At 63.6% G+C, this 55,996-nt stretch carries 53 protein-coding genes, 1 tRNA gene, 1 pseudogene and 1 riboswitch (2 of these 56 cut by a window edge); of the genes and pseudogenes, 29 read left to right on the top strand and 26 right to left on the bottom strand.

What is annotated here, in order from left to right:
• The 5 genes and pseudogenes from proS to B015_RS33850 all read left to right on the top strand — a co-directional run.
• Nucleotides 1-449 carry the 3' portion of a proline--tRNA ligase gene (proS, locus tag B015_RS0114550; protein WP_026227289.1) on the top strand. It extends 880 nt beyond the left edge of the window, so only the last 449 of its 1,329 coding nucleotides appear in the window; its start codon lies beyond the left edge, outside the window; its stop codon occupies nt 447-449.
• A complete protein-coding gene (locus B015_RS0114545; protein WP_018428441.1) occupies nt 446-1,735 on the top strand; it encodes a lipoprotein-releasing ABC transporter permease subunit in 1,290 nt (429 codons plus the stop codon). Before proS ends, B015_RS0114545 begins: the two co-directional genes overlap by 4 nt.
• Nucleotides 1,735-2,418 carry an ABC transporter ATP-binding protein gene (locus tag B015_RS0114540; protein ID WP_018428440.1) on the top strand — a complete coding sequence of 228 codons (684 nt, stop codon included), beginning with the start codon at nt 1,735-1,737 and terminating at the stop codon, nt 2,416-2,418. Before B015_RS0114545 ends, B015_RS0114540 begins: the two co-directional genes overlap by 1 nt.
• A gap of 316 nt (nt 2,419-2,734) precedes the next feature.
• Entirely contained in the window at nt 2,735-4,021 is a 1,287-nt protein-coding gene (locus tag B015_RS0114535; protein ID WP_018428439.1) for a lipoprotein-releasing ABC transporter permease subunit, read from the top strand.
• A 24-nt stretch (nt 4,022-4,045) separates the two neighbouring features.
• Nucleotides 4,046-4,141 (top strand): annotated as a pseudogene (locus tag B015_RS33850) (ABC transporter); the annotation flags it as partial.
• 629 nt (nt 4,142-4,770) lie between these two features.
• Here B015_RS33850 and lipB read toward each other — a convergent pair.
• Nucleotides 4,771-5,511 carry a lipoyl(octanoyl) transferase LipB gene (lipB, locus tag B015_RS0114525; protein WP_018428438.1) on the bottom strand — a complete coding sequence of 247 codons (741 nt, stop codon included), beginning with the start codon at nt 5,509-5,511 and terminating at the stop codon, nt 4,771-4,773.
• A gap of 209 nt (nt 5,512-5,720) precedes the next feature.
• On the opposite strand from lipB, the gene B015_RS0114520 reads away from it, so the two are divergent.
• Nucleotides 5,721-5,805: transfer RNA gene (locus B015_RS0114520), tRNA-Leu, on the top strand.
• Nucleotides 5,806-6,055: 250 nt separating this feature from the next.
• On the opposite strand, the gene B015_RS0114515 is transcribed toward B015_RS0114520, so the two are convergent.
• Nucleotides 6,056-8,392, bottom strand: coding sequence for a heavy metal translocating P-type ATPase (locus B015_RS0114515; protein ID WP_018428437.1), 2,337 nt, complete (start codon nt 8,390-8,392; stop codon nt 6,056-6,058).
• Nucleotides 8,393-8,465: 73 nt separating this feature from the next.
• Here B015_RS0114515 and B015_RS0114510 point away from each other — a divergent pair, with 73 nt between their 5' ends.
• The 3 genes from B015_RS0114510 (at nt 8,466) to B015_RS0114500 (ending at nt 10,992) form a co-directional block, all read left to right on the top strand.
• Nucleotides 8,466-8,888 carry a helix-turn-helix domain-containing protein gene (locus B015_RS0114510; RefSeq protein WP_026227288.1) on the top strand — a complete coding sequence of 141 codons (423 nt, stop codon included), beginning with the start codon at nt 8,466-8,468 and terminating at the stop codon, nt 8,886-8,888.
• Between the two features lie 127 nt (nt 8,889-9,015).
• Nucleotides 9,016-10,443, top strand: a complete 1,428-nt coding sequence (gene mgtE / locus B015_RS0114505) for a magnesium transporter (protein WP_018428435.1) — start codon at nt 9,016-9,018, stop codon at nt 10,441-10,443.
• Nucleotides 10,444-10,605: 162 nt separating this feature from the next.
• A complete protein-coding gene (locus tag B015_RS0114500) occupies nt 10,606-10,992 on the top strand; it encodes a MerR family DNA-binding transcriptional regulator (RefSeq protein WP_018428434.1) in 387 nt (128 codons plus the stop codon).
• Between the two features lie 96 nt (nt 10,993-11,088).
• On the opposite strand, the gene B015_RS0114495 is transcribed toward B015_RS0114500, so the two are convergent.
• Together B015_RS0114495 and B015_RS0114490 are read right to left on the bottom strand one after the other, a co-directional pair.
• Entirely contained in the window at nt 11,089-11,565 is a 477-nt protein-coding gene (locus B015_RS0114495) for an isoprenylcysteine carboxylmethyltransferase family protein (RefSeq protein WP_018428433.1), read from the bottom strand.
• On the bottom strand, nt 11,562-12,560 hold the full coding sequence (locus B015_RS0114490; RefSeq protein WP_026227287.1) for a DUF1624 domain-containing protein: 999 nt from the start codon (nt 12,558-12,560) through the stop codon (nt 11,562-11,564). Before B015_RS0114490 ends, B015_RS0114495 begins: the two co-directional genes overlap by 4 nt.
• A gap of 113 nt (nt 12,561-12,673) precedes the next feature.
• On the opposite strand from B015_RS0114490, the gene B015_RS0114485 reads away from it, so the two are divergent.
• The 5 genes from B015_RS0114485 to cobO all read left to right on the top strand — a co-directional run bounded on the left by B015_RS0114485 (nt 12,674) and on the right by cobO (nt 15,758).
• Entirely contained in the window at nt 12,674-13,363 is a 690-nt protein-coding gene (locus B015_RS0114485; protein WP_018428431.1) for a gamma-glutamylcyclotransferase, read from the top strand.
• 68 nt (nt 13,364-13,431) lie between these two features.
• A riboswitch (cobalamin riboswitch) is annotated at nt 13,432-13,628 on the top strand.
• A gap of 35 nt (nt 13,629-13,663) precedes the next feature.
• Entirely contained in the window at nt 13,664-13,843 is a 180-nt protein-coding gene (locus tag B015_RS0114480) for a CbtB-domain containing protein (protein WP_018428430.1), read from the top strand.
• 16 nt (nt 13,844-13,859) lie between these two features.
• Nucleotides 13,860-14,639 (top strand): CbtA family protein, encoded by a 780-nt coding sequence (locus B015_RS0114475; protein ID WP_018428429.1) that lies wholly within the window; start codon nt 13,860-13,862, stop codon nt 14,637-14,639.
• Nucleotides 14,632-15,141: a bifunctional adenosylcobinamide kinase/adenosylcobinamide-phosphate guanylyltransferase gene (gene cobU, locus B015_RS0114470; RefSeq protein ID WP_018428428.1), complete on the top strand. Its 510-nt coding sequence runs from the start codon at nt 14,632-14,634 to the stop codon at nt 15,139-15,141. Before B015_RS0114475 ends, cobU begins: the two co-directional genes overlap by 8 nt.
• Complete coding sequence (gene cobO / locus B015_RS0114465) at nt 15,141-15,758, top strand: cob(I)yrinic acid a,c-diamide adenosyltransferase (protein ID WP_018428427.1); 618 nt, start codon at nt 15,141-15,143, stop codon at nt 15,756-15,758. The genes cobU and cobO overlap by 1 nt, the downstream gene beginning before the upstream one ends.
• Nucleotide 15,759: 1 nt before the next feature.
• On the opposite strand, the gene cbiB is transcribed toward cobO, so the two are convergent.
• The gene (cbiB, locus tag B015_RS0114460) at nt 15,760-16,725 is read right to left on the bottom strand and encodes an adenosylcobinamide-phosphate synthase CbiB (protein ID WP_018428426.1); all 966 of its coding nucleotides are present in this window, start codon (nt 16,723-16,725) and stop codon (nt 15,760-15,762) included.
• Between cbiB and cobD the strand changes: the two genes are divergently transcribed.
• A complete protein-coding gene (gene cobD / locus B015_RS0114455) occupies nt 16,724-17,782 on the top strand; it encodes a threonine-phosphate decarboxylase CobD (protein ID WP_026227286.1) in 1,059 nt (352 codons plus the stop codon). The genes cbiB and cobD overlap by 2 nt on opposite strands.
• Nucleotides 17,779-18,282: a tyrosine phosphatase family protein gene (locus B015_RS0114450; protein ID WP_018428424.1), complete on the top strand. Its 504-nt coding sequence runs from the start codon at nt 17,779-17,781 to the stop codon at nt 18,280-18,282. The genes cobD and B015_RS0114450 overlap by 4 nt, the downstream gene beginning before the upstream one ends.
• 118 nt (nt 18,283-18,400) lie before the next feature.
• On the opposite strand, the gene B015_RS0114440 is transcribed toward B015_RS0114450, so the two are convergent.
• From B015_RS0114440 to B015_RS0114415, 6 genes are all read right to left on the bottom strand, one after another.
• Nucleotides 18,401-19,204 (bottom strand): creatininase family protein, encoded by an 804-nt coding sequence (locus B015_RS0114440; RefSeq protein WP_018428422.1) that lies wholly within the window; start codon nt 19,202-19,204, stop codon nt 18,401-18,403.
• A 69-nt stretch (nt 19,205-19,273) separates the two neighbouring features.
• Nucleotides 19,274-21,718 carry an FAD-dependent oxidoreductase gene (locus B015_RS0114435; RefSeq protein WP_018428421.1) on the bottom strand — a complete coding sequence of 815 codons (2,445 nt, stop codon included), beginning with the start codon at nt 21,716-21,718 and terminating at the stop codon, nt 19,274-19,276.
• Complete coding sequence (locus tag B015_RS0114430; RefSeq protein WP_018428420.1) at nt 21,715-22,896, bottom strand: pyridoxal phosphate-dependent aminotransferase; 1,182 nt, start codon at nt 22,894-22,896, stop codon at nt 21,715-21,717. The genes B015_RS0114435 and B015_RS0114430 overlap by 4 nt, the downstream gene beginning before the upstream one ends.
• A gap of 1 nt (nt 22,897) precedes the next feature.
• Nucleotides 22,898-23,584, bottom strand: a complete 687-nt coding sequence (locus B015_RS0114425; RefSeq protein ID WP_018428419.1) for an HAD-IA family hydrolase — start codon at nt 23,582-23,584, stop codon at nt 22,898-22,900.
• The gene (locus B015_RS0114420) at nt 23,584-26,037 is read right to left on the bottom strand and encodes an FAD-dependent oxidoreductase (RefSeq protein WP_018428418.1); all 2,454 of its coding nucleotides are present in this window, start codon (nt 26,035-26,037) and stop codon (nt 23,584-23,586) included. The genes B015_RS0114425 and B015_RS0114420 overlap by 1 nt, the downstream gene beginning before the upstream one ends.
• Before the next feature lie 22 nt (nt 26,038-26,059).
• Nucleotides 26,060-26,602, bottom strand: a complete 543-nt coding sequence (locus tag B015_RS0114415; RefSeq protein ID WP_040456769.1) for an XRE family transcriptional regulator — start codon at nt 26,600-26,602, stop codon at nt 26,060-26,062.
• 224 nt (nt 26,603-26,826) lie between these two features.
• On the opposite strand from B015_RS0114415, the gene B015_RS0114405 reads away from it, so the two are divergent.
• A complete protein-coding gene (locus B015_RS0114405) occupies nt 26,827-27,537 on the top strand; it encodes a nitroreductase (protein WP_018428415.1) in 711 nt (236 codons plus the stop codon).
• A gap of 1 nt (nt 27,538) precedes the next feature.
• On the opposite strand, the gene B015_RS30895 is transcribed toward B015_RS0114405, so the two are convergent.
• Nucleotides 27,539-27,931: a RidA family protein gene (locus B015_RS30895; protein ID WP_018428414.1), complete on the bottom strand. Its 393-nt coding sequence runs from the start codon at nt 27,929-27,931 to the stop codon at nt 27,539-27,541.
• A 46-nt stretch (nt 27,932-27,977) separates the two neighbouring features.
• A complete protein-coding gene (locus B015_RS0114395; protein WP_245262178.1) occupies nt 27,978-28,514 on the bottom strand; it encodes an SRPBCC family protein in 537 nt (178 codons plus the stop codon).
• Between the two features lie 66 nt (nt 28,515-28,580).
• Between B015_RS0114395 and B015_RS0114390 the strand changes: the two genes are divergently transcribed.
• Nucleotides 28,581-29,003, top strand: coding sequence for a VOC family protein (locus B015_RS0114390; protein ID WP_018428412.1), 423 nt, complete (start codon nt 28,581-28,583; stop codon nt 29,001-29,003).
• Here the strand turns inward: B015_RS0114390 and soxG are convergent.
• The 4 genes from soxG to B015_RS0114370 are packed head-to-tail and all read right to left on the bottom strand — an operon-like array spanning nt 28,988 to nt 34,129.
• A complete protein-coding gene (soxG, locus tag B015_RS0114385; protein ID WP_018428411.1) occupies nt 28,988-29,575 on the bottom strand; it encodes a sarcosine oxidase subunit gamma family protein in 588 nt (195 codons plus the stop codon). The genes B015_RS0114390 and soxG overlap by 16 nt on opposite strands.
• Nucleotides 29,568-32,564: a sarcosine oxidase subunit alpha family protein gene (locus tag B015_RS0114380; RefSeq protein WP_018428410.1), complete on the bottom strand. Its 2,997-nt coding sequence runs from the start codon at nt 32,562-32,564 to the stop codon at nt 29,568-29,570. Before B015_RS0114380 ends, soxG begins: the two co-directional genes overlap by 8 nt.
• The gene (locus B015_RS0114375; protein WP_018428409.1) at nt 32,561-32,860 is read right to left on the bottom strand and encodes a sarcosine oxidase subunit delta family protein; all 300 of its coding nucleotides are present in this window, start codon (nt 32,858-32,860) and stop codon (nt 32,561-32,563) included. Before B015_RS0114375 ends, B015_RS0114380 begins: the two co-directional genes overlap by 4 nt.
• Before the next feature lie 9 nt (nt 32,861-32,869).
• The gene (locus tag B015_RS0114370) at nt 32,870-34,129 is read right to left on the bottom strand and encodes a sarcosine oxidase subunit beta family protein (protein WP_018428408.1); all 1,260 of its coding nucleotides are present in this window, start codon (nt 34,127-34,129) and stop codon (nt 32,870-32,872) included.
• Between the two features lie 196 nt (nt 34,130-34,325).
• Between B015_RS0114370 and B015_RS0114365 the strand changes: the two genes are divergently transcribed.
• The 7 genes from B015_RS0114365 to B015_RS0114335 all read left to right on the top strand — a co-directional run bounded on the left by B015_RS0114365 (nt 34,326) and on the right by B015_RS0114335 (nt 43,220).
• Nucleotides 34,326-36,803, top strand: a complete 2,478-nt coding sequence (locus B015_RS0114365) for a mechanosensitive ion channel family protein (RefSeq protein ID WP_018428407.1) — start codon at nt 34,326-34,328, stop codon at nt 36,801-36,803.
• 140 nt (nt 36,804-36,943) lie between these two features.
• The gene (locus tag B015_RS0114360) at nt 36,944-37,210 is read left to right on the top strand and encodes a hypothetical protein (protein WP_018428406.1); all 267 of its coding nucleotides are present in this window, start codon (nt 36,944-36,946) and stop codon (nt 37,208-37,210) included.
• A 215-nt stretch (nt 37,211-37,425) separates the two neighbouring features.
• Nucleotides 37,426-38,865, top strand: a complete 1,440-nt coding sequence (locus tag B015_RS0114355; protein WP_026227284.1) for a UbiA family prenyltransferase — start codon at nt 37,426-37,428, stop codon at nt 38,863-38,865.
• Complete coding sequence (locus tag B015_RS0114350) at nt 38,862-40,208, top strand: FAD-binding oxidoreductase (protein WP_026227283.1); 1,347 nt, start codon at nt 38,862-38,864, stop codon at nt 40,206-40,208. The genes B015_RS0114355 and B015_RS0114350 overlap by 4 nt, the downstream gene beginning before the upstream one ends.
• Before the next feature lie 95 nt (nt 40,209-40,303).
• Complete coding sequence (locus B015_RS0114345; RefSeq protein WP_018428403.1) at nt 40,304-40,735, top strand: EamA family transporter; 432 nt, start codon at nt 40,304-40,306, stop codon at nt 40,733-40,735.
• A complete protein-coding gene (locus B015_RS0114340) occupies nt 40,732-41,736 on the top strand; it encodes an NAD(P)-dependent oxidoreductase (RefSeq protein WP_018428402.1) in 1,005 nt (334 codons plus the stop codon). Before B015_RS0114345 ends, B015_RS0114340 begins: the two co-directional genes overlap by 4 nt.
• 71 nt (nt 41,737-41,807) lie before the next feature.
• Entirely contained in the window at nt 41,808-43,220 is a 1,413-nt protein-coding gene (locus tag B015_RS0114335; protein WP_245262325.1) for an aspartate aminotransferase family protein, read from the top strand.
• A gap of 64 nt (nt 43,221-43,284) precedes the next feature.
• Here the strand turns inward: B015_RS0114335 and B015_RS0114330 are convergent, their stop codons facing one another.
• From B015_RS0114330 to B015_RS0114320, 3 genes are all read right to left on the bottom strand, one after another.
• Complete coding sequence (locus B015_RS0114330) at nt 43,285-45,027, bottom strand: hypothetical protein (RefSeq protein ID WP_026227281.1); 1,743 nt, start codon at nt 45,025-45,027, stop codon at nt 43,285-43,287.
• An 86-nt stretch (nt 45,028-45,113) separates the two neighbouring features.
• Nucleotides 45,114-45,998, bottom strand: a complete 885-nt coding sequence (locus B015_RS0114325) for a hypothetical protein (protein WP_018428399.1) — start codon at nt 45,996-45,998, stop codon at nt 45,114-45,116.
• Between the two features lie 19 nt (nt 45,999-46,017).
• Nucleotides 46,018-47,136, bottom strand: a complete 1,119-nt coding sequence (locus B015_RS0114320) for a GNAT family N-acetyltransferase (RefSeq protein ID WP_157632741.1) — start codon at nt 47,134-47,136, stop codon at nt 46,018-46,020.
• Nucleotides 47,137-47,346: 210 nt separating this feature from the next.
• On the opposite strand from B015_RS0114320, the gene B015_RS0114315 reads away from it, so the two are divergent.
• Both B015_RS0114315 and B015_RS0114310 read left to right on the top strand, forming a co-directional pair.
• Nucleotides 47,347-49,908: an FAD-dependent oxidoreductase gene (locus tag B015_RS0114315; RefSeq protein WP_018428397.1), complete on the top strand. Its 2,562-nt coding sequence runs from the start codon at nt 47,347-47,349 to the stop codon at nt 49,906-49,908.
• A 160-nt stretch (nt 49,909-50,068) separates the two neighbouring features.
• The gene (locus B015_RS0114310) at nt 50,069-50,878 is read left to right on the top strand and encodes a DUF1194 domain-containing protein (RefSeq protein WP_245262323.1); all 810 of its coding nucleotides are present in this window, start codon (nt 50,069-50,071) and stop codon (nt 50,876-50,878) included.
• 25 nt (nt 50,879-50,903) lie between these two features.
• Here B015_RS0114310 and B015_RS0114305 read toward each other — a convergent pair whose 3' ends face one another.
• The 3 genes from B015_RS0114305 to B015_RS0114295 all read right to left on the bottom strand — a co-directional run bounded on the left by B015_RS0114305 (nt 50,904) and on the right by B015_RS0114295 (nt 52,694).
• Complete coding sequence (locus B015_RS0114305) at nt 50,904-51,905, bottom strand: GlxA family transcriptional regulator (protein WP_018428395.1); 1,002 nt, start codon at nt 51,903-51,905, stop codon at nt 50,904-50,906.
• 268 nt (nt 51,906-52,173) lie between these two features.
• On the bottom strand, nt 52,174-52,314 hold the full coding sequence (locus B015_RS33580; RefSeq protein WP_018428394.1) for a hypothetical protein: 141 nt from the start codon (nt 52,312-52,314) through the stop codon (nt 52,174-52,176).
• 200 nt (nt 52,315-52,514) lie between these two features.
• Nucleotides 52,515-52,694, bottom strand: a complete 180-nt coding sequence (locus B015_RS0114295) for a hypothetical protein (protein WP_018428393.1) — start codon at nt 52,692-52,694, stop codon at nt 52,515-52,517.
• Nucleotides 52,695-52,931: 237 nt separating this feature from the next.
• Here B015_RS0114295 and B015_RS0114290 point away from each other — a divergent pair, with 237 nt between their 5' ends.
• Together B015_RS0114290 and B015_RS0114285 are read left to right on the top strand one after the other, a co-directional pair.
• Nucleotides 52,932-53,831 (top strand): LysR substrate-binding domain-containing protein, encoded by a 900-nt coding sequence (locus B015_RS0114290; protein ID WP_018428392.1) that lies wholly within the window; start codon nt 52,932-52,934, stop codon nt 53,829-53,831.
• 117 nt (nt 53,832-53,948) lie between these two features.
• Nucleotides 53,949-54,275 carry a Dabb family protein gene (locus tag B015_RS0114285; RefSeq protein WP_018428391.1) on the top strand — a complete coding sequence of 109 codons (327 nt, stop codon included), beginning with the start codon at nt 53,949-53,951 and terminating at the stop codon, nt 54,273-54,275.
• A 6-nt stretch (nt 54,276-54,281) separates the two neighbouring features.
• On the opposite strand, the gene B015_RS30890 is transcribed toward B015_RS0114285, so the two are convergent.
• From B015_RS30890 to B015_RS0114260, 3 genes are all read right to left on the bottom strand, one after another.
• Nucleotides 54,282-54,464, bottom strand: a complete 183-nt coding sequence (locus B015_RS30890; RefSeq protein WP_018428390.1) for a hypothetical protein — start codon at nt 54,462-54,464, stop codon at nt 54,282-54,284.
• Between the two features lie 155 nt (nt 54,465-54,619).
• A complete protein-coding gene (locus B015_RS0114270; RefSeq protein WP_157632740.1) occupies nt 54,620-54,922 on the bottom strand; it encodes a hypothetical protein in 303 nt (100 codons plus the stop codon).
• Nucleotides 54,923-55,496: 574 nt separating this feature from the next.
• Nucleotides 55,497-55,996: the end of an ASKHA domain-containing protein gene (locus B015_RS0114260; protein WP_026227279.1), read on the bottom strand. Its footprint extends 1,606 nt past the window's final position; only the last 500 of its 2,106 coding nucleotides appear in the window; its start codon lies off the right edge, out of view; its stop codon occupies nt 55,497-55,499.

Raw genomic sequence — 55,996 nt, 5'->3', positions numbered from 1 at the left:
ACTCCAAGCCGATGAACGCCAAGGTGACCGGTCCCGACGGCAAGGAGCATTTCGTGTCGATGGGCTCCTACGGCATCGGCCCGAGCCGCCTGATCGCTGCGATCATCGAGGCGAGCCATGACGAAAATGGCATCATCTGGCCGGAGGCGGTGGCGCCGTTCGACATCGGCCTGATCAACATGAAGGTCGGCGACGCCGATTGCGACCGCATCTGCGGCGAGCTCTACGGGGCCTTCGAGGCTGCCGGCAAGGACGTGCTCTACGACGACACCGACCAGCGCGCCGGCGGCAAGTTCGCCACCGCCGACCTGATCGGCCTGCCGTGGCAGGTGATCGTCGGTCCGCGCGGTGCTGTGGCCGGCGAAGTCGAGATCAAGAACCGCAAGACCGGCGAGCGCGTGACGCTGCCGGTGGCGGAGGCTCTGGCCAAGCTGGGCGCCAAGGCATGAACCAAGCGGCGGCGGCGGCAAAACCGGCCGGAGCAGGGCCGTTCTCTGTCTTCGAACGCATGGTGGCCTGGCGCTACCTGCGGGCGAAGCGCAAAGAAACGGTGATCTCGGTAATCGCCTCGATCTCCTTCCTCGGCATCATGCTGGGGGTTGCGACCCTGATCGTGGTCATGGCCGTGATGAACGGTTTCCGTGCCGAGCTTCTGACCCGCATTCTCGGCGTCAACGGCCATCTGATCGTGACGCCGATCGACACGCCGCTCGAGGACTATGCCGCCGTCGCCGACCGCATCAACGGCGTTGCCGGTGTCAAATATGCAATCCCGCTGGTCGAGGGCCAGGTGCTCGCGCAGGGCAATATCGGCTCGGGTACGGGCGCGCTGGTGCGCGGCATCAGGGGCAGCGATCTCGGCAAGGTCACGCTTGTCGCCAACAACATCAAGCAGGGCTCCATCGTCAATTTCGACACCACCGACGGCGTCGTCATCGGCCGGCGCATGGCCGAAAACATGGGGCTGGTTCTGGGCGACAGCATCCGGCTGATCTCACCTGACGGCGATGTCACGCCGATGGGCACGACGCCGCGGGCCAAGGCCTATCCGATCACCGGCATCTTCGAGGTCGGCATGTCCGAATATGACAGCTCGATCGTGTTCATGCCGCTCAACGAGGCGCAGCTCTATTTCAATTCCGAGGGCAAGGTCGGCTCGATTGAGATCTATGTCGACAACCCTGACAATGTCGATGCGCTCAAGACCAAGGTGGAGGAGGCGGCGCAGCGGCCGATCTTCCTGACCGACTGGCGTCAGCGTAACCAGACCTTCTTCTCGGCTCTGCAGGTCGAGCGCAACGTCATGTTCATGATCCTGACGCTGATCGTGCTGGTGGCGGCCCTCAACATCATCTCCGGCCTGATCATGCTGGTGAAGGACAAGGGCCATGACATCGCGATCCTGAGGACCATGGGCGCGACACGCGGCGCCGTCATGCGCATCTTCCTGATGACGGGTGCCGCCATCGGAATGACCGGCACGCTGGCGGGCGTGCTGCTCGGCGTGGTGATCTGCCTCAATGTCGAGCGCATAAGGCAGTTCTTCTCGTGGCTGTCGGGTACGGTGCTGTTCAATCCCGAGCTCTATTTCCTCAGCCAGCTGCCGGCCAAGATGGACATGGGCGAGACGATATCGGTGGTGGCGATGGCGCTCGTGCTGTCGTTCCTGGCGACCCTGTTTCCAGCCTGGCGCGCTGCCAAGCTCGATCCGGTCGAAGCGTTGAGGTACGAGTGATGGCCACCGCCGTTATCGAGCTCAAGGGCGTCGAACGCCATTACGAGCAGGGATCGCGCAAGCTGACGATCCTCAACGACGCCAATTTTTCGCTGCAGGCAGGCGAGATGGTGGCACTGGTTGCGCCGTCGGGCACAGGCAAGTCCACCCTGCTGCACACGGCCGGCCTGCTGGAACGGCCTGATGTCGGCGAGGTCATCATCACCGGGCGCGCCTGCGGCCGCCTGTCGGACGACCAGCGCACGGCCATCCGCCGCAACGACATCGGCTTCGTCTACCAGTTCCACCACCTCCTGCCGGAGTTCTCGGCGCTGGAGAACGTGATGATGCCGCAGCTGGTGAAGGGGCTCAAACCTTCCGACGCCAGCGAGCGGGCGGGCCAGTTGCTCGACTACATGAAGATCGGCAAGCGGGCCCAGCACCGGCCTTCTGAACTGTCCGGCGGCGAACAGCAGCGCGTGGCGATCGCCCGAGCTGTCGCCAACGGACCGGCATTGCTGCTTGCCGACGAGCCGACAGGCAATCTCGATCCGGTCACGGCGGGCTATGTGTTCGACGCACTGTCGGCGCTTGTGCGGCAGTCGGGGCTGGCGGCGCTGATTGCCACCCACAATCATGAACTGGCCTCGCGCATGGACCGTCGCGTGACCCTGTCTGACGGCAAGGTCGTTCCGCTGCGTTGATCTCTTATTGCGGGGGAGCGGCGCTCCATCGCGTCTCCTGCAATCCATCGCAGGGCACTGTCTGCGGCCCTTCGCACCGGGCGAGGGAACACGAGCTGCGGGTTCCTCAAATAGCTGGGTATCCCTACGGGTCAGCGGCGCTTGCTCGGCCGCGCGGTTTCCATTCCGCCATGAAATGGCTATGAAGCTATTGGATTGAAGCCTGCTGTGCGCCGATTCCGGCGCAGCCTTCCTCATCTGTGGACCGGCCCATGCGTTTGTCGCGCTACTTCGTGGTGTCGCTGGCCAGCGCCTTCGGGCGCCTGGGGGGCGCCGCATGAGCCAGACCACCGCAGACAGGCAGGCTGGCGCCGGACCGTTTTCGGGTTTCGAGCGCATGGTGGCGTGGCGCTATCTGCGTTCGAAACGCAAGGAAACGGTGATCTCGGTCATCGCTTCGATCTCCTTCCTCGGCATCATGTTGGGCGTCGCTACGCTGATCGTCGTGATGGCGGTGATGAACGGTTTCCGAGCGGAGCTGCTGTCGCGGATACTTGGCATCAACGGCCATCTCATCGTCACGCCGACCGACATGCCTCTGGAGGACTATGCCGAGCTTGCCCGGCGGATCGATGGCGTTCCCGGCGTCAAATACGCAATTCCGCTGATCGAAGGCCAGGCCCTTGCGCAAGGCAATGTCGGTTCCGGCAAGGGTGCTCTCGTGCGTGGCATTCGCGGCGAGGATCTTGGCAAGATCACGCTCGTTGCCAACAACATCAAGCAGGGTTCCCTTGACGGCTTCGACATGACTGGCGGCGTCGCAATCGGCCGCCGCATGGCCGACAATCTCGGCATGGTGCTGGGTGACACCATCTCGTTGACATCGCCCGACGGCGACGTCACCTCGCTTGGCACGACGCCGCGCCAGCAAGGTTATCCGGTGACGGCGATCTTCGATGTCGGCATGTCCGAATACGACAGCTCGTTCATCTACATGCCGTTGTCTGAAGCGCAGACCTACTTCAATTCGGAAGGCAGGGCGCAGAGCCTCGAGGTCTATCTCGACAATCCCGACGATGTCGAAGCGATCAAGCCAAAGGTGGACGAGGCAGCGCAGAGGCCAATCTTCCTGATCGACTGGCGCGAGCGCAACCAGAGCTTCTTCTCGGCGCTGCAGGTCCAGCGCAACGTCATGTTCATGATCGTGACGCTGATCGTGCTCGTTGCCGCGCTCAACATCATCTCCGGGCTCATCATGCTGGTGAAGGACAAGGGGCACGACATCGCGATCCTGCGGACGATGGGCGCGACGCGCGGGGCGGTCATGCGAATCTTCCTGATGACGGGCGCTGCGATCGGCACTGCCGGTACTATCGCCGGCGTCCTGCTCGGCGTCGTCATCTGCCTCAATGTCGAGCACATCAGGCAGTTCTTCTCGTGGCTTTCGGGCACAGTTCTGTTCAATCCCGAGCTCTATTTCCTCAACCAGCTGCCTGCCAGGATGGACCTGGGCGAGACCATTTCGGTGGCGGTGATGGCGCTGGTGCTGTCGTTCCTGGCGACCCTGTTCCCGGCATGGCGGGCCGCCAATCTCGATCCGGTCGAAGCGTTGAGGTACGAGTGACGGGGCGAGCCGCAACGCCTGACGCTGGTGCGCCAGCCGGGCCTTGCCGGCCTGACCGCCATCGACAACCACGAGCTCGTCGCCCGTATGGAGCGGCTCGTCACGCTGGCCGACGGCAGAGGGGCATGCGCGCTGCGCCGATCCTTTTGCCTTCCGGGTGGTGGTCCGGTGTCGGCAATCGTCCGACACCGCGTTGGGTGCGGGCAGGGCCGCTCTCCCTTGGCCTTGCATCCTGGCCGTCTCATGCCTGACCGGAATGTATGGCTGGTAGCGCGCCTGCTGTTGAGTGATGCCTCGCTGTCGCGCCAATGCCCTTGATTCAACTCGGCATGTGGATCTGTGCCCCGGCGATACCAGCAGCGTGTTCGTTAACGAACGGACCGGGCCGTCAATCCTTCATTTACCGTCGATTCGCTTGCCGCCTCAACCAACGGCCGGAACGCAACCGGGCGCGTTGACATTTGAACAAAATTAGAACAAATTGAGAACATATTAAAAACAGGAGCGAGTTATGACCGATCTGATCCAGGATGTCGTCTCGATGGTGTGCATGAGCGCCTTCCTCGTCACCATGGCCATGTGGATCGGCGCGCTCTGAGGAGGCGTCGTTCCGGGCGGTCGATTGCCGCTCTCCAGTTTGCCGTTGAGGGTGTCGGGCCATGGCCCGGTACCGAAATGAAAATGCCGGCACAAGCCGGTTGGGCCCGGACAGATGGAGCCGGGCAATCAGCTGACAATCAGACCTGAGATCAGGCTGTCTTGCGAACGGTGTCGGCGTCAGCTTCCGACGGACCGAAGATGTTCTCGAAAGCCGCTTTGAGCGCCACGTCGACGTCGGCCATGGTGACCGGCAGGCCGAGGTCGACCAGGCTGGTCACGCCATGGTCGGTGACGCCGCATGGGACGATGCCCGAGAAATGCCCGAGCTCCGGCTCGACGTTGATGGCGATGCCGTGGAAGCTGACCCAGCGCCGCAGCCTGATGCCGATGGCTGCGATCTTGTCCTCGGCGGGCGAGCCGTCGGGCAGGGGCGGGCGGTCCGGCCTGACGACCCAGACGCCGACGCGGTCCTCGCGGCGTTCGCCCTTGACGTTGAAGGCGGCGAGCGCCTCGATGATCCAGGCCTCGAGGGCTGCGACGAAGGCACGGACGTCTTCCCGGCGGCGCTTGAGGTCGAGCATGACATAGGCCACACGCTGACCTGGCCCATGATAGGTGTATTCGCCGCCGCGGCCCGTCTTGAACACCGGAAAGCGATTCGGCTCGACCAGGTCTTCTTCCTGCGCGCTGGTGCCTGCCGTGTAGACCGGCGGATGTTCGACCAGCCAGACAATCTCACCTGCAGTGCCCAGGCGAATTGCGTCCGCGCGCTGTTCCATGAAGGCGAGCGCCTCATCGTAGGGCGTCAGGCCGGGTTCGATTCGCCATTCGACGGGCGTGGAGCCCGTCAGGGGAAGAAACGACGTGGCGATCAGGCTGCGTTCGGTCATTTTCGGGGTCCGATTCTAAGTCTGATATGGCTGTTCAGGCCGCTTGCGTCCAGTGCAAAGGACTTTCCGCGCCGCACGACACAGGCAGACGCCTTGGTTCCCCTGGGGCATGCAAGAATGATTGCAGAATATCGCTTGGGGCGCTTGTTTCCCCGGAAACGATTTGCTACATGCCGCGAGCCGGTTCGGACCGGCCCCTGTCGTGACGTGCGGTCGTGGCGGAATTGGTAGACGCGCAGCGTTGAGGTCGCTGTGGGGCAACCCGTGGAAGTTCGAGTCTTCTCGACCGCACCAACGAACTAGGTTCAAAAAGGCGCTGTAAGTATCCAATACTTCAGCGCCTTTTTTGTTACCTGATTTTCCGTTACCTCTCGTGTCAGCTGCGGATTGCTGGTTGCCTGGTCGGCCGGATCTGCATGCATGCCGCCATGGCGCTCATGGATCTCCGACGCTGTTCGACGCCGAAAGTGCCCCGGGCCAAAATCAAAAAAGCCCGGAGCGATGGCTGTCGCTCCGGGCTTTTTGTTATCGGCTGACGTCAGCTTCAGCGCCCGCGCCAGGCAAGCAGCCTCATTGCATTGGCCGTGACAAGCACGGTTGCGCCGGTGTCGGCGAGGATCGCCGGCCACAGGCCGGTGATGCCGGCGATGGTCGTGACCAGGAACACCGCCTTCAGGCCGAGCGCGATGGTGATGTTCTGGGTGATGTTGCCCATCACTGACTTGGAGAGAGCGATCATGTCGGGGATGTCGCCGACACGGCCATGGAGGATGGCTGCATCTGCGGTCTCCAGCGCGACATCGGTGCCGCCGCCCATGGCGACGCCGAAATCGGCGGCGGCAAGTGCGGGCGCGTCGTTGATGCCGTCGCCGACCTTGGCAACGATCTGTCCCTGCTGCTGCAGTTCACGCACGATGCGCTGCTTGTCGTCCGGCAGCAGGCCGGCGCGTACCGAAATGCCCAAGCCTTTGCCGATGGCGCGTGCCGTGGCCTCGTTGTCTCCGGTCAACATCACCGTTGCGATGCCTTCTTCCTTGAGCCGGGCGAGGGCGGCGATTGCGTCGGGGCGCGGCTCGTCGCGCATGGCGAGCAGTCCGATCGTCCTGCCGTCGGCGAGCAGCACCGAGACCGTCTTGCCCTCGGCGTTGAAGGCAGCGATCTGGTCCTTGAGCTCGCCGGACAGAGTGGCCATCTCGTCAGCGGCCTTGGGGGAGGCCAGGAAGACTTCTTCGCCGCCGACCTTGCCGGTCACACCCTTGCCGGCGACTGCCTTGGCAGCTGCCGCAGGTGGGATCGGCACGCCATCGGCCTTGGCGCGGCCGAGAATGGCGAGTGCGAGGGGGTGGCTGGAGCCGGTCTCGAGCGCCGCCGCCAGCGACAGCACCTTGGCTTCAGGACGGCCTACTGCGACGATATCGGTCACCTTGGGCTTACCTTCGGTCAGCGTGCCGGTCTTGTCGAGCGCTACCGAGGTCACCCGGCGCATGCCTTCGAGCACAGCACCTCCCTTGAGCAGCAAGCCGCGGCGGGCGCCGGCGGACAGGCCGGCGGCGATTGCCGCGGGCGTCGAGATGACCAGAGCGCAGGGGCAACCGATCAGAAGGATGGCGAGGCCCTTGTAGATCCATTCCTGCCAGTCGCCGCCAGCAAACAGCGGCGGCATCACCGCTACTAGGGCGCCGACGACGAGCACTGCGGGAGTGTAGTAGCGCGAGAAGCGGTCGATGAAGCGCTCGGTCGGCGCCTTGCTCTCCTGGGCCTCCTCGACCAGCTGGATGACGCGGGCGATGGTGTTGTCGGCCGAGGTCGCGGTGACACGCACCTTGAGCACGGCATCGGTGTTGATGGTGCCGGCAAAGACCTGATCGCCGACGCTCTTCAGCTTGGGAACGCTTTCGCCCGTCACCGGCGCTTCGTCCAGCGTGCTCGATCCCTCGACCACGGTGCCGTCGGCGGCGACGCGATCGCCGGGGCGGATCAGGATCACCGAACCGAGCGCAAGCGATTCAGCCGGGACCTCGCGCGTCGTGCCGCCGTCCTCGACCAGCGCGGTCTTTGGGACCAGGTCGGCGAGGCCGCGGATGCTGGCGCGGGCGCGGCGAGCGGCGACGCCTTCAAGCAGCTCGCCGATGAGGAACAGCAGCACCACCATGGCCGCTTCCTCGGTGGCGCCGATGAAGACCGCACCCACCGCGGCAATCGTCATCAGCGTTTCGATGGAAAACGGCGTGCCGGTGATGGCGCCTGCATAGGCGCGCCGGGCGACGGGAATCAAGCCGACGGCCAGCGCCACCAGAAACGCCCAATGGCCGAGCTGCGGCATCAACTGGCCGATGGCATAGGCAGCGATCAGTGCCGCGCCGCAGGCAATGGTCATCCTTGCCTTGCGGGTTTTCCACCAGGGGCCGTCGTCGAGGTCGAAATGGTTGTGGCCTGTGTCCGCCGACTCGGCCGCCGCAGGACCGTGATCGTGGCCTGAGTGGTCGTGTCCGGCGTGGTCGTCATGATCGTGCTTATGATCATGGCCGGCATGGTCGTCGTGAGCATGTCCGGAATGATCGTGCCCCGAATGATCGTGCCCCGAATGATCGTGGTCGTGGCTGCAGTTCGGACCGTGTTCGTGTGCCTTTGCCTTGGGCTCGGCGGTTCGTGCCGCGCCGAGCGAGGCGACGGAATAGCCGAGCGCCTTGACCTGCCTGGAGATTTCGGCCGACGGTGCCGGGCCGCGGTGGGACACGGTCATGGTGCCTGCCGAGACAGAGATGCCGACCTCGGTGATCCCGGGAAGGCGGGTCACTGCGTTCTCGATCTTGGTGGCGCAGGAGGCGCAGTCCATGCCGCCGACGCGAAAACGCGTCTTGCCGATGCTGGCATCGTTCATTTCAGGTCCTTTCAATCCTATATGTGCTGATGCTAGAATCTCTAGCCGCTAGAGGATCAAGAGGTTTTTCGAGATGAACATTCCGATTGGCGAATTGGCTCGACGCACCGGGGTAAAAGTGCCGACGATCCGCTTCTATGAGCAGATCGGGCTGATCGCAGAGCCGCCGCGGACCGAGGGCAACCAGCGCCGCTACGGCAAGACGGAGATCGACCGGCTGAACTTCATTCGCCATGCCCGCGAGCTGGGGTTCGAGGTTGACCACATCCGCGAATTGCTGGCCATGTCGCAGGAGCCCCAGGCCTCGTGCCACCAGGCCGACAGCATCGCCCAGTCCCATCTGCTGGAGGTCGACCGGCGCATCGAGAAGCTGAAGCGGCTGCGCGGCGAGCTTGCCCGCATGATCGACGAATGCGGCCATGGCCGCATCTGCGACTGCCGCATCATCGAGGTTCTGGCCGACCATGGCCACTGCGCAACCGAGCATGTGGCCTGATTGAGACAGGCGAAAAATGCCTGTGCCGCATGTTCGCCCCGGGGCGCATTTCATTTGATGTTTCGGCAGTTTGCGGGCTAGGGGTAAGGCGTTTCGAATCCCGAAAATCCGCTCGCGGGAAGCGCCGATGGAAGCCCAGCAAGATCATATGCACGGCGCCGCCGCCGCAGATGCCTCCGCCGAAATCTACGGCGAGGACGGGGTTATCCTTGCCTCGTTCCTGGCGCATATCGGCGCGGCGATCGCCGACCGTGACACGCTCACGCTGAAGCGTGACGTCGCCGGGCTTCACCAGTCCGAACTCGGCGACCTGCTCGAAGCCTTGCTGCCCGAACAGCGCCTGGCGCTGGTCGAGCTCATGGGGTCGGACTTCGACTTCTCGGCGCTGACCGAAGTCGACGAGGCGATCCGCCTCGACATCGTCGACAACCTGCCCAACGAGCAGATCGCCCAGGCGGTGCAGGAATTGGATTCCGACGACGCCGTCTACATTCTGGAAGATCTCGACGCCGAGGATCAGAACGAGATCCTGGCGCAACTGCCCTTCACCGAGCGCATCAGGCTTCGGCGCTCGCTGGATTACCCGGAAGAATCGGCCGGCCGGCGCATGCAGACGGAATTCGTCGCGGTGCCGCCGTTCTGGACCATCGGCCAGACCATCGACTATCTGCGCGACGACAAGGACCTGCCGGAGCGTTTCAGCCAGGTTTTCGTCATCGATCCGACCTTCAAGCTGCTTGGGGCGGTCGACCTGGACCAGATCCTGCGCACCAAGCGGGCGGTAAAGATCGACGAGATCATGCACGAGACCCGCCACGCGATCCCGGCGACAATGGACCAGGAGGAGGCGGCGCGCGAGTTCGAGCAGTACGATCTTCTGTCCGCTGCCGTCGTCGATGAGAACGAGCGATTGGTGGGCGTGCTGACCATCGACGACGTGGTCGACGTCATTCAGCAGGAGGCCGAAGAAGATCTTCTGCGCATGGGCGGCGTCGGCGACGAAGAGCTGTCGGACACGGTCGCATCCATTTCGAAGTCGCGCGTGCCGTGGCTGTTCGTCAATTTGTGCACGGCCTTCATTTCGGCTTCCGTCATCAGCATGTTCGGCGCGACGATCGAAGAGATGGTGGCGCTGGCGGCGCTGATGCCGATCGTCGCCTCGCTCGGCGGCAACGCCGGCACCCAGACGATGACGGTGACCGTGCGGGCGCTGGCGACGCGCGATCTCGACATCTACAATGCCGGCCGCGTCATTCGCCGCGAGGTCATGGTCGGACTGCTCAACGGCACCATCATCGCCACGCTTCTGGGGCTGGTCGCCGGCTTCTGGTTCCACAATGCCGACCTTGGCTTCGTCATCGCTGCTGCGATGATCGTCAACATGCTGGCGGCCGCGCTCGGCGGCATCCTGATCCCGCTGCTGCTTGACAAGCTCGGTGCCGACCCGGCGATCTCGTCGTCGATCTTCACGACGATGATCACCGACGTGATCGGCTTCCTTGCCTTCCTGAGCTTTGCCACATGGTGGCTACATCTTGGTGCAGGCGCCGGCTAAAGGCCGTTCCGAATTGACTTTTACGTAAGTCGCGTGCGAGACTCCCTACGGACTTGTAGCAATTTCGGCTGCGCGGCCGCCTGGTCGCCCGGCATTACCGGCATGGCCGAAGCCCGGCAGTCCTTGAGGCGGCGCGACATCGCCCCGTCGGGTGGAGCACAGATGCGGGAATATTACTCGATCACCGAACTGACCCGCGAATTCGACATCTCGACGCGGACTTTGCGCTTTTACGAAGACGAGGGGCTGATCCAGCCGGTGAGGCGTGGCCGGACGCGCCTGTTCAAGCCGTCGGACCGGCACCTCATTCGCCAGATCATGCGTGGCAAGCGGCTCGGTTTTTCCATCAACGAGATCCGAGAGATCATCCAGATGTACCGGGAGCCCCCGGGCGAGGTCGGTCAGCTGAAGCTTATGATCAAGCGCATCGAGGAGAAGCGCGAGGACCTGCGCCAGAAGCGCCGCGATCTCGAGGAGACGCTGGCCGAACTGGACCAGGCCGAGGAGTCCTGCGTCGAGCGCCTGGTGGAACTCGGCGTCACGACCTGAGTCAGGATCGCCAATCGCCCTCTGCTCGCAAGCTGAATCTGGATTCAGCCGTAATCCATTGCCTGCTCTTGCTTTTTGGAAAGCCGGCCGGCCTTGCTATATCCAGCGGCGAACGCGTTTGGTGTAGTCGATGTATTTCTTGCCGAACCGGGACTGGAGGTGCTTCTCCTCGCGCTCGATGGCCAGTTTTTGCGTAGCGAAAGCGGCTATCAGCGCCAGGGCGATGAACCACAGGCTGCCGCTGACCATGCCGATGCCGATCATCAGCAACGTGTTGCCAAAGTAGATCGGGTTGCGGGTGAAGGAGAACGGGCCATCCATCACCAGGTGGTCCGAAGCCTTGTCCGGCCTGATGGTGGTGTTGCCGCGCCTCAAGGCGCGTATTGCCGAAACCTCGATGGCGACGACACCCAGTATCACCAGCCAGCCGGCGGCGAAGAGCAGGTCCGAGATCGGCTCGGTGATCCAGGGCAAGGGATAGAGCAGGGTGAGCACGATGGCGATGGCAATCGCCAGCAGGTAGATGATCGGCGGCCACGGCACTCGGCTGGGGGCTGCCTTGATGTCGGTCATTGTGCTCCTCCCACGGGTGTCTGGCTGTCCGTACTGGCGGAGCACATGGCGGCGGTGTCGCCGACATGCGCCTTCAGTTCGGGGCTCTTGTCCGATGCATAGAGGCGATCGAGCGAATCGTCCTTCTGCAACTCGTCGAGCATGCACACACAGTAGCGCGAGCAGAATTCGGTGTCGCGGCTCTGTTGGCAAGACACCTGACACGACTTGAGGAAGCCGACTTCGCGGGTCTCGACAGGGGCGGGGAAGAACTGCGCCCAGGCCCAGACCAGCGAAATCAGCACCGGCTGGTGGATGAGATAGAAGGCAAGGCTGTGGCGGCCGAAGAAGCCGAGCGGCTTCGACCAGATGCCGGGCTTGAGCCGCGCCAGCCTTTCGAACAGGCCTGCTTTCAACGCCAGTCCAGCCAGGCCCATGCCTGCCAGCACCGCGCCGAACCATGGGAAGACAGGCACGAAGTCGTTGGAGCGGGGAGCGACGGTGTTGAGGCCGACCCAAAGCAGGGCAGGATGGTTGAAGACGTCGTTGCGCAGATAGTTGGGGGCGACGATCACCAAGGCTGCGGCGACGAGCGTCAGCAGCGGCGGCAGGCGTAGGAAAACAAGGCCGACGACGCTGGCAAAGGCGATCTGGTGCAGGATGCCGAAAAAGATGAAGGTATCCGGCATGGCATACCATGTCGCGCCGGTGATGACGGCGGCGGCGGCAACCACCATCGCAAGCCGTTTCCAGAAGCCGCGCCAGCGGATGCCCTTGGCGTGGGCGAGCACCAGGCTTACGCCAACGAGGAAGAGGAAGCTCGAGGCGATCGAGCGGGCGAACAGCTTCCAGCCGCCGAAGGCGGTCATGCCGGGATCGGCATAGCCGAAGAACTCGAGATCCCAGGCGAAATGGTAGATGGCCATGGCGATGAGCGCTGCACCACGGGCGATGTCGATCACCTGGACGCGTGGCGTTTGGGCTTGAACTTGGTCGGTGGTCGGTTGCATCGTCATGGCCATTCGCTTCGGCTTTCGGGTGTTTCGCCGCCCATGCAGCACTATCATGGTTGAAGCGCGGCAACAGAGGGACTAGCCAACGTCATGCACAGGGTTCGGGGATGTCGGCAATGAACGGTCGCGTGATGTCGTTGACCGAGGAGCTGGTGGCGCGCTGCCACCGCGAGGTGGCGGATGCCGGTCCCGATCCCGACGCCCAGCATCTCGACGACGCCGATTATGCGCGCATGATCGACGAGACGCTGGCGGCCAATCCCGAGGAGGGGCCGCTGTGGCTGTTCGCCTATGGCTCGCTGATCTGGAAACCCGAGGTCGAGCATGCCGAGGAGAGGGTGGCGCTGGCGCGTGGCTGGCATCGTTCGTTCTGCATCAACATGACCCGCTGGCGCGCGACAAAAGCCGAGCCCGGGCTGATGATGGGCATGGATCGCGGCGGCCAGTGCAAGGGTGTGGCGCTGCGGCTGATGGATGGCGACCGGCGCGAGCAACTCGACAAGCTCTTCCGTCGCGAGATGACGCTGAAACCCTCGACCTACAAGCCGCGCTGGCTGACGCTGGCCACCGATCAAGGTCCGTTGACCGCGCTTGCCTTCGTCATCAACCGCGAAGGCCATGCCTATGCCGGGGCGCTCGGCGAAGACGAGGTTGTGAATCGGCTGGCCACGACTTGCGGTCATTGGGGCTCGGCGGCCGACTATCTCTACAATGTGGTCAAGAACCTGGAGCAGCGTTCGATCCACGACCGGCACCTGTGGCGGCTGCAGCATCTGGTGGCGGAACGAATCGCCGCGCGTGCCTGATCGCAGGAACGCCGCATTCGAGCGCTGCGGCGTCGGAATTTGGTTTGCCGCCCCATGCTTTTGTTTCTATAGTCGCAGCCGTCGTCGGTTCCAGTTTTTGGAATCAAGAGGGAATGCGGTGAGGGAGTTTTTGCCCAAAGCCGCGGCTGCCCCCGCAACTGTGTGCGGTTAGCTCTCCCCAAAGGCCACTGAAGCTTGCTTCGGGAAGGCGGGGAAGGGTGTCGATCCGCAAGCCAGGAGACCTGCCGGCGACGAAGACTTTATTCTATGCCCTCGGGTGGAGGGTGAAAGGACATTGAAATGAACACGGTTACTTCCGCACTCGGCACTGGCGTTTCCTCCCAGTCGCGCGCGATGCAGCTGGCGATGGCCGCGCTGCTCGGCATCTTCGTTGTTGGCTTCCTCGGGTTCTCGCATATGGAAGTGGTGCACAATGCTGCCCACGACTATCGCCACTCGATGGCTTTCCCCTGCCACTAACGAAGGCAATCCAACCATGTCTGTCTTTCGCAACGTCGTGTTCATCGCGGCGATCAGCGGCCTATTGGCCGGCGTGATCCTGGCCGCGCTCCAGACCTATTCAACCGACCCGCTGATCTTCAAGGCGGAGACCTATGAGAACGCCGGCGGCCACGATCATGCCGCTACACCCGCTCAAGGCACCGAGGCGACCGCACCTGCCACTACCGCGCAGTCGACTGCGCCTGCTGTCGTCGCACAGGTCCCGGCCGAGGAAGAAGCGTGGGCGCCTGCCGACGGCTTCGAGCGCTTTGCCTATTCGGCACTCGCCAACATCATCAGCGGTATCGCCTTCGGCCTGATCCTGGTCGCCGTTTCAGAGTTCGCCGGTGGCATCGCCAACTGGCGCCAGGGTGTCTTCTGGGGTTTTGCCGGCTTTGCCGTGTTCACCCTGGCACCCGGCCTCGGCCTGCCGCCAGAACTGCCGGCGATGCCCGCAGCCGATCTTGTCTCGCGCCAGATCTGGTGGATTTCCACGGTCGTCGCCACCGCTGCAGGCCTTGCACTGATCGCCTTCAGGAAATCGTTGCCGCTGGCGATCCTCGGCGTGGCGCTGATCGTTGCACCGCACGTCATCGGCGCACCGCAGCCCGAAAGCCACGACTCGCCGATCCCGGCCGATCTGCACCACAGCTTCGTCGTCGCCGTCACCATCTCCAATCTGGTGTTCTGGGTGGTTCTGGGCGCTGTCGCCGGCTTCGTGCGCAGCCGTTTCATGGGCGAGCAGCCGCAGGCGCTGAACGGTCGCCTTGCCTGAGACGCTGACATTCCTGCTCGGCGGCGCGCGCTCCGGCAAGAGCGCGCATGCCGAGCGGCTCATCACGCAGTTTCCTGCGCCGTGGACGTATATCGCCACGGCGCAGGCCTATGATGACGAGATGCGCGAGCGCATCTCCATTCATGTAGGGCGCCGTGGTGACGGCTGGCAAACGATCGACGCGCCGCTCGATCTGGTGGGCGCACTCGCCGGTCTGCCTGACGGCGCGCCCGTGCTCGTCGACTGCCTGACACTCTGGCTCACCAATCACATGCTGGCGGAGCACGATGTCGCTACCGAATGCGCGGCGCTTATCGAAACGTTGTCGCGTCCGCGCGGGCCGTGGTTTGTGGTGTCGAACGAGGTCGGGCTCGGCATCGTGCCCGACAATGCGCTGGCCCGCCGTTTCCGCGACGATGCCGGCAGGCTCAATCAGAAGGTGGCGGCTGTTGCCGACGAGGTGCTGTTTTTGGTCGCCGGCCTGCCGATGAAGGTGAAATGATGAAGACGATCGACGAGCAGGAAGCCGAGCGCCACAAGGCCAAGATGGCCAAGCGCAAAGCCGTGCAGGATGCCGAGGTCGCCGCCAAGACCATCGTCGAGAAGGGGCTGTTGATCGTCAACACCGGTCCCGGCAAGGGCAAGTCGACCGCCGCCTTCGGGCTGGCGCTGCGCATGTTGGGCTATGGCCACCGCGTCGGTGTGGTTCAGTTCATCAAGGGCGCCTGGCATTCGGGCGAGCAGGACGCGTTTGCCGCCTTCGGCGACCGCGTCGTCTGGCACACGATGGGCGAGGGCTTCACCTGGGAGACGCAGGACATCAAGCGCGACATTGCCGCCGCCGAAGCCGCCTGGGTGAAGGCGCAGGAGCTTCTGGCCGATCCAAGCATTTCGCTTGTCGTGCTCGACGAACTCAACATCGCGCTGCGCTACGATTATCTCGATCTGGACGCGGTCGTCTCGACGCTCAAGAACCGGCGCGAGGGACTGCATGTCGTGATCACGGGTCGCAACGCTAAGCCTGCGCTGGTCGAGGCTGCCGATCTCGTCACCGAGATGGGGGCCACCAAGCACCACTTCGCGGCCGGCGTGAAGGCGCAGAAGGGCATCGAATTCTAACTCAGAGCCAGAAGACGAGACCAACAAGGCCGATTGCGCCGACGAGAATGGCATCGGCCGTCCAGTAGAGGCGCAGCGCCGAGCGGATATCCTGGGCATTGGCTTCGCGACGGCCGCCTGCACCCATGAAGGCGTCCTCGACCATTACGCCGCCATAGGCGCGCGGACCCGCCAGCGCCAGGCCGAGCGCACCAGCCATGGCGGCCTCGGGCCAGCCGGCATTGGGCGAGCGATGTTTGTTTGCGTCGCGCCACACGGCGTCCCATGCGGCCCTCGGATCGGCGCCCGGCACGAAGTAAGCGGCGAGCACGATGGCGAGTGCGGTGAGGCGTGAGGCTGGCAGGTTGATGAGGTCGTCGAAACGCGCCGCCGCCCAGCCGAAGGCCTCGTGGCGCTTGGTGCGGTGGCCGATCATCGAATCGGCGGTGTTGGCGGCCTTGTAGGCAGCGCCACCGGCGAAACCGCCGATGGCGAGCCAGAAGGCGGGTGCGGTGATGCCGTCGGAGAAGTTTTCGGCGAGGCTCTCGATGGCCGCGCGGCTGACGCCGGCTTCGTCGAGGCGCTCGGGGTCGCGGCCGACGATCTGCGACACGGCCTTGCGGCCGGCAACGATGCCGCCGCTGTCGAGTGCGTCGGCAACCGCCTTCACGTGGCTGCCGAGACTGCGCTGGGCGACGAGACTGGAGGCAGCGATGGCCGTGAGCAGCATGCCTAGAGGCAGCAGGCCGAACAGGCGTTCGAGCGCGAAAGCGATCGTGGCGGGCACGACGACAATGACGAAGAGGGCGACCACGCCCCAGATGCGGCGCACGGCGTCGGTATCGGTGGCTCGGTTGAGGCTAATGTCGAGAAAGGATATCAGCTTGCCGATCCAGATCACCGGATGGCCGATCTTGCGGACAAGCCGGTCCGGATAGCCCAGACCGAGTTCAACCAGAAGCGACAGGAAGGCGAGCGGAAAAGACATGACGCTTCTTGCAGGACGTAGGACAGGGACCGTGGACCACGGCGGCAGCCTGGAACGGGCGAGGGCGCTGTTTCCGGGAGCGCCCGAGCCGTTCGTCGACCTGTCGACCGGGATCAATCCGAACTCCTATCCGCTTTTCGAGCTGCCTGCCACCGCCTTGTCGCGGCTGCCCGAGCCGGGCCGGGCGCGCGACCTCGCAGTGGTCGCCGCCACCGCCTATGGCGCACCGTCGGCGGCCAATGTGGTTCCGGCGCCGGGCACGCAGATTCTTCTGCCGCGCATCGCTTCACTGGTGCGTCCGGGGCGCGCCTTCGTGCTCGGGCCGACCTATCAGGAACATGCGCGCGCCGCGGCTATCGCGGGACATCAAGTGGCCGAGGTCAAGGATTTCAGCCAGCTTTTCGACGCCGATCTCGCTGTGGTGGTCAATCCGAACAATCCGGACGGTCGAGTCGTCCAGCGCAAGGAGTTGCTGGAGCTGGCGGCCAGTCTGCGCGCCCGCGGCGGGCTTCTGGTCGTCGACGAGGCCTTCATGGATGTCGGCCCGCAGGCGCAGAGTCTCGCCGGCGACGTCGATCTGGGCGGCCTCGTCGTGCTACGCTCCTTCGGCAAATTCTACGGACTTGCAGGGGTTCGTCTTGGCTTTGCGCTGACGCATCCAGACATTGCCGGGCGACTGGAGGAGGAACTGGGGCCGTGGTCGGTGGCGGTGCCGTCGCTCGAATATGGAATCAAGGCGCTTTCGGACATGGACTGGCAACGCGAGATGCGGACGACGCTGGCGCATGCCTCCCATCGCCTCGACCAGGCTTTCGCTCGCGCCGGCGTGATCGTCACCGGCGGCACGTCGCTGTTCCGTCATGTCGATATTCCCAACGCCGCAGGCCTGTTCACGGCGCTGGGCCGCGAGGGCATTCTGGTGCGCAGCTTTGCCGATCGACCGACGCAATTGCGCTGCGGTTTGCCGGGCCACGAGGTCGAGTGGCGGCGGCTGGATGTGGCGCTGGGCGATTGGGCACAGGAGCGGGGCGAGGCGAAGAAGGAGGCGGCGCGGTGATTTATGTCTGCCCGCTGTCGAAGGTTGACGACACGGTCACCCGCATAGGTGCGGAGCGGCTGATCTCACTGCTGTCGGCCGGGACGGAGATGATCCGGCCAGTGTCGATCCGCGCTGAAAACCACCTGCTGATGAACATGCACGACATTGCGACCGAGCAGGACGGCATGACGCTTCCCGGCGAGGTCCACGTGCGGCAGTTGCTGGCCTTCGCCCGCGCCTGGGACCGCTCGCGCCCGCTGGCGATCAACTGCTGGGCCGGCGTCAGCCGCTCGACGGCTTCGGCCTACATCATCGCGGCGGCGTTCGATCCCAGCCGCGACGAGGCGGAGCTTGCTGCGCTGTTGCGGCAGCTTTCGCCGACGGCGACGCCCAATCCGCGCCTGATCGCGGTGGCGGACCAGATTTTGGGGCGCAACGGGCGAATGGTGTCAGCAATCGCCGCGATTGGGCGTGGCGCCGATTGTTTCGAGGGCGTGCCGTTCGGGTTGGAGGTCTAAGCCATCAAACCCCAAAGCCTATGGTGAGCCTGTCGAACCGCAGGTGCTGGGGCATGCTGAACTGGGCGCCCTCGTGCTTCGACAAGTTCACCATGTGAGGGCAACCGCGTGGCAGCCCTCAGGCGATCCACTCCGTCAGCTTTGCCTTGCGGATGTCCTGCAGCAGTTTGACGAAGCCAGCAGCCTGATGCGCGGCCGTCAGCCGGCCTTTTTCGGCAGTCGCAGCGAGCGCGTTGCCGACCACGCCATGCGGGTTGAGGTCGCTCGCAATCCACGAGAAGCCATGAGGTCCGTGTGAGCGCAGCAGGTCGAACGTGCCTTCGGCGCGCTCGAAGCTCGAGGCAAAGTCCTGGGCCTTGGCCATGTCGACCAGTTCTGGACGGAAATGCAGCATCAGCGAGGTCTCGACGTCGCCGCCATGGATGCCGAGCTGAATCTCGCGAGCCGGGTAGAGGCTGTCGGGGTGTCCGAACCTGCTCCAGCTCGAGCGCACCGAAAGTGCTGCGAAACGCAGGCGCAGCTCGCGCGAGACGATGCCCATCACCTCCTCGTTGCCGCCATGCGAGGTGACGAACACGAATTTGCGGATGCCCGTGCGGGCGACCGAGGCGCCGAGTTCGGTCCAGGCTTCGACCAGCATGTTGGCCGGCAGGCTGAGCGTTCCGGGCGCGTGGATGTGCTCATCGGATTTGCCGACCGCCTGGATAGGCAGGAAGCGGACGTCGAGGTCGTCGGGCAGATAGGCAAAGGTCTCGGCCAGCATGCCTTCCATGATGGACAGGTCGGTGGAGACGGGCAGATGTGGGCCATGCTGTTCGATGGCAGCGACGGGGATGACGGCGATCGTCGCCTCTGGGTCGAGACCGGTGAAATCGGCCGCCTTGAAGTCGCCCCACCAGACGCGTCGCTGCTTTTTCGTCACTGCCCGGCCTCGCCGCATGAATTCGCCTCCGCCTGAATATGTCAGCGCGGGCGATTTTGTAAGGGGCGGCTACATGCGCACGCGTTCGGCCTTGGGATCGTACATCGGCTTCAGCGATGTCTCGGCAGCAAAGCGCTCGCCGGCGATCTCGATCTCGTAGCGGGAACCAAGCACATCTGCCTCGGTCTCGTTGGCCGAGGGGACGTAGCCGAGCCCGATGGCGCCGCCGAGATGGTGGCCGTAATTGCCCGAGGTGATGGTGCCGACGATCCTGCCGTCGCGGACGATGGCCTCGTTGTGGAACAGCAGCGGTTCCGGGTTCGTCAGCCGGAACTGGACCAGCCGGCGGGCAAGGCCTGCCTCTTTCTTGCGCAGCACCGCGTCACGACCGATGAAGTCGCCCTTGCCGGTCTTCACAGCAAAGCCGAGCCCGGCTTCGAGCACATGGTCCTCGTCGGTGATATCGTGGCCGAAATGGCGAAATGCCTTTTCAATGCGGCAGGAATCGAGGGTGTGCAGGCCGCAGAGCTTGAGGCCCAGATCGACGCCGGCGTCCTCGATCGCCTCGAACACATGCGCTGCCTGGTCGGTCGAGACATAGAGCTCCCAGCCAAGTTCGCCGACATAGGTGACGCGATGGGCACGGGCGAGACCCATGCCGATCTCGATCTCCTGCCAGGTGCCGAACGGGTTCTTGTCATTGGAGAAGTCGTTGGGGCTGATTTTCTGGATCAGTTCGCGCGCCTTCGGCCCCATCAGGCAGAGGACGGACTCTGCGGCGGTAACATCGGTGACGACGACGAACTCGTCGCCCAAGTGCCTGCGCAACCAGGCGAGGTCGCGCTGGAGCGTGGCGCCGGGGACGACGGCGAGGAAGGCCGTCGGCGAAAGGCGCGTGACCGTCAGGTCGCTCTCGATGCCGCCGCGCTGGTTGAGCATCTGGGTGTAGACGATCTTGCCCGGTTCGACGTCCATGTCGTTGGCGCAGAGGCGTTGCAGATAGGCCAGCGCGTCACGGCCTTCGATCCTGATCTTGCCGAACGAGGTCATGTCGAACAGGCCGACGCCATTGCGAACGGCCAGGTGCTCCTCGCGCTGGTTGTCGAACCAGTTCTGACGCTTCCATGAGTATTTGTACTCGCGCTCCTGGCCTTCACGGGCAAACCAGTTGGCACGCTCCCAGCCGGCGACTTCGCCGAACACGGCACCGCGCGCCTTCAGGTGCTCGTGCAGGGGCGAGCGTCTGATGTTCCGCGAGGTCGCCATCTGGCGATAGGGGAAATGGTCGGCATAAAGCAGGCCGAGCGTCTCGGAGACGCGCTCCCTAAGATAGCGCCGGTTCTTCTGGAACGGCTGGGCGCGGCGGATGTCGACCTCCCAGAGATCGAAGGGGGCCTCGCCGTCGTGGATCCATTGCGCCAACGCCATGCCGGCTCCACCCGAGGAGACGATGCCGATGGAGTTGTAGCCGGCGGCGACCCAATAGCCGCCGAGTTCGGGCGCTTCGCCGAGATAATAGCGGTCGTCGGGGGTGAAGCTTTCAGGGCCGTTGAAGAAGGTATGGATGCCGGCCGTTTCCAGCATCGGCATGCGGTTGACGCCCATTTCGAGGATCGGCGCGAAATGGTCCATGTCTTCGGGCAACTGGTCGAAGCAGAAATCCTCGCGGATGCCGTCCATGCCCCAGGGTTTCGCGACCGGCTCGAAAGCCCCGAGCATCATCTTGCCGGCGTCTTCCTTGTAGTAGGCGCATTCGTCGGGCACGCGCAGCACCGGCAGGCGGCCAAGGCCTGTGATGGCTTCGGTGACGAGGTAGAAGTGCTCGCAGGCATGCAGCGGGATGGTGACGCCGTTCTGGGCGCCAAGCTCGCGCGCCCACATGCCGGCGCAGTTGACGACGATGTCGGTCTCGATGGTGCCCTGTTCGCCACCTTGAGCCCAGGACACGCCGGAGACGCGGCCGTCCTTGGTGTGGACCTTCGACACCTTGACGTTCTCGATGATTTTCGCCCCGCGCTGTCTGGCACCTTTTGCGAGCGCCATGGCGATGTTGGCTGGGTCGCACTGGCCGTCGAGCGGCAGATGCACGGCGCCGACAACGTCGGCGACATTGAGATGCGGGTACATCTCCTTGACTTCGTTGGGGGAAATCTCGCGCACGTCGACATTGAAGGCACGGGCGAGCGAGGCCTGGCGATAGATCTCGTGCTTGCGCTCCTCGGTCAGCGCCACCGTGATGGAGCCGACCTGGCGCATGCCGGTGGCGACGCCGGTTTCCTCCTCCAGCTTGACGTAGAGGTCGGAGGAATATTTCGCCAGCCGGGTCATGTTCTGCGAGGCGCGCAGCTGCCCGATCAACCCCGCCGCGTGCCATGTCGTGCCTGATGTGAGCTGCTTGCGCTCCAGAAGCACGATGTCGGTCCAGCCGAGCTTCGCCAGATGATAGGCGACGGAGCAGCCGGACACGCCGCCGCCGATGATGACGGCGCGGGCACGGGCGGGGATTTCGGTCATGCGGCTGATCTCTCATAGCTGTTGGCGAAGCGCCTCAGGCGGCCGGCGGCCTCCCTCAGCACGTCGTCGGGCTGGCACAGACTGATGCGGATGTGGCCCGAGGCGGCGTCGCCGAAGCTCTTGCCCGGCATGACGGCGAGTTTTTCGGCTTCGAGCAGATCCCAGGCGAATTTCTCGCAGTCAGGCTCGATGGCGCTGACGTCGAGCATGACATACATGCCGCCTTCCGAACCGCGCACGGTGACGTTGTTCAGGCCGCGCATCTGGTCGACGAACAGGGTGCGACGGCCGGCATAAGTGGCGGCGATCTGCTCGACGCCGAAGTCGTTCTCCAATGCCTCGATCGCCGCACGGCTGACGAAGTCGGTCAGGCCGTAGGTGGTGACGAGGTTGAGGTTGATGACCAGCGACACCAGATCGGCGGGTGCGGTGAGCCAGCCGATGCGCCAGCCGGTCATGCCGTGGCTCTTGGACATCGAGTTGATGACCAGCGTACGCTCGGCCATGCCGGGCAGGGCGCGCGGCGACACGTGCTCGCCGCCGCCGAGCGTCCAGTAGACCTCGTCCGACAAAAGCCAGAGGTCGCGGCGGGTGCAGAGCTCGGCGATGTCCTCCAGGCACTTCCTGCTATAGACGGCGCCGGTCGGATTGTTCGGCGTGTTGATCAGGATCGAGCGCGTGTTTGGCTTCAGCGCCTTCTCGATCTCATCCGCACGCGGCTGGAAGCCATCTGATGCGTGGGCCTCGACCACGGTGTAGCTGGCGCCGGCGGCGCGGAAGGTGCCGGGGTAGGTGGCGTAATAGGGAGCCACGACCACGGCGTGGTCGCCCGGATCATGCGTCGCCTGCACGGCGGCGTAGAGCGCGGCCTGACCGCCTGGCGTGGCGATGATTTCGGACAGTGCGGTATCGACGCCGGTGCAGCGGGTGGAGATTCTGGCCATGGCGGCGCGCAGGCGCGGCAGGCCGGGCAGCTGTGTGTAGTGGTGGTAGCCTGATCGTACCGCGTCGACGCAGGCTTCGACCGTCTCCGACGGCGTGTCGAAGTCATGGTCGCCGACCGACAGCATGATGATGTCCTCGCCGGCCTGCTTGCGCGTCATGGCGGCGAAATGCACTTCCCAGCCGTCCTTGCCTGACGGGACGATGCCGGAGATGCGGGAGGATGGTTTCGGCATGTCAGGCCTCCGCTTCCTGCAACGCCGCCAGGCGGGCGAGCGTCAGCCTGCTGGCGCTGTCGAGGCGGGGCGTAAGCGCGCCGTAGCCAGGAACCGAAGGATGCGGCGTGCCGCCGGCATGATTGTGTGTGGCGGTGATGACGAGCACCTGGGCGCCTGCGGCCTCCGCTGCACGAATGCCGGCCGGCGCGTCCTCGAACACCAGGCAATCCTCCGGCTTGTGGCCAAGCCGCTGAGCGCCGAGCAGGAAGCAGTCGGGAGCAGGCTTGCCGTTGGCGACGTCCTCGCCGGTGACCATGATCGGCGGGACAGGCAGGCGGGCGGCCTCGAGCCTGCGCAGCGCCAGCCGGCGCGGCGCCGACGTCACGATCGCCCAGCGGTCGACAGGCAGGGCGTTGAGAAAATGCGCTGCGCCATGGATCGATTCGATGCCGTCGACGTCGTCGAATTCCGCCTGCGTCAGCGCCTCGATCTCGGTCATCAGGTCGATGCCGGGCAGGTTCAGCCTGCTGATGGTCTCATAGGCGCGAACACCGTGAATGGTCGGCAGGAAGGTTTCGACATCGAGGCCATGTTTGACCGCCCATGCGCTCCAGACGCGTTCGGTGGAGGCGATCGAGCTCAGGATGGTGCCGTCCATGTCGAACATGAAGGCGCCGAAGGCGCGACCGGAATGGGGAAGGGACATTATGAGCGTAGCCTTTCGTTTTCGGGATCCCACAAGGGCTTGTCCTCCTGGACCGTGGCGCTGAAGCGCTCCCCGAAAATCTCGACTTCGATGGTAACGCCAGGCACGGCCAGATCGGCACGCAGCATGCCCAGCGCGATCGATTTGTCCACCCTGTGCCCCCAACCTCCTGACGTGGTCTCACCGACAATCGCGCCATTGTGCCAGAGCGTCGACATGTAGGGCGCGTCGCACTCGCCTGGCGTGTCGATGACAAGCGTGACGAAGCGCTTCTTCACGCCCTGCTGCTTCTCGCTGAGCAGCGCCGCCTTGCCGCGGAAGTCGGGCTTGTCCCATTTGACGAAGCGTTCGAGCCCGCCCTGCAGGATGGTGTAGTCGGTCGACAGATCAGCCTTCCAGGCGCGGTAGCCCTTTTCCAGGCGGAGCGCATCGAGCGCGAACATGCCGAACGGTTTTAGTCCGTGCTTCTGGCCGGCAGCCCACACAGCATCGAAGACATCGGCCGTATCGGCAACCTTGGTGTGGATTTCCCAGCCGAGTTCGCCGGCGAAGGAGACGCGCACCAGTTTGGCCCAACGCCCGGCTATGGTCGTCTCCTGATGCGTCAGCCAAGGTTTGGACAGGTCGGCCTCGCAGACTCCGACCAGGATTTTTCGCGAGTTCGGGCCAGCGAGGATCTGGGTCGAATATTCCTCGGTGCGGTCGATGAGCTTGAAGGGGGCGTCGGCAGGCATATGCGACTTCAGCCATTCGAAGTCGTGCCACTGCGCCACGGCAGCCGTGATCAGCGTCATCAGGTCCTCGGAATGCCTGACCACCGACATCTCGGTGACGATGCGGCCGTGATCGTCGGCGAAATAGCACAGCCCGATGCGGCCGACCTTGGGAACAGTGCCGGTGACCTGCGTCTCAAGCCATGCAGCCGCACCCGGGCCGTCGAGATTGAAGCGGCTGAAGCCGGGCAGGTCGAGGATGCCGGCGGCATCGCGCACGGCAAGGCACTCTTCGCGGATGCGTTTCTCCCAGGAGCCGGAGCGGGCGAAGGTCTGGGTCGATGCTTCCGAGGTGTCGTCCTCAGGCTTTGCGTACCAGGTGGCGCGTTCCCACCCATTGTAGGCGTTGAACTGCGCGCCAAGCGCCGCGATGCGGTCGTGGATGGGCGAGAGCTTGCGGTTACGCGCCGCCGGCCAGGCGTGGCGCGGGAAGTGGATGGCGTATTCGTGACCATACACTTCCATGCCCTTGGCGACCGCGTAGTCGGGTGCTGCGGCAAAAGAAGTGAAGCGGCGCGGGTCGCAGGACCACATGTCCCATTCGGTCTCGCCCCGGGTGACCCACTCGGCCAGCACTTTGCCGGCGCCACCCGCCTGGGCGATGCCGAAGGTGAAGACGCAGGCCTCGAAGGCGTTGGGCACGCCGGGCATGGGGCCGATCAGCGGGTTGCCGTCTGGCGCGTAGGGGATCGGTCCGTTGATGACCTTGGAGAGGCCGGCCGTGCCCAGGATCGGCACGCGGCGGACAGCGTCATCAAGATACCATTCCAGCCGCTCGAGATCGTCGGGGTAGAGCTGGAAGGAGAAATCCGCGGGCATCTGGTCGTCTGATGTTGCCCAATGGGCGCGGCAGTTGCGCTCATAGGGACCGAGATTCATTCCGTTCTTCTCCTGGCGGAGGTAGTAGGAGGTGTCGACGTCGCGCAGCAGCGGCAGCTTCTGGCCTGCCTCCCGCGACCATGCGGCGAGTTCGGGGATCTCGTCGAACAGGATGTACTGGTGGCTCATCACCATCATCGGCACGTCGCGGCCGAACATTTTTCCCACTTCGGCGGCGCGATAACCGGCAGCATTCACCACCTTTTCGCAGCGGATCTCGCCCTTTTCCGTCGAAACGACCCATTCATCCTTATCGCGGCGCACTGAAATGACAGGGCAGAAGCGAATGATCTTCGCGCCCATGTCGCGCGCGCCCTTGGCCAGCGCCTGCGTCAGCTGGGCCGGGTCGATGTCGCCGTCGCTGGGATCATAAAGTGCACCCTCGAGGTCATGCGTCTCCAGGAAGGGATAGCGGCGCTTGATTTCGTCGAGGCCGATGACGTCGATGTCCATGCCCTGATAGCGGCCCATGCCCTTGGCGCGCTGGAATTCCTGCATGCGCTCCTTGCTGTGGGCGAGGCGGATCGAGCCGGTGACATGATAGTTCATCGGGTAGTCGACCTCGGCCGCCAGGCCGCGATAGAGCTCGGTCGAATAGCGCTGCATGTTCATCAGCGACCACGATGACGAGAAGGTCGGCACGTTGCCGGCGGCATGCCAGGTGGAGCCTGATGTCAGCTCGTTCTTTTCGAGGAGCACGCAATCGGTCCAGCCTGACTTGGCCAGGTGATAGAGCGAGGAGACGCCGACCGCGCCTCCGCCGATGATCACCACGCGCGCCGTGCTCGGCAACTCAGCCATGTCTTCCTCCCCAAAAGCGCAATCAATAGACCGGTGGCGATACGACCCAGATGACGACAGCCGGCGCGGAGCCCGGATTTCGCCACCGGAACGGCTTGTGGTCGAAGCGGAAACTGTCGCCTTCGCCCAAGCTGTGCCATGTGCCATCGATCTCGATGTCGAAGCCGCCGGAGACGACGTAGCCAGCCTCTTCGGTGGGGCGCGTCACCGGCTTGGCCATGCCGGCGCCCGGCGCAAAGATCGAGCGCAGCATCTCGAAGCTGCCGCCGAGGTCGGGTGACAGAAGTTCTTCGACCAGCCCCGATTCGCTGCTGCCCAGCGAGCGCCGTCGACCTGAACGGACAACGACGCCGCGCTCGATCTCGTTGGTGGCTTCGTGGGCGAAGAACAGGCTGATTGGCACGCCGAACAATTCTGCAAAGGCGCGGAGGTCGCCGATCGACGGCGTCGACAAGCCGCGCTCCACCTGGCTGACCCAGCCGACCGAACGGCCAAGTTTGAGCGCGATCTCGGCCAGCGTCAGCCCGCGCGACTTGCGCAACGCGCGCAGGTCGTTGGCGAGCAGGTCGCTCGCGACATCACCTTCCTTGCGTGCAGTGCCTGCCGGACCCACGGAAACCTCGTGAAAAAATACATTTGAATTTCATGAGACGTCATTGATGTGAAATTTTCAAGTGCTTTTTCATGGCTCAGCAAGTTTCGCTTGCGGGACTCTTGCCGACGGTGCAAAGGCTGGCCTCACGGGAGGCGGGGGCCGTTTCGACCATTTTCGAAGCCAAGGGACCGTAAATGCTGGCACCTGAGCAAAAGCCGCTCGAACTGACTGACACCGAAATCGTCGACGAAGCGATCGTCTCGCGGCGTTCGGTGCGCGCTTTCCTGCCGACGCCTGTCGAGGACGGCGTCATCAAGGACATTCTCGACGTTGCCGCGCGTGCGCCTTCGGGCACCAACATGCAGCCGTGGAAGGTCTATGTGACCTCCGGCGGCACCCTGCAGCGCATCGGCGAAGCCATCCTCAATTCGGGAGTGCGCGCTGAAAAGGCTGTCTGGGACGAATACAAATATTATCCCGACCAGTTCTTCGAACCCTATCTCGGCCGTCGTCGCGCCAACGGGTTCGGGCTTTACAGCGCGCTCGGCATCGGCCGGCGCGACGTCGACCGGATGCGGGCGCAGCACGACCGCAACTTCGTCTTCTTCGATGCGCCCGTCGGCATGATCTTCACCATCGACCGCCGGCTCAACCAGGGTTCGTGGATCGACTACGGCATGTTCCTGCAGAACATCATGATCGCGGCACGGGCGAGGGGACTGCACACCTGCCCGCAGGCGGCATTCGCGCCCTATCACCGCCAGATCCGGCCGGTGCTCGGCATTCCCGACGAGGAAGTGGTGGTTTGCGGCATGGCGCTGGGGCATGAAGACACCAGCAAGCCGGAAAGCACCTTCCGCACCGACCGCGCGCCGCAGGAAGAGTGGGTTCAGTTCCTGAAATAGCTCAGGGCTTTCGATTGCCTACATAGGCACAGCATTCCAGCTCGACCTGCGCGCCCAGCGCCAGGCCGTTAGCGCCGAATGCCGAGCGTGCCGGCAGGCGGTCCGGGTCGAAGTAGCCGACATAGACCTTGTTGAACTCCGGCCATCTCGACATGTCGGCCAGCATGACCGTGCATTTGAAGATGTCGGCCATGCCAAGGCCATTCTCCTCGAGCACCGCCTTGATGTTCTCCATCGTCTGCCGAGCCTCGGCCTCCATACCGCCGGGCACGAGTTCGAGCGTGCCTGGACGATTGCCCAAGGCACCGGAGAGATAAAGCACGTCGCCGACGCGAACGGCCTGGCTGAACGGCAGCTTGAGTGCCTTTGCTTTGGCTGAGTTGATGAATTCCATGGCTTCCCCCTCAAGGCGGCATATTGCCCGCAACGTGATCGGCTCGCTAGCCGGCTGAAGCGTGGCGGGCGGCAAGGAAGCGGCGCAGGCCGGCCTCGCCGCGCGGCGTGGTCCAGCGATGGTTCCAGGCGAAGGCCGGCCGCAGCAGCGGCGACAGCAAGCGCAGAATGGGGCGCTCGACCAGTACCTGCCAGGTGAGCGCGACATGCGTGCCTTGGCCGGATGGCGTCAGCACTGCCCGCCAGTGGCCGTCGAAGTCGCCTGATGTCTTTACCGCCACGACCCGTCCGGGCTTCAGTTCGACGGCTTCGAGGATGAAGTTCAATTCATAGGGCAGGAACCCACGGGCGCGTGCGCGTACCTTGCCGCCAATTGTCGGCTTGTCGAAGTCGGTGAGCTTTTCGACGTTCTTGTAGACATCGCCCCACCAGAGCGGCAGCAACGTCGCATCCGCGAGCACGTCCCAGACTTCCTGTGGCGGGGCCTCGGGGATTTCCCAGGCTTCGTCGAAGCGGAATGAATTGCTGGCCATGCCCGGCACCTTCTGGACACCGAGAGCGCCCGCCATTCGGGCAGACGCCATGTTAGTTCATCCGGGCGTTGCACGCCATCGCATCTGTTGGTTAGGCTCGGCGCTCTGGAGGCGTTCATGAAACAGCATGTCGTCCTGCGTGTTGCCCGACCGACCAACGACCTCGAGGCAATCGTCCGTTTCTATCGCGATGGCCTCGGCCTTGATGTGCTGGCGCGCTTCGAAAACCACGACGGTTTCGATGGCGTCATGCTCGGTAAGCGCGGCGAGGCGCATCATTTCGAGTTCACCCATGCGCATGGCCATGATGCGGGCAGGGCGCCCACGCCTGACAATCTGGTCGTCTTCTACCTGCCCGATCTGAGCGACTGGCAAGCGGCCGTCGAGCGGATGAAGGCGCATGGCTACCAGCCCGTGCCTTCCTTCAACCCCTACTGGGACCGGCGAGGCGTGACCTTCGAAGACACTGACGGCTATCGCGTCGTGCTGCAGAACGCTGCCTGGGGCGCGATCGAGGCCGCCGGTCAGGCGACCTCGTAGCCGACCTCGTCGGCGGCGTGGCAGAGCATCTTCCAGAACGAGCGGGCGAAGGAGCGGAAGACGTAGAGGTCGAAACGCTCCGCTCCGCTGCGCTGGATCTGGGTGAAGATGTCGTGGTGGGCAGTCGCGATGCCTGATCCGACCGGGAACGATGCCGGCTCGAAGTCGATGGCAAAGAGCTTGCCCAGCACCCACTCGGCCTTGGGCCCGTCGATGCGGATGGCGGTACGCCCATGGGACAGATCGGTGACCGTGCCGATGTCGATGCCGATCTTGGCCGAAAGTGCCGCCACCAATCCTTCATATGTATCGGTGACGAGGAACTTGCCCGGCGCGAAGCCGAAGACGGCGTGGCGCTCGGACACGGCACCGGTGCCTGCGCCATCGGCCAGCTTCAGGCCGGTGACCGTGGCAAGTGCGGTCATCACCTTCTTCTGCTCGCCCGGCCATGCGGCGACCTGGACGATCGAGCCCGGCGCAATTTCCGACAAGGTCACGCCTGTGCCATTGGCGAAGTTGCCATGGGAGCCGGGGCGAAAGGCCTGTCCGAGTGGTGAAAGCTGCTCAACCATGCATGCGCTTCCCTTCGGGGTCGAAGAAGTGGTTGCTGACGATCTCGACCGGGCCGAAGCGATTGCGCAGCGGGTCGGAGACCTGCGCGCGCTTGCCGTGCAGCGTCTTGCCGCCGGAGACAAGAGCCAGCGCGATATACTTGCCCAGCGCCGGCGAGAAGCAGGCGGCGGTGATGTGGCCGAGCGAACCGTGCGGGTTTTCCGGATCGGCTTCCATGACGATGTGGGCGCCGCCGTTGAGCGGGCGGTGGTCCAGCGAGATCAGCCCCACCAGTTCGAGGCGGTCTGATGCAATCAGGCCCTCGCGCTCCATCATCGCCGAACCGATGAACGGCTTCTTCTTGGACAGCATCCAACCGAGATGCAGGTCGCGCGCGGTGGTGCGGCCGTCGATCTCGGCGCCGGTGACATGGCCCTTCTCGATACGCATGGTGCCGAGCGCCTCGAGCCCGTAGGGCACCATGCCATGGGGCTTGCCGGCCTCGATCAAGGCCTCCCAGACGTGTATGCCGTGACCGGCGCCCGAATAGACTTCGAAAGCCATCTCGCCGGAGAAGGACAGGCGGCAGATCATGACAGGTGCACCTGCGATCTCGCCATGGACGATGCCCATGAAGGGCAGGGCCTCGTTGTCGACCTTGGTGCCGATGACGCAGGAGGCAAGGATTTCCCTGGCCTTCGGCCCGCCGATGGCAGCCCCTGCCCACTGGTCGGTGACCGAGGTCAGGTGCACCTTGAGGTCGGGCCAGACGACGTCGAGAAAATATTCGAGATGCTGCATGACCTTGCCGGCATTGGCGGTGGTCGTGGTCATCAGGAAGTCGTTTTCACCGAGCCGCCAGGTCGTGCCGTCGTCGAAGGCGATGCCGTCCTCGCGCAGCATCAGGCCATAGCGCGCTTTGCCGACCGGCAGCGTGGAGAAGATGTTGGTGTAGACGCGGTCGAGGAATTCGGCTGCGTCAGGCCCCTGCACGGCGATCTTGCCGAGCGTCGAGACGTCGACGATGCCGGCGGTCTCGCGCGTCGTGCCGGCCTCGCGGACATAGGCCTGCTCGACCGTCTCGCCAGGAGCGCCATAGATCATCGGACGGAACCACAGGCCGGCCGAATACATGGTCGCGTCGTTTTCGAGATGCCAGTCGTGCATCGGCGTCAGCCGTTCGGGCTTGAGGTCGCCGAAGCGTTCGGCGGCCAATGCGCCGACAGACACCGGCGCGAAGGGCGGACGGAAGCGCGTGGTGCCGACCTCGGGAATCGGCTTGCCCACCGCCTCGGCCATGATGGCGAGGCCCGGCACGTTGGAGCCCTTGCCCTGGTCGGTCGCCATGCCCAATGTGGTGTAGCGCTTGAGGTGCTCGACCGAAACGAAGCCTTCGAGATGGGCGAGACGCACGTCGTCTGAGGTGACGTCGTGCTGGAAATCGACGAAGGATTTTCCCTTGGCTCTGATCTCGAACACGGGCGCGGGGCGAGGATCGAGCGCTTCAGGTTCGACCTGTGGCAGCGTGCCGATCTCTATGGTCGGCAGATCGGCGGCCACCCGGCCTGCGGCAAAACCATCGGCGATGGCTTCCGCGGTCGAGAAGGCGCCGTTGAAAGCGCCGGCGCCGACCCAGCCCTTGCCGGCTTCGGGCGGCAGGAAGGCCTGCAGGTCGGCATCCCAGACGGGCCGCGCGCCTGCCTGGCTGGCGAGATGGATGGTCGGCGACCAACCGCCAGACATCAGCAGGCAATCGGCCTCGACATTGCGGCCGCCACCGGGCAATGCTCCCGCAGCCGCAGTGAACGGAGCAATCTTGATGCCGGTCAGCTTCTTGCCGCCTTCGGTGCCGACGACCGCGTGGCCAACCAGAAGCTCTGCGCCGCATTGGCGGGCGAGTGTGCGGCAATCCTCCGAGATGTCAGGGCGAACATCGACAATGGCGGCGATCGATGCGCCGGCCTTGCTGAGGGCTGCAGCCGCCCGATAGGCGCTGTCGTTGTTGGCGAAGACAGCGATCTTGTCGCCTGGTAGCACGCCATACTGGTTGGCGTAGCGCTGAGCTGCGCTCGCCATCATCACGCCCGGCCTATCATTGCCGGGGAAAACCAGCGGCCGCTCGAAGGCGCCGGTGGCGAGCACTATCTTGCCGGCCCGGATCGTCCAGTTGCGGTGGCGCGGAGCGCCCTTGGCGGCCGAAGCCTTGTGGTCGGAAACACGCTCGAGAGCGGCAACAGTGTTGCCGTCATAATAGCCCCAGACGGTGGTGCGCTTGAGCAGGCGGACGTTCCTGTGTCCCTTTAGCTCGCCTATGATGTCGCCTGCCCAGGCCGAGGCCGGTTCGCCATCGATCGCCTCGCCCGACCAGTTGGTCGAGCCGCCGAACAAGGCGTCGAGTTCGGCAAGGATGACGCGATGGCCCGATGCCGCGGCCTCGCGGGCGGCCGCAAGACCCGCCGGCCCGGAACCGACCACAAGCACGTCGCAGAAGGCGTTCATCTTCTCATAGCGGGCGGTGTCAGGCTCGCGGCCGGCACGGCCGAGGCCGGCGGCACGACGAATGACGTGTTCGCACATCATCCAGAAGCGCGTGCCCTTGAGCGGGCCGACCACCGGGCCCATGAAGGTCTTGTAGTAGAAGCCGGCCGAGAGGAACTTGCCGCCGAGCTGGTTGATTGCGCTCACGTCATAGGCGAGCGAAGGGAAGCGGTTCTGGCTGACCGCAACGAGCCCGTCGTAAATCTCGACCATGGTTGCGGGCAGATTCGGCTCGCGTACCTCGCCGCGCAGCACCGTCACCAGTGCGTTGGGCTCGTCGATGCCTGCCGTGAGCACGCCGCGCGGACGGTGATATTTGAAAGAGCGGGCAAACAGCGAAACGCCATTGGCAAGCAGCGCCGAGGCGAGCGTGTCGCCCTGATGGCCGGTGTAGGCTATGCCGTCGAAGGTGAAGCGAATGGTGCGCAGCCGGTCGATGCGGCCGCCCGATGGTGTGCGGCGCGGGCTCATGCTTTGGCTCCCGGCTTGCGGCGTCCGTGCGGTGCGGCACCGTGCTCGCGGGCGAAGCGCACGCTTGCGATTTCGTGGGTGAGCGTATCGCGGACCACGGCCAGATGCGCCCGGCAGCCGCCGGCATGCAGCCAGATCTCGTTATGCGCTCCGGCCGGGTTCGGCCGTTCGTAGACATAGGCGTGCCATGCCTCGCTGTCGGTCGAGGCCGGGTCGGGTCGGGTGCGGTTGCCGTCGCCCTGGTAGGCGAATTCGGAGACATCGCGCGGGCCGCAATAAGGGCAGGTGATCAGCATGCGTTTGCTCTAGTGCATCCGTGGCGTCGGACCCTGGCCCTTGTCGTCGATGACAGTGCCACGGCTGAACCGGTCGAGCGTGAAGGGCGCGTTGAACTCGTGCGGCGCGTCCTTGGCGATGGTGTGGGCAAAACAGAAACCCGAAGCCGGCGTCGCCTTGAAGCCGCCGTAGCACCAGCCGCAATTGAGATACATGCCGGGCAGGGGGCCCGTCGTGATGATCGGCGAGCCGTCCATCGACATGTCGCAGACGCCGCCCCAGGAGCGCAGTACCCGCACAGTCGCGAGCGACGGAAACAGCGCCAGCATCTCGCTCATCACCTCCTCGACGATGGGCAGGCTGCCGCGCTGGGCGTAGCTGTTGTAGCCGTCGAGATCGCCGCCGTAGATCAGGCCGCCCTTGTCGGACTGGCCGACATAGAAGTGGCCCATGCCGAAGGTGACGACCGTGTCGAGGAAGGGTTTCAGCGATTCCGAAACGAAGGCCTGGAGCACGAAGCTCTCGATGGGCATGCGCTCGATGCCGGCCAGCTGCATGACCCGCCCGGTGCTGCCGGCGACCGCGACCGCCACCTTTTTTGCGCGAATCTCGCCGCGGTTGGTGGTGACGCCGACGATCCGGTCGCCGTCGCGCAGGAAGCCGGTCACCTCGCAATTCTCGACAATGTCGACGCCGCGCCGATCGGCGCCGCGGGCATAGCCCCAGGCGACCGCATCGTGACGGGCCGTGCCGGCGCTCTCCTGCATCAGGCCGCCCAGGATCGGAAAACGCGCCTGTTGCGACATGTCGAGGCCGGGCACGCGGCGGCCGATCTCTGACGGCGTCATCAGAACGGCATCGACGCCGAGATGGCGCATGGCGTTGCCGCGACGGGCATAATCGTCGAGCTGGGCCGGCGTGTGGGCGAGGTTCAGCACGCCGCGCTGGGAGAACATGACATTGTAGTTGAGTTCATGGGAGAGGTTCTCCCACATCTTCATCGAATGCTCGTAGAAGCGCGTGTTCTGCGGCAAAAGGTAGTTGGAGCGCACGGCGGTCGTGTTGCGGCCGACATTGCCCGAGCCGAGATAACCCTTTTCAAGCACCGCGACATTGGTGATGCCGTGCTCCTTGGCGAGATAGTAGGCGGTGGAAAGGCCATGTCCGCCGCCGCCGATGACGATCACGTCATAGGACGGCTTGGGATTGGGCTTGCGCCAGGCGGGCTTCCAGTCCTGATTTCCGGAGAGCGCATTCCTGAGCAGCGAAAAGACCGAATATTCCGCCATATAACATGTCATCCCTGGGGCTATGGGCAGACACTATTATCTGGTTCGATTGTTGAAGGCCAATATTCCGCCATCGCCTTTCGCTAGGCCGACTTTCCCACCCCAGCATTGAGGTCGGCTTGCCCGTCTGGATGCTCGTCTTTATCAATGGCGCGCCTTCGCGCAACGCATCCAGACCGTGAGTCGCAGACAAATCATGTTTCTACAGGCCTTCAGGCGTTTTGCCGTTTCGATATTCCTGATCGCTGCCGCGTCGCTGACGCAGGCTTCGGCGCAGGACGTTGGCAAAGCCTCGGCCGGCGTGATTGCCGATCAGCAGGAGGTCATCGCCAGCCTGACCACCAAGATCGACGCCCTGCAAAAGAAGATGGAGCAGAACTCCGAGGACGATGCAGGCCTTGTCGACATCCGCGTCCAGCTGGAGCAGCTGTCGCGCGATCTGCTGCAGAGCGGTGTCGCGTTCCGTCCGCGGCTGACCGAGATCAATGCGCGGCTGGAGCAACTGGGCAAGCCGCCGGCCGACGGCCAGGCACCGGAACCGCAGATCGTCACCAGCGAGCGCGAGAGCCTTGCGGCTGAAAAGGCCGAGATCAACGCCGTGCTCGGCGTGGCCGAGAACCTTTCTATCCGGATCAACAAGCTGGTCGCCCAGATCACCGAAATCAGGCGCGACCTGTTCCAGAACCTTCTGACCAAGCGCTACGACATCAATTTCGCCCTGGCCTCCGAGGTCATCAGCGCCTTCGAGACGGAGATGGGAGACTTCTTCCACACGATCTCGTCGTGGCTGCGCTTCGTGTCCAGCTTCAAGCTCAAATCGATTCTGGCAGCGACCTTCCTTGCGCTGGCGGCGGCGGCCGTGATGATGGTCGGCGGCCGACGCATGTTCGGCCGTATGTTCGTGCCGGACCCCCGGGTCACCGAGCCGTCCTATCTGAGCCGCATCTCGGTGGCCTTCTGGTCGACGCTGATGCAGACCATGGCGGTCGTCGTCTTCCTGGGCGTGACCTATTATCTGTACCAGTATTTCGAGGTGCTGCGCGGCGACATCGGCACGATGCTCGGCTCGCTGTTCTATGTCATCGCGATCGTGTTCTTCGTCTCTCGGCTGGCGACGGCGGCACTTTCGCCCTCGCTGCCCAACTGGCGCCTGATCCCGGTCGAAAGCGGCGCGGCCCGCTGGCTCGTGCTGCTCATCATCGCGACAGCCGTCTTCACCGGCATCGACTACTTCCTCAGCGCCGTCTACCAGGTGCTCGGCTCGCCGCTGGCCCTGACCGTCGGCGAAGCGCTCGTTTCGACCGTCATCATCGGCATGCTGGTCGTGCTGATCGCGCTGGTCAAACCTTTCATCGACGAGAATGGCAGGCCGAAACCGTGGCCGCCGGTGCTGCGCTACATCCTGTTCGCTCTCGGCGGGGTCACAATCGCGGCGGCGTTGCTCGGCTTTATCGGGCTCGCGCGCTTCGTATCGCAGCAGATCGTCGTCACCGGCGCGATCCTCACCACCATGTATATCGGCTTCCTGTCGTCGCGAGCGATCAACGAGGACGACGCCTTCGCCAAGACGACAGTGGGTCGGCGCCTGCAACGCAGGCTCAAGCTTGACGACACGACGCTCGACCAGCTGGGGCTCCTGACCAGCATCGTCATCAACCTTCTGGTGCTTGTCGTCGGTGTGCCGCTGATCCTGTTCCAGTGGGGCTTCCAGCCGGGCGACATGACGACCTGGCTCTACAAGATCGCTGCCGGCTTTAAGATCGGCAGCTTTACCTTCTCGCCGGCAGGCATCCTGTCTGGCGTTCTGGTGTTCTTCGTCGGTTATTTCCTGACCCGCTGGTTCCAGGGCTGGCTTGACGGATCGGTGATGGCACGCGGCAAGGTCGATGCCGGCGTGCGTAACTCGATCCGCCTTGCCGTCGGCTATGCCGGCATTGCGCTTGCGGCGCTGATTGCGGTTTCGGCCGCCGGCATCGATCTCTCCAACCTCGCCCTTGTCGCCGGTGCGCTGTCCCTCGGTATCGGTTTCGGCCTCCAGAACGTGGTGTCCAACTTCGTCTCCGGCCTGATCCTGCTCGCCGAGCGGCCGTTCAAGGTCGGCGACTGGATCGTGGCGGGGGCGACGTCCGGCACCGTCAAGAAGATCAGCGTGCGCGCCACCGAGATCGAGACGTTCCAGCGCCAGTCGGTGATCCTGCCCAACTCGGAACTGATCAACAGCGCCGTTGGCAACTGGACCCATCGCAACAAGCTTGGGCGCGTCGACATCAGGGTCAACGTCGCCTACGATTCCGACGGCAGGCGCGCGCATGAATTGATGCTCGATGTCGTTCGGTCGCATCCGCTGGTGCTGAAGAACCCGGAGCCGTTTGTGCTCTTTGCCAATTTCGGCACGGCCGCGCTTGAGTTCGAAATCCGCTGCTTCCTGGCCGATGTGACCAACAGCAACACGGTCCAGAACGATATCCGCTTCGCGATCCTCGAAGTGTTCGAACGCGAGCACATCCATATTCCCTCGACACCGCGTGCACAGGACGTCAAGCCTGCCGAGAAGTGGCCCGTCGATGACGAGCAGGCCGAGGCTCAGGTTGCTGAGGAAGAAGAGGCCCGCAGCAAACGGGCGGCCGAGGCGGAGCGCAGGCCGGGACGGCGCAGGAAACCCGACCCCGAGTAAGTCTGAAGTGGCGGCAGAGCAGATTGTGGCATGAACATGGCATTCAGTTGCCGTTCAGCTTCGAACTCATATAAGGTCCACGCAAAGGGCGAGAATGCCTTGCCGATGTGAACAGAGGCGGTGGAAACACCGATGATGAAATGAACAGGTTTCTTGTCGCTGCAGGCGCGCTCTTCCTGGCCATGTCGGGCGCGGCGCATGCCGCGAGCGCGGTAAACCTTGATACTGAGCCGCGGACGCTGATCGTGACCGAAGGTGGCTCGAAGTCTGAACTGGCTCTCGCCGCCGGCGAGACGGTCGAGTTCTGCTCGAACGGCTGCTTCGTCACCATGCCGAATGGCGACCGTGAAGCGCTGACAGGCAGCGAGACGGTCGAAATCTCGGGCGGCGTCGCCCGCATCAAGTAAGTTTGGCGTGCAGCACGCCTGACAATTGGCAAAGGCCGGACTTCTGTCCGGCCTTTTTTGCATCACGATAATATCCGCTTAAGCATGACTTTCAAAATGCTTTGCGCTGGCATGCCAAGCTGCCGCCAATTTAACCAGGTGGAATGCTCCTGTTCGTTATAGCGGCGCTTGGGTCCGGAGGTCTTGCCCTCCGACAAGGGCAGGGCAGCAGTCAGATGGACGTACGATCGGAAAACAGGGCGATACCGCTTGCGGTGGATCTCGACGGTACGCTGATTGCTACGGACCTTCTGTGGGAAGGCCTTTTTGCGCTTCTCAAGAAGAACCCTCTGAACATCTTCCTGATACCCATCTGGCTTCTCAAGGGCCCGGCATATCTCAAGCAGGCCATCGCCAAGACTGTCGACATCGATCCTGCGACACTGCCTTATCGTCCCGAAATGCTGAAGCTGCTGCGCAAGGAGCAGGGGGAGGGCCGGCAGTTGGTGCTGGCCACCGGGACGCCGCGCAAGTTTGCCGAGGAGATCGCCCGTCATCTCGACCTGTTCGATGCCGTATTGGCCACGGATGGCGAGGAAAACCTGACGGCGGAGCGCAAGCGCAAGGCGTTGGTCGACGCCTATGGCGATGGCGGCTTCGACTATGCCGGCAACAGCCGCCACGACCTGAAGGTGTTCGATGCCGCGCGTCAGGCAATTGTCGTCGCGCCCGACCGGGCTGCACGGCGCTGGCAGTCGCAGCACGCCTGCGAACTCATTCCCGCCCAGGATCCCGACCTCCGCAGCATCATCAAGATGCTCCGGGTCCACCAATGGCTGAAGAACTCGCTGATTGCCGTACCAGTCGTGCTGGCACACAAATATTTCAACCTGGAGATGCTCATCCAGACCCTGCTGGCCTTCATCTCGTTCAGCGCAGCGGCATCGGCGATCTACATCATCAACGACTTCTTCGACCTGGCACAGGACCGGGCACATCCCACCAAGCGCCTGCGACCCTTCGCGAGCGGCAGGCTTTCGGTGCCCTTCGGGCTGGTCGCGACCACGATGTTGCTCGTCGTCAGCCTTTCAGTCGCTGTATGCACATCGATCGAATTCGTGGGCGTGCTTCTGGTCTACCTCGTCGCAACCACCGCCTACTCGCTGTCGATCAAGCGCATGCTGCTGATGGACGTGCTGGTGCTGGCAGGGCTCTACACGCTGCGTATCCTCGGTGGGGCGGCGGCAACCGGCGTCGATGTCTCGTTCTGGCTGCTGGCGTTTTCGATCTTCTTCTTCCTGTCGCTGGCACTGGTGAAGCGTTATGTCGAACTGCGCACGTCGTCGCTGAATGTCGGCGAGAACATCGCAGGCCGCGCCTACCGCTCGGAAGACCAGGAGATGATCGCCCAGGCCGGTATGGCTTCCGCCTTCGCGGCGGCGCTGGTTCTGGCGCTGTACATCGACAGCAGCGCTGTGCGCGAACTTTATCCCCACCCTTGGCTGGTCTGGCCGCTGGCGCCGATCGTGCTCTATCTGACCATGCGCATCTGGCTTTTGGCACGCCGCGACGAGCTGCATGAAGACCCTGTGGTCTTCATCATCCGGGATTGGCGCAGCCAGATCATGGTGTTCGTCGGTGCTGTCTTGCTGGTGGGCGCGGGTCTGGTCCAATGAATTCACCGAGCTATCAGAGCTTCGGGCGAACCGTACCGGCTACCAGGGAGGTGCACGAGCTCGCCGCCGCGACACGGATGCTGATGAGCGGTTCGGCGGGGCCGGGGGCTTTGCTTGCCTATGGCAATGGCCGGAGCTACGGCGACAGCTGCCAGAACCGCGCTGGCGCAATCGTCGACATGCGCCCGCGCAACAAGATCCTGTCGTTCAATGCCGAAACGGGGCTACTCGAGGCTGAGGCGGGAGCGCTTCTGGCCGACATCATCGCCTTTGCGGCGCCGCATGGCTTCTTTCCGGCTGTCGTTCCCGGAACGCAATTCGTCACGCTTGGCGGCGCTGTCGCCAATGACGTGCACGGCAAGAACCATCATCGCCGCGGCAGCTTCGGCTGCCATGTCGAACGGCTGACGCTGTTGCGCTCCGCCGGCCGAACCCATGTCTGCTCTCCATCTGAAAATGCGTCTCTATTCAGGGCTACCGTTGGCGGCATGGGACTGACAGGCATTATCCTGACGGTGACGATGAGGCTGATGCGGGTTGCCTCCCTCGACATCACCGAAACCGTGCGGCCCTTCGCCAATCTCCAGGAGTATTTCGACCTGGCTGAAGCCACTGACCGCGACAATGAATATGCAGTGGCCTGGATCGACCAGCTGGCCGGCGGCAAAAATGCCGGACGAGGGCTGCTGCTCGCCGGCAACCACGCTCAGTTCGGCGCCCGCACCGCCGACCGCGCGCCGGCAAAGCTGTCGGTGCCGTTCCAGCCGCCGGTGACGGTTCTGAACCGGCCGTTTCTCAGGCTGTTCAACAGCGCCTATCGCTGGCGGCGCGGCCGCGCTGGCGAAAGCCTGTCCAGTTATCGGACGTTCTTTTTTCCGCTGGACGGCGTCCGCGACTGGAACCGGCTTTATGGTCCGAACGGGCTTTATCAGCACCAGAGCGTCCTCCCGGAAGAGGCGGCCCACAAGGCCGTGCCTGAATTGCTCGAGGCTGCGCGGCGATCGGGGCAGGGCTCTTTCCTGACAGTGCTGAAGCGATTTGGCGGGCAACGCTCGCCGGGGCTGATGTCGTTCGCCCGCAAGGGCTACACGCTGACGCTGGATTTTCCCAATCGCGGTGCAGCAACGCTTGCTCTGCTGGCCGAACTGGACCGGATCACGATCGGGGCAGGCGGCGCGGTCAATCCCTACAAGGATGCCCGGATGTCGGAAGTGACCTTCGCCGCCTCCTTTCCTGATTGGGCGCAGCTGGAATCGATGCGCGACCCCGCCTTCATGTCGGACTTCTGGATGCGGACGGCGGGTCGATTGAAGTCAGGACGGATGGCCCAGGCGGCAGAGTAACGGTGCTGCGGCCAAGTGAAAGCTAAAATTTTCGGGAAGATTTCACTGAATATAAGTGGCTTGCCGCTAGGTTCTCGAAAAGGACGGACAAATAAATGAAATATCTGCCATTTATCCTTTTCACGGTCATGACCAATGCTGCTGCCCAGCTTATGCTCAAGCAGGGCATGATGGTGCTTGGCCCGATTTCGTTCGAGGGCGCGAATCCGCTGGTTCGCTTGCTCCAGATCGTTTTCAGCCCCTGGGTGTTCGCCGGCTTGCTGACCTTCGTCATCTCGATGGCCTCGCATCTCTATGTGCTGTCGAAGGTCGAACTCAGCTTTGCCTATCCGTTCCTCAGCCTGGCCTATGTCGCGGTTGCGGTGTTTGCCTACTTCGTCTTCCGCGAAGACCTGAACGCCTGGCGCATCGCCGGCATCGCCTTCATCTGCGTCGGCACGGTGCTGATTGCGCAGAGCGGGCGGGAGCATGGCGAACAGGTCACGGCGGCTGCCGAAACCACAAAGACAAGCGAGTTGGTGCGATGAGACACGTCATTTTCGGAGGCGACGGCTTCGTCGGTCGTCATCTTGCCCCCAAGCTTGTTGCCGATGGCGACGAGGTGATCGTCGCCGACATCGTCAAGAGCGACCTGCCGCATTACCGCAACGCGCGTTTCGTCCAGTGTGACGTGACCGATCCTGCGGCCATCGCTGCGGTCGGCATCGCGCCCGACGACATGATCTACAATCTGTCGGCCAAGATGCTGTCGCCGATCCAGGTCAGGGCCAAGCGGCACGACTTCTTCTTCCCGGTCAATTACTTCGGTACCGAGAACATCATCAAGGCTATGGACCAGGCCGGTGCGTCGAAGCTGGTGCATTTCACCACCGACATGATCTACGGCCATACGGTGACCTATCCGATGACCGAGGATCATCCGGTGTCGCCGCTCGGCGAATACGGCCTGTCCAAGTGGAAGACGGAAGAACTGTCGGCAGTGTGGCGCGAGCGCGGCATGCGCATTTCGCTGTTTCGCCCGCGCCTGATCATCGGGCCCGGTCGTCTCGGCATCCTGTCCAAGCTGTTCAAGCTCATCGACATGAATTTGCCTGTGCCGATGATCGGCTCGGGCAAGAACCCCTACCAGTTCATCTCGGTGTTCGACTGCGCCGAGGCTGCGCGTCTCGCCTGGAAGGCAGGCGTGCCGAACGAAGCCTACAATCTCGGTTCGCTCAACCCGCCGCCGGTGCGCAAGCTTCTCGGAGATCTCATCAAGTCGGCCGGGTCGAAATCCATCCTCATCCCGACGCCGGGATGGGCGGTCAAGCGTACGCTCGACCTGCTCGACCTGATGAACATGCCGATCATGGATCCCGAGCAGTATCTCATCGCCGACGAAGAGTGCGTTCTCGATGTCACCAAGGGCGAGCGCCAGCTCGGCTGGGTGCCGAAATATCGCGACGAGGACATGCTGATCGCCGCCTACAAGGAATATCGCGCCAAGATGGACGGCGTCGTCGCTCCGCAGCCCGCCCCGGCCGAATAGGGAAAGATGTCATGACGCTCAACACCACGCCGGATACAGCCCATTCCCATGCCGTGGCAGTGGCTCCGGCCATGCCGATAGCCGCGCTCGCCAAGCCGAAGCTGATGACGGTCGAGGACGCCAAGGCGCTCGACGTCGTCAAGATGACGGACCTGTTCAAGGCGCATCTGAACCCGGGCCAGTTGCATTTCATGAAGCTGCTCGGCTTCCACAAGATCAAGATCGAGCGTGCCGAAGGCATGCACTATGTCGACCAGAACGGCCGCAAGATCCTCGACTTCTTCGGCGGTTTCGGCTCGCTTGCGCTCGGTCACAACCATCCGCGCGTCATCGAGGCGCGCAAGCGCTTCCAGGACGAGAAGCGCCACGAGATCGGCATCGCCTTCATGTCGCAATATGCCTCGGCGCTGGCCTACAATCTGGCGCAGATTTCGCCGGGCGATCTCGACATGGTGTTTTTCGGCTCATCCGGTTCGGAGGCGATGGAGGCAGCGGTCAAGCTGGCCGAGCGCGCGGCCGGGCCGGCACGTCCGAAGATCGTCTATGCCGAGAATTCCTTCCACGGAAAGACCAAGGGCGTGCTGACGATCACGGACGGCGCACTCTATCGCGGCGAATTCAAGCTGACCGACAACACCGCGCGCGTGCCGTTCGGCGATATCGATGCGGTCGAGCGCCTGTTCCGCTCGGATCCGGCAATCGGCGCGATCGTGCTGGAGACCATCCAGGGCGGCGGCGGCATCAACCAGGCTCCATCAGAATATTGGCAGAAGCTTCGCGCGCTGTGCGACAAGTACAGCGTGATCTGGGTCGCCGACGAGGTGCAGTGCGGCGTCGGTCGTTCGGGGCGCTTCTATGCCTTCGAGCATTATGGTGTCGTGCCCGACATCACTGCGGTCGCCAAGTCGCTCGGCGGCGGCAAGGCGGCGATGGCGGCGATGATCGCCCGCCGGGACGTCTACATGAAGGCCTATGGCACGCCCAAGACGGCGATGATCCATGCCATGGCGACCTTCGGCGGAATCGGCGAAGGCTGCATCACGGCCATCGAAACCCTGAATGTGCTCTATGACGAGCATCTGATCGAGAATTCGGCGAGCACCGGCGACTACCTGCTGGCGCGCCTGCAGGAGCTTCAGGCGAAGTATCCCAAGATCATCAAGGACGTACGCGGCAAGGGCCTGATGGTCGGGCTCGAGTTCCACGACTTCTCGCAGACGCTGCCGATGGTTCTGCGTCCTGTCGTGAGCATGCTCGATGACAAGCTCAAGGGCTCGCTGTCGGGCTTTGTCGGTGCGCTTTTGCTGCGCGATTACGACGTGCTGGTGGCCTTCACCGAATACAATCGCAATGTCGTGCGCCTGCTGCCGCCACTGGTGTGCAGCCCCGCCGACGTCGACGTGCTGATTGCCGCGCTCGACGACCTGCTCGGCCGCGGCATCGTTTCGATCGTCAAGGATTTCGTGAAGAGCCAGGTCAAGTGACCCGAGCCAGATGACGACAGCCGAAAGCCGGGGCTCACACCCCGGCTTTCTTGTTTTCGGGGCCTTACTTGTCGAGAGCGCCGAGGAATTTGGGATTGACGAAGGCGTCGTAGCAATCGTCGAGCCGGATGCGGCGATGCTGGGTCAGCGCATCCTTGTAATGATCGTAAAGCATGGCGTTGGCCGTGGTCGGCGGGCAGGTCGGCAAGAGCACGAGGTCTGTCTCGGACACAGCCTTGGTTTCATCCAGCGTCAGATCAGGTACGGCGCGCATCGGGTCGGCGCCGATGGCGATCTGCAAGGGTGCCGAGCGGTTCATCAGCCATGGGAAGGGATTGACGAAGTTCAGCGACATCAGCGTTTCGAAATGGACGCCCTTGTCGCTTTCGAGCTCGCGGATCGCATCGATGGCGTCGTCGACCGAGATCAGATAGCCGATCTGGAAGTCGTAGTCGGAATAGAGCATCGGCGTCGCGAGTTCGTCGGCCGCCGTCAGGTCTTCGTAGAGCGAGCGGTGTGCCGGATAGAAGCGCTGCATGTGGTCGACGCGAACCGCGACCTCGCTGCGCATGTTGACAGCACCAAGCGGGCCGAGATTGCGCTGCTTCAATCGCTCGTTCTTGACCGCGCCGATGTAGGCCCGCGCGGCTCTTTCCGTGACGCCGAGCACGGCTGGCACAATGGTGGCCGCAGCCAGCACGACGATGCCAAGGCGGAGCGGCGAGCCTGCGCCTGGCCGGATGCGTGCCGCCAGTGCCGCGAGCACGGCAGGCCAGAGGAAGATGAAGGCCTGGCTGCCGGTATTCTGGGTCTCGAACAGGATGCCTGCAAACAGCACCGCCAGCAGCCAGAAGCCATGATGATCGAGCAGGTCCGATAGCGCGCTGATGGTCGAGGTCTCGCGCTGGGCCGCGAACTGGGCGGCGATTTCGCGACGATCCGACCACAGCAGCAGCAATGCCAGCGATGTGGTGGCAAGGACCGCGCCGAAGTTGATGGAGGCTGCCTGCAGGAAGCGGGGCAGCAGCGTACCGGCGTTCTTGTCCACCAGGCGCAGGATGTCGGCCAGATAGGTGCCAACGATGCCATTGTAGAGTTGCAGGGCGCCGATGACTGCAAGGAACGCCAAGGCCGAAGCAACCGCATGCCTGAACTGCACCCGTCCAGCCAGAAAGGCGTAGAGGGCAATGACGCCGCCGGCGGCAAAGCCGGTGATCTTGAGGAAGAACAGGGCCGTCATCGACAAGGTTATGAGGATGACGAGCAGCTGCCTGTTGCACACGAACACGAGTGCCGCGACCAGCACATACAGAACCTGGCAGACCTGCCTGTTGTAGATGCCGAAGGCGTCGGATCCCGGGAAGGGGTAAAACTCGCGCGTGTTGAACGGCAGCAGCGCAAAGACCAGGAATGGTACGAGCAGGGCAAAGCCCAGGCCGCGCGAGCGCTTGCCGACATCCCACAGCACCAGCGCCATCAAAGGTGCTGTGGCGGCAAGCAGCGACCAGTGCGCGATCAGCGTCGGCTGGGCGTTCGGAAAGAGCCACAGCCAACCGGCAAAGAGGTAGTAGCCAAGCGGCCCGACCGGCGTGAAGAAGTCGTTGGCAGGCACCTGGCCGTCGAAGATGCGGTTGGCCGCGTCGTAATAGATGAAGACATCCCAGTACATCGGGCCGATGGGGGCGGCCAGCGGCAGCGCCAGCAACACGCAGACAGCAACAAGCGCCAGCCCTAGCAGGAACAGCGGGCTTTTGATGGCCGCGGCGAAGCCGCCCTGCCTGGATGCCTCGGATGCGGAAAATGTCATGTTCATCTGCTGCCTGTGCCGCAGGAAGGCCAATTGCCTAGCAAATAGCAGGCAATTGGCGAGGAAAGCGTTAAGTGGCCGCTGTCCTAGATGGCCTCGGCGAGGGTGAAGGCGAGGGCGGCCGACATGCCGACGGCCAGGGGCAACCAGTTCTTCGAACGCTCGATGCCGTCGATGGTGAAGAAATTGAGCGGAAAGAGGTGGTGGTGCGCCGTGGTCTGGACCGACTGCCGCGGTGCCTCCATGAAGCACTCCTCGTCGAACCAGGCCCAATCGTCGGCCCAGGTCCAGCACTTGTGCTTGCGGTAGACGTTGGCGACCTGCTCGGCATAGGCCTTGTTGGTGGGCAACCTGATGTAGGGGCCGGGGGCCGCAGCGAAATGGCGCATCGCCAGCGGCAAGGCGCGCTCCGTGCAATAGTTCGACATCCACAGCTTGAAGCCGATCTTGTCGCGCAAAAGGCTCAACGCCCGGAACACCTGGATATGCTCTTCGTGACCATACTCGCCCCAGGGATTGTGGGTGAAGACGTTCATATCGGGCCTGAGGCGCGGTTCCAGGCGCTCGCACAGCAGCCTGAAGTTGGCCTCGTAGGCGGCCGCGACGCTGGCGGTGGCGACGCGCTGGAGCTTGACGGCCGGGAGCGCGCCGACCGACTTGCGCGCCAGCCGCGTCATCTCGCGGCGATTGGCTTCGAGGCTGAAGCCGATGCCGTAGTCGGTCAGGACGGGGGCGGCCCAGTTGGCGCAGCCATAGGCGCCCGACTCGTCGATGTCGAGGCAGGTGACGTTGGCGTGCGGGAACTCGGCGATTGCAGCACTGCGGGCGGTGCCGAGCCCGGGCTGGGCCCAGAACTCGCGGTAGACGATGACGACCTCGTCTACATCCTTGAGGATCGAGTTGAACCACAGCAACTCGTCGTCGGGATGCGCGCCGACAATCATCGAATTCTCAAGAAAATCCTGCTGCATAAGTCCCCCCAATACCCTGCTATTCTGAAGTATCCGGAGCGTCGCTGCGGTCGCGCCAGGCGCGGATGCGTTCGCGCAGGGCAAAACCCGACGCCGCCAGCCTGCCGCGCCAGGTGGCGTTCGCGGTCACCGTCCACATTTCGGTCGGGCGCGTGCCAAACTGCCTTTTGAACGGTTCATCGCCGATGGTGAAATCGTAGATTTTCCCGCCCCTTGCGATCCAGTCCTCGATCATCTGGTCATAGAGGATCAAACCAGGCGAATTCCGTCCCTGGCCGGCATAGTCGCAGCCGATGAGCAGGTAGTTGAAACGCCCCGCATGGGCGATGCCGAAGGCATAGCCGAAGCCGCCGTCGTCGGTCGCGATCTCATAGAGGCTGGCGTAGCGGTCGGCCAGCCCAGCGGCCGCGACCTCGGTGTAGAAGGCTTCGACTTCCGCCGTCTGGATCATGTCGCCGGCGAAGCGTCCGCTACGCAGGCGGGCAAGCTGGGTCATGGCGTTGCGGACGGCGTCCGGCTCGTCGAGGCGCCTCACCTTGGCGCCGGGCTGTTTCAGGAAGCGCCTCTTCTTGCGGTCGAGCATGCGGCGAAAGCTGTCGTCGAGCGCATTCTCCCGCCAGACGGTGAAACTCGGACCCAGTTCTGCGGCGTGCGCGGAAAAGCCGAGTGGCTGCGCCTGCCCGCCAAGCAGGGACGTCCATTGTCCGACATGTTCCTGGCGGATCGGACGTATCCGCATCAGGTCGAAGGCGGGAAGTGCGGCTGCGATCGCCGGCTTCAGCGAAACGTAGGCCATCAATGCAGACGTCGCCACCGGTGCAGCGTAGTCGCTGACGCCAAGGTCGCAGCTTTCGAGCAGGACGACGCCCGAGTGACGCCTGCGGATCAGAGGCAGGACAAGGAGCAGCGCACCGGTCGCAGCCGAGCGTGCCGTGACCACGATCTTCTCGGCGCCGCGATACGGACAAAGCCTGCCGTAGAAGGCGTCCAGCCAGGTCGGGTGCTGGAACGCCGTCGTGCCGGACGACGCAAACAGGTTTGCATATTCGGCCGCGCCGAAGTCGAAACTGGGCTCCTGGCCGACGACAATTTCGCGCAGCCTGTCCTTTATCGGCCCAACATTGTGGGCTTCAGCCACGTTCTGCAATTCACACCCCGCCCCTTTGTGCGCGTTTGTTAGCAAATGCACTACAAACGTGCAGTTAACGGCGCGGACACGTTTTTCAGGAAGTTGCGCGTCGGCAATTTATTCGAGGTCGCGCGGCCTTGTGGCAATGTCGCAAACAGGCTGCACTCGCCCTGATGCGCACTATAGTGTGCGCGCAATATCATCTCGGAGTCGTGGGAAATGGCAGAGTTTCCGAACAAGGCGAAGGTCGTCATCATCGGGCTTGGCGGTATCGTGGGCGCTTCCATCGCTCATCATCTGATCGAGCGTGGCTGGGACGACATCGTCGGCATCGACAAGTCGGGCGTGCCCACCGATATCGGCTCGACGGCGCATGCGTCGGACTTCTGCTACACGACCAGCCACGATTATCTCAGCGTCTGGACGACCCAGTATTCCATCGATTTCTACGAGAAGATGGGTCACTACGCCCGCATCGGCGGCCTCGAGGTCGCGCGCACCGGCGACGATACCTGGATGGAGGAGATCAAGCGCAAGCTTTCTTCCGCCAAGGCGTTCGGTACGCGTGCGCATTATGTCTCGCCCTCCGAGATCAAGGAAATGTTCCCGCTGATCGAGGAAGATCAGGTCATGGGCGGTATGTTCGATCCCGACGCCGGCCTCGTCATCCCGCGCTCGCAGACGGTTGCGGGCAAGCTTGTCGATGCCGCCGAAAAGTCCGGCAAGCTCAAGGTCTTCGGCAACACGCCGGCGACGTCGCTCATCGTCGAGAAGGGGCGCATCAAGGGCGTCGTCACCCATCGCGGCACCATCATGGCGGACCATGTCATCGTCTGCGCCGGCATCTGGGGCCGCCTGATCGCCGAAATGGTCGGCGAGGACCTGCCGGTCATGCCTGTCGACCATCCGCTCACCTTCTTCGGCCCGTACAACGAGTTCGAAGGCACCGGCAAGGAGATCGGCTTCCCGCTGCTGCGCGACCAGGGCAATTCCGCCTATATGCGCGACACCGGCGACCCCAAGACGACGGAGGGTGGCCAGATCGAGTGGGGCTACTACGAGACCACCAATCCGCGCCTCTGCCACCCGCGCGACATCCTCGAAAAGCACGAGGCGCGCCTGTCGCCGTCGCAACGCGACCTCGACATGGAACAGATCATGGAGCCGCTCGAGCGCGCCATGGAGCTGACGCCGATCCTCGGCGAGATCGGCTACAACGAAAGCCACTCCTTCAACGGCCTGCTTCAGGTTTCTGCCGCCGGCGGTCCCTCCTGCGGCGAGAGCCAGAAGGTGCGCGGTCTCTGGTACTGCGTCGCCATCTGGGTCAAGGACGGCCCCGGCTACGGCAAGCTGATCGCCGACTGGATGACCGACGGCCGCACCGAGATCGACCACAACTCGATCGACTATGCGCGCTTCTACCCACATCAGCTGGAAGAGAAGTTCATCGAAGGCCGCACCTTCGAGGCGGCCCAGAAGATCTACTTCCCGGCCGTGCACACTCGCGAACCCTATGCCACCGGCCGCAACGTCAAGCGTTCGCCGTTCCATGAGCGCGAAAAGGAACTTGGCGGCTATTTCATGGAGCTCGGCGGCTGGGAGCGTGCGCATGGCTACAAGGCCAATGAGCACCTGCTGGAAAAGTACGGCAACCGCGTGCCGGTTCGTGAAAACGAGTGGGACTCCAGGCATTTCTGGCGCGTTTCCAACGCCGAGCATCTGGCGATGAGCGAGGATTGCGGCATCGTCAATCTCAGCCATTTCCACATGGTCGACATCGAAGGCCCTGACCATGTCGAGCTCTTGGAATGGCTCTGCGCCGCCAAGATCGGCGGCGACGGCAATGTCGGCAAGGGCGTATACACCCACTTCCTCGATGACGAGGGCATGGTGCGCGCCGACTTCACCGTCTTCCGCATGGCCGATCGCTGTCGCCTGGTGAATGGTGCCGACGCCGGCCCGCGCGACTTCCACTACATGAAGCGCGTTGCCGAGGATCGTGGCCTTGACGTCACCATTACCGACACCTCGGAAAAGTTCATCACCATCGGCATCTGGGGCCCGAATGCCCGCGAGACGCTGAAGAAGGTGGTTGCCGATCCTGCCGGTCTCGACCAGGAAAACTTCGCCTTCGCCGCGATCAAGCAGATCGAGATCGCCGGCAAGCCGGTCACTGCCTTCCGCATCTCCTATGTCGGCGAGCAGGGCTGGGAACTTCACATGAAGTACGAGGACGGCCTGGCCGTCTGGGACGCATTGCGCTCGACTGGCGTCATGGCCTTCGGCGTCGAGACCTACGCCAATTCGCGGCGCATGGAAAAGAGCCTGCGTTTGCAGAACGCCGACCTTCTCACCCAGTACAACCTGATCGAAGCCGACCTTGCCCGTCCAAAGGTCAAGGACGCCGATTTCCGCGGCAAGGCCAAGCACCTGGAGTATAAGACCAGGCCCCACCAGCCCGCCATGCTGTGCACGCTGGTCATGACCGAAAACACCGACAAATCAGGCATCAAGCGCTATCCTGTCGGCACGTTGCCGGTCATGGACCCGGAGACGGGTGCCGTGCTCATCGACGAACTCGGCCGTCGCTCCTACACGACCTCGATCGCTTTCGGCCCGACCATCGGCAAGAACATCGCGCTGGCCTACCTGCCGCACGCCTACGCCCAGGAGGGCCGCAAGCTCAATGTCGAGTATTTCGGCGAGACCTATCCGGTCGAGGTCGCAGGCGTCGGCTACAAGCCGCTCTACGACCCGGAGAACCTCAAGCCGCGCAGCTAATGGCGTGGCCAAGTAGAACGATCGAACTTCGCAAAAATGTGAATGAAGAGCCCGGCTTTTTTGCCGGGCTTTTCTTTTGGCACGGGCGATTCTCGCTTACGCTCCGGTAATGTCTGCTGCGGCCAAAGCTCTTCTTGCAGGCGGCGCCACCTTGGCGCTGATGCTTGGGCTGGTGCCTCAATCCCGCGTGGCAGATCAGGCCCGCGCGGCAGACCAGGTCGATGTCGAGCTCGTGCTTGCCGTCGACGTTTCGCTTTCCATGTCGCCCGACGAACTCGAGATCCAGCGCCATGGCTATGCTGCCGCGCTGACGCACAAGCATGTGCTGGACGCCATTGCCGAGGGCGCCTACGGCAAGATTGCGGTGACCTATGTCGAATGGGCGGGCACCACCTCGCAGGTGGTTGTCGTGCCGTGGACGATCATCGCCAATCGCGCCGATGCCGAACGGGTGGTGCAGCAACTCACTGCGAACCCGCCGAACAGCGCCCGTCGCACGTCTATTTCGGCGGCGCTCGAATTCGGCGGCGACCTGTTTGCCGAGAGCGGCTATCGCGGCATGAAGCGGGTGATCGACATCTCCGGCGACGGCCCCAACAACCAGGGCGCACCCGTCGAGTTGATCCGCGACGGCCTGGTGGCGCAGGGCATCGTCATCAACGGGCTGCCGCTGATGACCAACAGCAGCTTCGGCAGCGCCTACGATGTTGCCGAACTCGACCGCTATTATGCCGACTGCGTCATCGGCGGGCCGGGTGCGTTCATGATCCCGGTCAACGACTGGTCGCAATTCCCGGAGGCGATCCGTCGCAAGCTGGTGATGGAGCTGGCCGGACCTGCGTCGTCGTTGAGAGCCGCGGAAGAGGCTGCCCATCCACCTGTCGTGCTTGCCCAGGCAAAGCCCAAATTCGACTGCCTGGTGGGCGAGAAGCTGTGGCGAGACCGCTCGTGGATGTGGCAGGATCGCTGATCGATCCTGCCACTGGTAACGTCACTCAGGCAGCGATCAGCTGCTTGCGGTCGACACGTTCCTGCTGCGGCGAGCGGGCATAAAGCTCGCGATAGCACTTGGAGAAGTGCGACGCCGAGACGAAACCGCAGGCGACTGCCACCTCGACCACCGGCATCGACGACTGGATCAGCAGGTGCCGGGCGCGGTCGAGCCTGATCTCGAGATAATAGCGGGCAGGGGAGCGGCCCATCTCGGTGCGGAACAGGCGCTCGATCTGGCGCCGGGACAGGCCGACATGGTCGGCGATCTCGATCAGCGACAGCGGCTCGGAAAGGTTGGCCTCCATCAATTCGATGATGGTCAAAACCTTGGAGTTCTGCACGCCGAGACGTGCCCTGAGCGGCAGGCGCTGGCGGTCGGTGGGACTGCGGACCCGGTCGGTCAGCACCTGCTCGCAGATGCGGTTGACGAGGTTGTCGTCGAAATCGTCGCCGATGAGCTTGAGCATCATGTCGAGGGCGGCGGTGCCGCCGGCGCAGGTGTAGACGTTCTGGTCGACCTCGAAGAGATCGGCATAGACATTGGCCTTGGGGAAGGCTTCCGAGAAGCCCGGCAGGTTTTCCCAATGGATGGCGCAACGCTTGTTGGAGAGCAGGCCGGCATTGGCCAGCACATAGGCGCCGGTGCAGAGGCCGCCGACGGCGACGCCGCGATTGTATTCCTCCCGCAGCCAGGCAAAGACCGACTTGTTGGAATAGGTTTCGACGTTGATGCCGGTGCAGACGATGACCATGGACGGGCGCTCAGGCCCTGCCATCTTCTTGCGCTCGTCCTCGAGCGAGGTGTTGACGGCGCATTCGACGCCGTTGGAAGCAGGCACGGCCTTGCCGTCGAGGCTGGCCAGCCGCCACTTGTAGGCCTCGTAGCCGAGCATGCGATTGGCGATGCGCAGCGGGTCTAGGGCTGTCGCAAAGGCGACCATGGTAAAATCGGGAACAAGGAAGAACACAAGCGATCTTTTGATCGGATGTCTGATGGCGTTCAAGGAACCCTCACGCTAGCCAGGAAGCTACACGACCATGTCGCGAATAGCATAGCGTCAACAGCAAATTCCCTTGCTGTCAATGGGGTTGAAGCTGTCGCTAAAATTTTGTCTGCGACATGGCTGCCGTCAGGGCAGTCGGTGGGCGTGTCGCCACGGTGCCCGAAGTTGCGAGGGCACTGCGGTCGCGCCTTCACGTAGCGGAAGGCGCGGCCACCTCAGATCATGTCCTGTGCGCGTCGCCGGACGGCTACGCCCAGCGCGAACCGGCTCAGCCGACGAGCATGCCAAGCCGGTTGGCGGCGATGGCTGCGGTCTGGCCAGGCATGGTCCTGGCGAGGCGCTGGCGCTCCATGGCGGTCGACAGCGAGGCGTCGCGGCGGATGCGGAACAGGCGGGCGAAAAGCTTCATGACACGTCTCCATGCACCAGGGTTACACGGGTGCCTTCGCGCGCTGGAGTGGGGCATCTCGGTTTGGTGAGGCGGATATAGTGATTGTATCGCGCGCGGTATGGCGGGAAAGCGAAGCGGTGCGCCGTAAATGCGACACCGCTTGCGACATCTTCAAGGAACCTGATCTTTCGTTGGCCGGCAGATCAGGCGTACCTTGTTCAGATGGCTTCGCCGGCGTGGCCAACGCGGTAGCCGGTCTTCGATTCATAGGTTTCCGGCCAGCCGATGTCCTTCTGGAGTTCGAAGGGCAAGGAGCGAATCTGGCGTTCGGTGTGGTAGCGGGTGCGGGCCGCATTGAACTCGGTGGCGATGCGGCCGATCGTCGAAAGAATAGACATTGCGGTTTCCTTTCCTGCCGAGCCGGTTCAAGGCCGGCCTGAGGTGCTCGCCCGGTGGGCACCGCGTGGTTTCTGCCGTTTGCGCGGATCGCGCATTCTTTGCCGGGCATTGTCGTTGCGGACCGTTGGGTGGGCCAATGGCCGTCGCTTCGATGGTGTTGACTATCGCTGACGGATCATGTTCAATCAAACGAAATGAAATGATGTCTTCGATCAGAAATATTGAAGGACCATCTAATGAACGCGCCACTCAACCATCCGCTGCCGCTGCTCGATCTCGACGTGCTGCGCACCTTCGTGGCGATTGCCGAAACTGGCAGCTTCACCACCGCCGCGAACGCGGTGTACCGGACCCCGTCGGCCGTCTCTATGCAGATCAAGAAGCTCGAGGACATTCTCGGCCGCTCGGTCTTCCTGCGCGACGCGCGCTCGGTGGCGCTGACCACTGACGGTGAGATGCTGCTCGGTTATGCCCGGCGCATGCTGGCCATCAATCGCGAGGCAGTGTCGAAATTCATCATTCCCGACATCGTCGGCGTCGTCCGCCTGGGCTCGCCTGACGATTTCGGCGAGCGCGTGCTGCCGCATGTGCTGAAGCGCTTTGCCGAGACCCACCCGTCGATCGCTGTCGACGTGATCATCGACCAGAGCGTCAACCTGCGCCGCCGCATGGACGACCGGGCGCTCGACATCACGCTTCTCACCAATTCCTGCAAGGCGGTTGCAGCAGGCGCGGAAGTGCTGCTGACCGAGCCGATCGTCTGGGCCGGCGCCAAGGGTGGTTGTGCCCATATGCGCGAGCCGCTGCCGGTGTCGATCTGGGAAGAGGGCTGCGCCTGGCGGGCAGGGGCGCTCGAGGCGCTGGGGCGTGAGGGCCGCAACTATCGCGTTGCCTATATGAGCGCGCATACGGCCGGCCAGCGCGCGGCCATCCTCGCCGACCTTGCGGTCGCACCGCTGCCAAAGTCGTTCCTCGGGCACGAGATGGTGGAACTCGGATCCAAGGACGGCATGCCGGAGATCGGCAACTACAGCCTGGCGATGATCGTGGCGCCGGAGGCGAGCGCACCGGTCAAGGCTGCAGCCGAGCATATCCGTGCTGCATTCGAGACGTTCAATCTCACCGGCAAATTCTGAGGCCGCAAGCTTCTCGGCTCGGCACCTTGCCGGGCAAGGTGCGATATTTTCGCGCCGTCCTTCGTACCGCTCGCCGCCGCCGCAAGGTGCCCTATACCTATAGTTGAGAGGGCAGCGATGGTCGGTGGCGAGATGATCAGGCATTGCGTGTTCGTCAAATTCCAGCCGGCGGTGCCGCAGGCCGAACGGGATTCGATCTATGCGGCGTTGCGCGGCCTGCAGGTGAAGATCGACGGTCTCGAGAGCGCTGCGTTTGGTGCCAACGTCAATGCCGAACGCCTGGCCTGGGGGTTCGACGAAGGCTTCATTCTCGATTTTCGCGATGCCAAGGCCCAGGACGCCTACACCAGGCACCCCGAGCATCCGCCGATCATCGAGCGGTTGCTGGCCGCTGTCGATGGCGGGCTCGATGGCGTGTTCTGCTTCGACATGAAGATCGAGTGAGGCAGTTCAGCGGCGCATGGCCCCCGTCATCCAGTGAAACACCTTGGCCATCACCGATGGCGGTGGGTTCCAATCGAGGTCGCGTTGGATTTCCGGTGGCAGCGCATTCATGATGCGCACCGTGCGGCGTGCGCTTCGCGCCCGCCTGTAGCGAGCGCCAAGGCGGTTGAAGTCGTCGAAAAGAGGCATCGTGCCTTCCAGTTTGATGGCGCCGACGCTTTAGCGGGGGGATCAGCGTGACTGAGGTGAAGTCTTGAGCAGGCTGAGCAGTCGCCGGTCGGCCAGGGCAGACCGGCCGGCGCTGCTTCGACGGAAGTCAAGCATGCGGACCTTTGCGGCGAAGGTCATGCGCAGCGCAGTTTCCGCCGGTCGAAGGAAATGACGTTGTTCATCGAGGCGAGCGGACCCACGGGCCAGCCCAGCTCGATCTGGATGTCGAGCGGCAGCTTGTTCATCAACAGCGCCACGCGCCCGTATTTGTGCAGCTGTCCGGCCGTGCCCGTTCCGTGTGGATTGGGACCGTCGATCCAGCCGAGTTCGACCTGCAACTCATGCGGCAGGCCGTCCATCATCCTTTCGACATGGCTGTCGCGGCCGACGTTGCGAAGCACGGCTCCGAACTGATGGAACTCACCGATGATCGACATGAACGCCTCCTGGGAATGATGGGCCGGCAACGCTACGCGAGACTGGATACGCTGCCGGCCGATGCAATCTTACATTCGGTTTTGTTTCAGTTTGATATCGTCAAGGCGCGTTTCTGTTTCAAAATGGGTGTTTCTCTGAAACACGCGCCCGTTGGCCAAGGCTCTGTCAGTGCCCTGGGAAGATGCTCGAACGGAGCTTTCTCGACCTGATATCCTGTTCGACAGGCCAGCCGATGTCCTTCTGAATCTCTGGCGGGAGGCTGTTGAGATCGCGGACCGACCTGGCATCGCGTCGCGCCTTCCGGATGGCCGCACCATAGCGGCCGATCGAACTCATGATCGACATGGTGTCTTCCTTTCATCCTCATGCCGATGTGAAGACAGGCTCCGCATCAGGCGGTTCGACGCGTGGAAGCTATTTCGATCTTGTTTCGTATCGATTTCGTTCGGACGGCAACCGCAAGTCGAAAGGTTACCTTGCGGAAACACGCCCGAAACGCGTCATCCTAGCACAAAATGGCTGCCCAGGTGAGGCAGGGTGCCTCACCTGGCGATGCAAGGATGGGGTGGCATGTCAGTCTCGTGTGCGGCGGGCGGCGCGCTCCTCGCGCGAGCGGCGGCGCGGAGTGGCCGCGTCCGCATCGCCTTCGACGATCGCCTTGCGTGGCGGCAGCTTGACCTGCTCGGACAGCTTGGGGAACGGATCGACCTTGTTGGGCAGCGCCATGGCGTTGATGAAGAGCTGCTGAAAGTGCGGTTCCAGCGCGGTCTCGATCTTTTCGATGCGGCCGACTTCCTGCTCGATCTCGCGGCGATGGTTGCGGTTGAGCAGGGCCATCAGCGCGCCGGTGCCGGCGGCGTTGCCGACGGCCTTGACCTCCGACAGGTCGCAGTCGGGGATCAGGCCGAGCACCATGGCGTATTTCGGGTCGATGAAGGAGCCGAAGGCGCCGGCGAAGCGAATGGTGTCCACCGTCTCGACGCCCTGCTTCTCCATCAGGAGCTTCACGCCGGCATAAAGTGCTGCCTTGGCGAGCTGGATGGCGCGCACGTCGTTCTGGGTGACGGTGATGC

The organism is Hoeflea sp. 108, assembly GCF_000372965.1.
Lineage (GTDB): Bacteria > Pseudomonadota > Alphaproteobacteria > Rhizobiales > Rhizobiaceae > Aminobacter.
Note: the sequence above shows the minus strand (reverse complement) of the source record. Positions and strands in the feature narration are given on the sequence as shown.

What these genes read in the sequence shown, in the direction of transcription:
- B015_RS0114545 (WP_018428441.1), top strand. Translation starts at nt 446, where the DNA reads ATGAACCAAGCGGCGGCGGCGGCAAAACCGGCCGGAGCAGGGCCGTTC.
- B015_RS0114540 (WP_018428440.1), top strand. Translation starts at nt 1,735, where the DNA reads ATGGCCACCGCCGTTATCGAGCTCAAGGGCGTCGAACGCCATTACGAG.
- B015_RS0114535 (WP_018428439.1), top strand. Translation starts at nt 2,735, where the DNA reads ATGAGCCAGACCACCGCAGACAGGCAGGCTGGCGCCGGACCGTTTTCG.
- lipB (WP_018428438.1), bottom strand. Translation starts at nt 5,511, where the DNA reads ATGACCGAACGCAGCCTGATCGCCACGTCGTTTCTTCCCCTGACGGGC.
- B015_RS0114515 (WP_018428437.1), bottom strand. Translation starts at nt 8,392, where the DNA reads ATGAACGATGCCAGCATCGGCAAGACGCGTTTTCGCGTCGGCGGCATG.
- B015_RS0114510 (WP_026227288.1), top strand. Translation starts at nt 8,466, where the DNA reads ATGAACATTCCGATTGGCGAATTGGCTCGACGCACCGGGGTAAAAGTG.
- mgtE (WP_018428435.1), top strand. Translation starts at nt 9,016, where the DNA reads ATGGAAGCCCAGCAAGATCATATGCACGGCGCCGCCGCCGCAGATGCC.
- B015_RS0114500 (WP_018428434.1), top strand. Translation starts at nt 10,606, where the DNA reads ATGCGGGAATATTACTCGATCACCGAACTGACCCGCGAATTCGACATC.
- B015_RS0114495 (WP_018428433.1), bottom strand. Translation starts at nt 11,565, where the DNA reads ATGACCGACATCAAGGCAGCCCCCAGCCGAGTGCCGTGGCCGCCGATC.
- B015_RS0114490 (WP_026227287.1), bottom strand. Translation starts at nt 12,560, where the DNA reads ATGACGATGCAACCGACCACCGACCAAGTTCAAGCCCAAACGCCACGC.
- B015_RS0114485 (WP_018428431.1), top strand. Translation starts at nt 12,674, where the DNA reads ATGAACGGTCGCGTGATGTCGTTGACCGAGGAGCTGGTGGCGCGCTGC.
- B015_RS0114480 (WP_018428430.1), top strand. Translation starts at nt 13,664, where the DNA reads ATGAACACGGTTACTTCCGCACTCGGCACTGGCGTTTCCTCCCAGTCG.
- B015_RS0114475 (WP_018428429.1), top strand. Translation starts at nt 13,860, where the DNA reads ATGTCTGTCTTTCGCAACGTCGTGTTCATCGCGGCGATCAGCGGCCTA.
- cobO (WP_018428427.1), top strand. Translation starts at nt 15,141, where the DNA reads ATGAAGACGATCGACGAGCAGGAAGCCGAGCGCCACAAGGCCAAGATG.
- cobD (WP_026227286.1), top strand. Translation starts at nt 16,724, where the DNA reads ATGACGCTTCTTGCAGGACGTAGGACAGGGACCGTGGACCACGGCGGC.
- cbiB (WP_018428426.1), bottom strand. Translation starts at nt 16,725, where the DNA reads ATGTCTTTTCCGCTCGCCTTCCTGTCGCTTCTGGTTGAACTCGGTCTG.
- B015_RS0114435 (WP_018428421.1), bottom strand. Translation starts at nt 21,718, where the DNA reads ATGACCGAAATCCCCGCCCGTGCCCGCGCCGTCATCATCGGCGGCGGC.
- B015_RS0114430 (WP_018428420.1), bottom strand. Translation starts at nt 22,896, where the DNA reads ATGCCGAAACCATCCTCCCGCATCTCCGGCATCGTCCCGTCAGGCAAG.
- B015_RS0114425 (WP_018428419.1), bottom strand. Translation starts at nt 23,584, where the DNA reads ATGTCCCTTCCCCATTCCGGTCGCGCCTTCGGCGCCTTCATGTTCGAC.
- B015_RS0114420 (WP_018428418.1), bottom strand. Translation starts at nt 26,037, where the DNA reads ATGGCTGAGTTGCCGAGCACGGCGCGCGTGGTGATCATCGGCGGAGGC.
- B015_RS0114405 (WP_018428415.1), top strand. Translation starts at nt 26,827, where the DNA reads ATGCTGGCACCTGAGCAAAAGCCGCTCGAACTGACTGACACCGAAATC.
- B015_RS30895 (WP_018428414.1), bottom strand. Translation starts at nt 27,931, where the DNA reads ATGGAATTCATCAACTCAGCCAAAGCAAAGGCACTCAAGCTGCCGTTC.
- B015_RS0114395 (WP_245262178.1), bottom strand. Translation starts at nt 28,514, where the DNA reads ATGGCGTCTGCCCGAATGGCGGGCGCTCTCGGTGTCCAGAAGGTGCCG.
- B015_RS0114390 (WP_018428412.1), top strand. Translation starts at nt 28,581, where the DNA reads ATGAAACAGCATGTCGTCCTGCGTGTTGCCCGACCGACCAACGACCTC.
- soxG (WP_018428411.1), bottom strand. Translation starts at nt 29,575, where the DNA reads ATGGTTGAGCAGCTTTCACCACTCGGACAGGCCTTTCGCCCCGGCTCC.
- B015_RS0114380 (WP_018428410.1), bottom strand. Translation starts at nt 32,564, where the DNA reads ATGAGCCCGCGCCGCACACCATCGGGCGGCCGCATCGACCGGCTGCGC.
- B015_RS0114375 (WP_018428409.1), bottom strand. Translation starts at nt 32,860, where the DNA reads ATGCTGATCACCTGCCCTTATTGCGGCCCGCGCGATGTCTCCGAATTC.
- B015_RS0114370 (WP_018428408.1), bottom strand. Translation starts at nt 34,129, where the DNA reads ATGGCGGAATATTCGGTCTTTTCGCTGCTCAGGAATGCGCTCTCCGGA.
- B015_RS0114365 (WP_018428407.1), top strand. Translation starts at nt 34,326, where the DNA reads ATGTTTCTACAGGCCTTCAGGCGTTTTGCCGTTTCGATATTCCTGATC.
- B015_RS0114360 (WP_018428406.1), top strand. Translation starts at nt 36,944, where the DNA reads ATGAACAGGTTTCTTGTCGCTGCAGGCGCGCTCTTCCTGGCCATGTCG.
- B015_RS0114355 (WP_026227284.1), top strand. Translation starts at nt 37,426, where the DNA reads ATGGACGTACGATCGGAAAACAGGGCGATACCGCTTGCGGTGGATCTC.
- B015_RS0114350 (WP_026227283.1), top strand. Translation starts at nt 38,862, where the DNA reads ATGAATTCACCGAGCTATCAGAGCTTCGGGCGAACCGTACCGGCTACC.
- B015_RS0114345 (WP_018428403.1), top strand. Translation starts at nt 40,304, where the DNA reads ATGAAATATCTGCCATTTATCCTTTTCACGGTCATGACCAATGCTGCT.
- B015_RS0114340 (WP_018428402.1), top strand. Translation starts at nt 40,732, where the DNA reads ATGAGACACGTCATTTTCGGAGGCGACGGCTTCGTCGGTCGTCATCTT.
- B015_RS0114335 (WP_245262325.1), top strand. Translation starts at nt 41,808, where the DNA reads ATGCCGATAGCCGCGCTCGCCAAGCCGAAGCTGATGACGGTCGAGGAC.
- B015_RS0114330 (WP_026227281.1), bottom strand. Translation starts at nt 45,027, where the DNA reads ATGACATTTTCCGCATCCGAGGCATCCAGGCAGGGCGGCTTCGCCGCG.
- B015_RS0114325 (WP_018428399.1), bottom strand. Translation starts at nt 45,998, where the DNA reads ATGCAGCAGGATTTTCTTGAGAATTCGATGATTGTCGGCGCGCATCCC.
- B015_RS0114315 (WP_018428397.1), top strand. Translation starts at nt 47,347, where the DNA reads ATGGCAGAGTTTCCGAACAAGGCGAAGGTCGTCATCATCGGGCTTGGC.
- B015_RS0114310 (WP_245262323.1), top strand. Translation starts at nt 50,069, where the DNA reads ATGCTTGGGCTGGTGCCTCAATCCCGCGTGGCAGATCAGGCCCGCGCG.
- B015_RS33580 (WP_018428394.1), bottom strand. Translation starts at nt 52,314, where the DNA reads ATGAAGCTTTTCGCCCGCCTGTTCCGCATCCGCCGCGACGCCTCGCTG.
- B015_RS0114295 (WP_018428393.1), bottom strand. Translation starts at nt 52,694, where the DNA reads ATGTCTATTCTTTCGACGATCGGCCGCATCGCCACCGAGTTCAATGCG.
- B015_RS0114290 (WP_018428392.1), top strand. Translation starts at nt 52,932, where the DNA reads ATGAACGCGCCACTCAACCATCCGCTGCCGCTGCTCGATCTCGACGTG.
- B015_RS0114285 (WP_018428391.1), top strand. Translation starts at nt 53,949, where the DNA reads ATGGTCGGTGGCGAGATGATCAGGCATTGCGTGTTCGTCAAATTCCAG.
- B015_RS30890 (WP_018428390.1), bottom strand. Translation starts at nt 54,464, where the DNA reads ATGCCTCTTTTCGACGACTTCAACCGCCTTGGCGCTCGCTACAGGCGG.
- B015_RS0114270 (WP_157632740.1), bottom strand. Translation starts at nt 54,922, where the DNA reads ATGTCGATCATCGGTGAGTTCCATCAGTTCGGAGCCGTGCTTCGCAAC.